Genomic DNA, 57,105 nt, shown 5'->3' on the forward strand with positions numbered 1-57,105 from the left:
TGATTCGTAGTCAGGTACTCTATCCAGCTGAGCTACGGGCGCATACCTAATGTGCGATTGGCGGAGAGAGAGGGATTCGAACCCTCGATAGGGCTATAAACCCTATACTCCCTTAGCAGGGGAGCGCCTTCAGCCACTCGGCCACCTCTCCTTAACGGCACGGCGCGAATATTACCGATTTAGCTTTCTTGTGTCTAGTCCTCTGCGGATTTTTTTCGCACCGGCCATATCTTACAACTAAGCTTACGTCTAAAGCACCGAGTCATCATGCAAGCCCGCAAGTTTCATTCCACTTCGTTTTCACTGTTTCTTTCACGCTGAATACGCTGATAAATCTCTTCACGGTGAACTGCCACATCTTTAGGCGCATTAACGCCAATACGAACTTGATTGCCTTTCACACCTAGCACGGTGACGGTGATTTCATCACCGATCATCAGGGTTTCGCCAACACGGCGAGTTAGGATGAGCATGGCTGATCTCCTTTTCAGACGTTTTATGCAACGGGATATGTCAGCCGGAGGCAACACCACGCCATTATGCGGCATAGTGCTGCCTGCCACCAATAACTCCGGCTCCATGACACCTTATACCCCCCGTTGAAAGAAAGCTCACCACCACACGGCAGCAAGTACCTCTTCAGCGTAGAAGGTTTAAGGCATTAATGTTATTCAGATTCGATATCTGCCTTATCTAAACCAAAAGCTTTGTGTAATGCGTTAACGGCAAGCTCCATATGTTTCTCATCAATAACGACCGAGATTTTAATCTCAGAGGTAGAGACCATACGGATATTGACGTTTTCGTCGGCTAGAACACGGAACATTTTTGACGCCACACCTGCGTGAGAACGCATGCCCACACCCACTAAAGAGACCTTAGCAATATTGTCATCGCCGCGCAGCTCACCGCCGCCTAAATCAGGAATCACTGTCTCTTCAAGCAGCTTCTTAGTGGCCTTGTAATCACCCTTAGCGACTGTAAAGGTAAAGTCGGTATAGTCACCGGCCGGCGCCACGTTTTGCACGATCATATCAACTTCGATATTGGCATCGGCAATAGGGCCTAGGATGCGCGATGCGACACCCGGTACATCTGGCGTATTGAGCAGGGTTAATTTTGCTTCATTCTTGGTAAAGGCGATACCGGAGATCAGTGGTTCTTCCATAGCGTCCTCGTCTTGGTTTGCTTCTGCAACAATTAAGGTACCGGGGCCGTCTTGAAAGCTCGACAGCACCCGCAGGGGTACGTTGTACTTACCGGCAAACTCTACCGCGCGGATCTGCAGCACTTTAGAGCCGAGACTAGCCAACTCCAGCATCTCTTCGACGGTAATGCTCGTTAAGCGCTGAGCTTTTGAGCATACGCGGGGGTCGGTGGTATATACCCCGTCAACATCGGTGTATATCTGGCACTCATCGGCACCCAGCGCGGCGGCTAGCGCCACCCCAGTAGTGTCGGAACCACCGCGGCCCAGGGTAGTAATGTTGCCGTCTTCATCAACCCCTTGGAACCCGGCCACGACCACTACCTGCCCAGCATCCAGGTCGGCCTTCAAGTCTTCGGTTTCGATACGCTGGATACGCGCCTTGGTATAGGCACTATCGGTATGAATGCCTACCTGGGCGCCAGTGTGCGAAGTGGCTGGCACGCCGATTTGCTGAAGCGCCATGGCAAGCAGTGAAATAGTCACCTGCTCACCGGTCGATAGCAGCATATCCATCTCGCGCGGCGCGGGGTCTTCGTTAAGTGCCTGTGCCATATCGGTAAGGCGGTTAGTTTCGCCGCTCATAGCGGAGACCACGACCACTACCTGATGGCCTTGATCGCGGAAACCCTTAACCTTTTCCGCTACGGCCTTGATACGCTCGACAGAGCCCACCGAAGTGCCGCCGAACTTCTGTACGTATAGTGCCATATGCCATTTTCCTATGCGTTCGGGAATGGAGGGTGAAAGTGTCGTAAGTTTTAGATAAATAATAAGGCCGGTAGCAATAATGCCACCGGCCCAGGGGTTTAGCTAAGAACGTTTTCCAACCATGCCGGTACGCTCTTCAACGCATCCGGCAAGGCGTCGGGTTGACTACCTCCGGCTTGGGCCATGTCGGGGCGACCTCCGCCCTTTCCGCCTACTTGAGAGGCGACATGGTTAACCAGCTCACCGGCTCTCACTCGACCAGTCAGATCCTGAGTTACCCCAGCGATCAAGCTCACCTTGCCCGCCGCCTGGTCGGCAACGCCAAGGATAATCACCCCAGAGCTTAACTTGTTCTTAAGCTGATCAAGGACGCCGCGGAGGTCTTTGCCAGACACGCCATCCAGTTGCGTCGCCAACAGCTTAACGCCGTTGATCTCCTGCACCTGGCTGAGCATATCGCTACCCGCAGCACTGGCTAGCTTGGCTTTGAGCTGTTCAAGCTCTTTTTCCAGGCTACGGTTGCGCTCAACCAGTGACTCTACCCGCGCTTCGACCTGCTCTGGCTTAGTCTTCAAACGTTCGCCAAGTCGTTCAAGGCGGGCTTCCTGCTCGCGGAAGTAGGTCAGCGCATTTTCGCCGGTGATTGCTTCGATACGGCGCACGCCGGAAGCAATGCCTACTTCGCTCATTACATGGCAGCAGCCAATATCGCCGCTACGGGCCACGTGGGTACCGCCACATAACTCGATAGAGAAGTCGTCGGCACCAATGGTCAGAACGCGCACGTTGTCGGCGTATTTGGCCTCAAACAGTGCTGCCGCGCCCTTGGCCTTGGCTTGATCCAGGCTCATCTGCTCGACCTTGGTCGGCGCGTTAGCCAAAATCTGCTCATTGACCAGCCGCTCGACTTCCGCCAGCTGCTCGGCGGTCATCGGCTCGAAGTGGCTAAAGTCGAAGCGCAGGCGCCCGGCGTTAACCAGCGAGCCTTTCTGCTGCACGTGATCACCCAGTACCATACGCAGCGCTTTGTGCAGCAGGTGGGTGGCCGAGTGGTTACGAATGGTAGCGGTGCGCAGGCTGGCGTCCACTTCGCCGCGCACGCTGGCACCGACACTTAACGAGCCTTCAACCATTATGCCCTGGTGAAGATGATGCCCACTCTGCTTCTGGGTATCGGTGACCTGGAAACAGCCGCCGTCGACATACAGGTAGCCAGTATCGCCCACTTGGCCGCCCGACTCGCCGTAAAACGGCGTGCGGTCGAGTACCACGACGCCCTTCTGCCCCGCTTCCAAAGCGGCCAATTCGTTGCCTTCGCTGTCGACCAGCGCCGTTACCTTGGCCTGATCTTCCAAGCGGTCATAGCCGGTAAAGGCCGTCTCACCCTCTAACTCGATGGAGGCGCTGTAGTCGGCGCCGAACTGGCTGGCTGCCCGGGCGCGTTCACGCTGGGCCTCTAACGCCTGCTTAAAGCCCTCTTCGTCCAGGGTAACGCCACGCTCACGGCACACATCGGCGGTAAGGTCGAAGGGAAAGCCGTAGGTGTCGTAAAGTTTGAACACGGTTTCACCCGGCAATACTTTTCCGTCCAACTCAGCCAGGGCCGCATTCAAGAGCCCCATACCGTGGTCCAGGGTGCGTGCGAACTGCTCTTCTTCTTTTAGCAGCACACGGGCGATTTGATCGCTCGCTTCACGCAGTTCCGGATAGGCATCGCCCATCTCGGCGTCCAGCGCCTCGACTAGCTTGTGGAAGAACGGCTCCACCGCGCCCAGCTTGTGGCCATGGCGAATCGCACGGCGAATGATCCGGCGTAGCACATAGCCACGCCCTTCGTTGGAAGGCAGCACGCCATCGGCAATCAGGAAGGCGCAGGAGCGGATATGGTCGGCAATCACGCGCAGCGATGGCGTGGCGGTATCCGGGTGGCCAGTGGCTTTGGCCGCGGCTTGCAGCAGGTTCTGGAACAGGTCGATTTCGTAGTTGGAGTGCACGCCCTGCATGACAGCGGCAACCCGCTCCAGCCCCATACCAGTATCGATGGAGGGCTTGGGCAGCGGGTTGAGCGTGCCTGCAGCATCGCGATCAAACTGCATGAACACCAGGTTCCAGATTTCGATATAGCGATCGCCATCTTCTTCCGGGCTGCCTGGAGGGCCACCCCATACCTCTGGGCCATGGTCGAAGAAGATTTCCGAGCTGGGGCCACAGGGTCCTGTGTCGCCCATCTGCCAAAAGTTGTCTTCATCCAGCTTAGAGAAGCGCTCAGGATCAATGCCGATCTCATCTTTCCAAATGCGTTCGGCTTCGTCATCGCTGATATGCACCGTTACCCACAGTTTATCCTTAGGTAGACCCAGCGTTTCGGTCAGAAATACCCAGGCAAAGCGAATAGCATCGCGCTTGAAGTAGTCACCAAAGCTGAAGTTACCCAGCATTTCAAAGAAGGTGTGGTGACGCGCAGTATAGCCGACGTTGTCCAAATCGTTATGCTTTCCGCCCGCACGAACGCAGCGTTGCGCAGAAGTGGCGCGCACGTAAGGGCGCGGGTCGCGGCCCAGAAACACATCTTTAAACGGCACCATGCCGGCATTGGTAAACAGCAGCGTCGGGTCGTTGCCCGGCACTAAGGAGCTAGTGGGTACAATGGTATGCCCCTGCTCTTCGAAGAAAGTGAGAAAGGCCTGTCTAATCTCTGCGCTTTTCATAGGGTATCCGTAACAAGAAAGCGTGATGTCCCAGGGCGCTGTCACCGCTACCCTCAGGGGTCGCAAAGCAGCCATTATAGCGCAGTTGTCAAACGACTAAAGCCGCACTTAGTGGCAGAGAGGCAAACCGCTATGTGAACAATCAGATAAACAAGCGTATTAGAGCTCAATTAGAAATGTAAGAGGGGACGTTTTACAGGCTGGAGAAAAAGTATCAAAGACAAGAGAGCGCGTAGCGAATTTGTTCAAAATCGAAACCGCGACTAGCGAGAAAACGTTCGCGCCTAGCGCGCTCTTTGGGTGTTTCACCGGGGCTATCAAAACGCCGCGCCAGGGTTTCCCGGGCCAGTTCAAACCAATCGACCTGCTCGCCCTCCTCTACCTCTTCAAATGCACTATTTAGGGTTTCCTGGTCAACGCCGCGCTGGCGCAGCTCGCCTTTAATGCGGATAACGCCCTGCCCGCGCAGTATGCGCGAGCGCACGAAACTGGCCGCAAAGCGAGCATCAGACTGCAGCCCTTGTTCGATCAGAGCGTCTAGACACTCATCAATAGCGTCGTCGTCGAAGGCTTTTTTGTTTAGCCGCTGGGCAAGCTCGGCGCGGGAGTATTCACGCCGAGCCAGTAAGCCAATGGCGATGTCACGGGGGGTGGCATCGCGCTGGGAGCTGAATGCCATCAGCTTGCTTTAGACAAAATCAGCTTAGACAGAATCGGCTTAGCTAAAATCGTCTTAAAGCAGATCATCATCGCCTGCTTCTGCTTCAGCGGGTGCCTCGGCAGTGGCTTCATCCTTTTCCTTTTTGGGATCAGGCTTGGCCAGCAGCTGCTCACGAATCTGCGTTTCGATTTCGAGCATAATGTCCGGGTGCTCTTCCAGATACAGCGCTGAATTGGCTTTACCTTGACCGATTTTCTTACCTTTATAGCTGTACCAAGCACCGGCTTTGTCGACCAGGTTGCACTGCACGCCCAGGTCGATAACCTCACCAGCGTGGTAGATACCTTTGCCGTAAAGAATCTGGAATTCAGCCTGACGGAATGGCGGTGCCACCTTATTTTTGACCACTTTTACGCGGGTTTCGTTACCAGTGACTTCATCACCCACTTTCACCGAGCCGGTACGACGAATATCCAAGCGCACGCTGGCGTAGAACTTAAGCGCGTTACCGCCGGTGGTGGTTTCAGGGCTACCAAACATGACACCGATCTTCATGCGGATCTGGTTAATAAAGATCACCAGGCAGTTGGCGTTTTTGATATTACCGGTGATTTTGCGCAGCGCCTGAGACATCAAACGCGCTTGAAGGCCGACGTGGGAGTCGCCCATTTCGCCTTCGATTTCAGCGCGCGGGGTCAACGCAGCGACCGAATCGATAACAATCACGTCAACACCGCCGGAGCGAACCAGCATATCGGTAATTTCCAGGGCCTGCTCGCCGGTATCAGGTTGGGAAACCAGTAGATCATCCAGGTTAACGCCCAGCTTTTCGGCGTAGCTGGGGTCAAGGGCGTGCTCGGCATCCACGAAGGCACACACTTTGCCCTGCTTTTGCGCCTGAGCAATCACCGAAAGGGTCAGGGTCGTTTTACCCGACGATTCTGGGCCAAAGATTTCGCACACTCGACCAAACGGCAGGCCGCCGATGCCAAGAGCGATATCCAGACCCAATGAACCGGTGGAAACCGACGGCATGACGACACGCGGCGCGTCGCCAAGACGCATAACGGTGCCCTTGCCGAACTGACGATCGATTTGGGTGAGTGCAGCGTTTAGCGCTTTAGTGCGGTTGTCATCCTGAGCCATTCAGAGATTCCTCATAACAAGCTGTATAATTAGCCAGTAGTATGCCAAAGATTGCGCCGTAAACAAATCCTTGATCGCGCTTTCTCTCATCTATTTTATCAAGAGCCTTTTTGCATGAGCGCCTTTTTCTTACGGCTGGTTCGTCTTGCTCGCCTTCTCGCGCTCATTCAAGCGTGCAACCAGCCCTACCAAGGCCTGACGAACGGCCTGCTCTCGCACTGCTTGGCGGTCACCAGGAAAGTGGAAGCATTCGGCCTCCTGGACAGCGGTGTCGCCCCAGGCCAACCAAACGGTACCCACCGGTTTCGTATCACTACCGCCATCCGGCCCGGCCACACCGCTAACCGCAACGGCTAATCCTGCACCACTTTCACGACAGGCGCCTACCACCATGGCATTAACCACGGCTTCGCTTACTGCACCGTGTTCGGCCAGTGTAGCTTCAGGCACCCCCAATAAGCGGGTTTTAGCGGCATTCGCATAGGTCACATAGCCAGTCGTAAAATAATCAGAGCTACCTGCTACCCCGGTAATTGCGCTGGCAATGCCGCCCCCCGTGCATGATTCAGCGGCGGTCACTTCCAGTTCCAACTGTTTACACAGCCGCCCCAGCCGCTGAGCCAACAGGGTTAAATCAAGATTTTTCAGGCTAGTTTCGCTGGGCACTATCGTCGCTCCTTCAAGTGAGTCGTCTGTTCAGCGTAGAATACTGCGTTTAGCTTTCTCAAAGAAATTGCTCAATCAGGACGCCCATGTCACAGGCCATTCCCCCTAACACGCCAATGATCACGCAATATTTAAAGATCAAGCGCGAGCACCCCGAGGTACTGCTGTTCTACCGCATGGGGGATTTTTACGAACTGTTTTTCGACGACGCCAAGCGCGCCGCCGCGCTACTGGATATTACCCTCACCCAGCGCGGACAGTCAGGCGGCAAACCGATCCCGATGGCGGGTGTACCTTATCATAGCGCTGAAGGCTATCTGGCCCGCCTCGTCGCTGGTGGCGAGTCGGTGGCTATCTGTGAGCAAATTGGCGACCCCGCGACCAGCAAAGGGCCTGTTGATCGACAGGTGGTGCGTATCGTCACCCCCGGCACGCTCCACGATGAAGCACTGCTTGATGCGCGCCGCGACAACGTGCTGGTATCCGTTTCGCCCGGAAAAGAGAGCTGGGGCCTTGCCTGGCTGGAACTCTCCAGCGGCCGCTTCAACGTACTGGAAGTAGACAGCGAAGCCGAAATGCTCGCCGAGCTGACGCGTCTCTCCCCGGCCGAGCTGCTGGTACCCGAAAGCCTAACGCTACCCGAGGCCTGGTCGCAGAAACGCAGCCTGCGCCGCCAGGGCGAGTGGTTGTTCGACTTGGAAAGCGCTACCCGCAGCCTCTGCGACCAGTTTGAAGTGCAGGATTTACGCGGCTTTGGCTGCGCGCACTTAACCACCGCACTGATTGCCGCGGGGGTATTGATTGATTACGCCCGTGACACCCAGCGCTCGCGACTGCCCCACGTTACCGCGATCAGCGTTGAGAACCGCGACGACGCGGTGGTGATTGATGCTGCCAGCCGACGCAACCTGGAAATTGATCTCAACCTTGGCGGCAGTAGCGACAACACTCTGGCCAGCGTGCTGGATACCTGCACCACCGCCATGGGTTCGCGGCTGCTCAAGCGCTGGCTCAATCGCCCGCTGCGTCAACGCGAGATAGTCCAGGCCCGCCATGCGGGGGTGGCGCTATTGAGTCTGGATGCAGCGTATATGCCACTGCGCGAAACGTTGAGCGCGGTGGGCGACGTGGAGCGCATTCTGGCCCGTGTGGCGCTGTATAGCGCCCGCCCGCGCGACCTGGCACGGCTGCGGGATGCACTGATAACGCTCCCGGAACTGGAACAGCAGCTTAGCGAAGTAGAAAGCGGTAGCGCCTTGGATAACCTACGCCCGCATATTCGCCCCTACCCAGAAATGGCCGACACACTAAGACGCGCGCTGGTCGAGAACCCTCCGGTGGTGATCCGCGATGGCGGGGTAATTGCCGATGGATTTGACGCTGAGCTCGATGAGCACCGCGGCATGGCCGAAAATGCCGGGGACTATCTTATTCAGCTAGAGCTTCGCGAGCGCGAGCGTACAGGCCTTGCCAATCTCAAAGTGGGCTACAACCGGGTACACGGCTACTTTATCGAACTGCCCCGTTCACAAGCCCAGCAGGCGCCCGCCGACTATATTCGCCGCCAGACGCTTAAAAATGCCGAGCGGTTTATTATTCCCGAGCTCAAAGAGTTTGAAGACAAGGCGCTCTCCGCTAAATCTCGCGCCCTCACTCGGGAAAAATGGCTCTACGACCGCCTGCTTGGCGATCTCAATGAAAGCCTTCACGCGCTGCAGAGCACCTCGCAAGCGCTGGCGGAACTGGACGTACTGTGCGCCTTTGCTGAGCGCGCCGAGGCGCTGAACTGGGTACGTCCAATGCTTAGCGAAACCACCGGCATTCAAATTGAGGCTGGACGGCATCCCGTGGTTGAGCAGGTAAGCGAGACGCCCTTTGTACCCAACGACGTGATGCTCAATCCTGACCAGCATATGTTGATTATCACCGGCCCCAATATGGGCGGCAAATCGACCTATATGCGCCAGACGGCTCTCATCGCCCTTCTCACCCACTGCGGCAGCTTTGTGCCCGCCGATGCCGCTGTGATCGGCCCATTGGATCGGATATTTACCCGCATTGGCTCATCGGACGATTTGGCTGGTGGCCGCTCTACCTTTATGGTCGAGATGACCGAAACCGCGAACATCCTCCACAATGCTACTCAGCAAAGCTTGATTTTGATGGATGAAATTGGCCGCGGCACCAGCACCTTTGACGGCTTGTCGCTGGCCTGGGCAAGTGCAGAGTATTTGGCGAAAGGGCGCGCACTAACGCTGTTTGCGACCCACTACTTTGAAATGACGGCGCTGCCGGAACATATGGAAGGGGTGGCCAATATCCACCTAACGGCGACTGAACATGGCGATAGCATTGTATTTATGCACCGCATTGAGGCGGGCCCCGCCAGCCAAAGCTACGGCTTACAGGTGGCCCAGTTGGCGGGTGTCCCAAGCCATGTGATTAAGCGGGCTCGTGAGAAGCTGATGAGCCTGGAACAGCGCGATGTGGATAACACAGCACAGGCGCCGCGGACCACGCCCCAGCAAAACGACCTGTTCGCCGCTGCGCCGCATCCGGTGGCTGAGGCATTGGAAAATGTCGATATGGATGACTTAACGCCGCGGGAAGCTTTAGAGCTGTTGTATCAGTGGCGAGACCTGCTCTAATGGTGCTTACAGCAAGGAAAGCCACATGGCGCTTGCCGCCAGGTAGGCGCACCTCTAGAATGTCGCTCAAACTTTTAGCTTATAAAAAACGGCTGATTTATAACCATTCACGATTGACCATGGCTGGAAGTTACCCAGCCCTGCAAGAGGGATAGCAAGATGACGTTTGTCGTTACCGAGAACTGCATCCAGTGCAAATACACCGACTGTGTGGAAGTCTGCCCGGTCGACTGTTTTTACGAGGGCCCAAACTTCCTGGTCATTCATCCTGACGAGTGTATCGACTGCGCGCTGTGCGAGCCTGAGTGCCCCGCCGAGGCGATATTCTCAGAGGATGAGTTGCCGGATGGGCAGGAGGCCTTTATCGAGATTAATGCTGAAATGGCAGAAGTATGGCCGAACATTGCCGAACGAAAGGATCCGCTGCCGGATGCCGAAGAGTGGGATGGCAAGCCTGGAAAGCTGGAGAAACTAGAGCGCTAAGCATCGCGCTAATCAATGCTTCTCTTTAAAACCAGCGCTTATTTTAAATTAGCGCTGGTTTTTTTATTGTGTCGCCGAAAGTGTGTCGTCAAAAATGTGTTCCCAAATCGCGGGCAAAAAAAAGCGGCCCGTAGGCCGCCCGCTCCAAGCACTTCCTCTGACCACTCCCTGGATCAGCCTCCTCAGATGACTTCCTTGCCGGGGCTCACCTCACTGTATCACCCGACGCATCTGACCTTACATCCCGCTGCATCCTGACTAAAGCGTCCTTGCCTCCCCTTGTCCTGAGCGCATTGTGGCAGATCACAGCGGCTTCTCAACAAGGCCAAAATGCAAAAAGGCGAGTCTTAGGGACTCGCCTTTTTTTAAAAAACATTTTATAAACAAATACTTAAATTTAAATTAGCGGTGGATTAGGTTATTTCTTACCCTAAACCAAGCGATTCTCGTCGGTATTTGTAAGATATCTCTTACAAAATCTTGAGACATCTCTTACAAACAGCTCTCAAAATTCGCTCGATATCGGCGTTTTACTGCCCTTTAATGGCTTTCAAGCCTGGGTAGGTCACATCACCCAGTTCCGCTTCAATCACCAGCAAACGGTTGTACTTGGCAACCCGATCAGAGCGGCACAGTGAGCCCGTTTTAATCTGACCTGCGCAGGTGCCCACCGCCAAATCAGCAATGGTGGTATCTTCGGTTTCACCGGAGCGGTGTGAAATAACGGCGGTAAAGCCCGCATCCTGGGCCATCTTGATGGCATCCAGCGTCTCGGAAAGCGAGCCGATCTGGTTGAACTTGATCAGGATAGAGTTACCGATCTGCTCATCGATACCGCGCTTGAGAATCTTGGTATTAGTGACAAACAGGTCATCGCCCACCAGCTGTACTTTATCACCCAGCTTATCCGTCAGCGCTTTCCAACCCGCCCAATCCGATTCATCCATACCATCTTCGATGGACACGATCGGATAATCGGCGCACAGGCCTGCCAGGTAATCAGTAAAGCCCTGAGCATCGTAGCTTTTGCCCTCACCGGAAAGGTTGTACTGGCCGTCTTTATAGAACTCAGACGAAGCACAATCTAGCGCCAGGGTAACGTCTTTACCCAAGGCGTAACCTGCATCAGCAACGGCCTGCTTAATCACCGCTAGCGCATCGGCGTTCGATGCCAGGTTAGGTGCAAAGCCGCCCTCGTCGCCAACGGAGGTGGAGAGGCCTTTCGCTGAGAGCACTTTCTTCAGCGAGTGGAAAATTTCCGCGCCCATACGCAGCCCTTCGCGGAAGTTAGGCGCGCCCACTGGCTGCACCATAAACTCTTGGATATCGACGTTATTATCCGCGTGCTCACCGCCGTTAATGATGTTCATCATCGGTACCGGCATGCTGTACTGGCCAGGTTGACCGTAGAGTTCGGCAATATGGGCGTAGAGGGGTACGCCTTTGGCGTTAGCGGCTGCTTTAGCCGCTGCCAGAGAAACGGCTAAAATGGCATTAGCGCCCAGGTTCGCTTTGTTCTCAGTGCCGTCCAGCGCCAGCATCGCATCGTCCAGGCCACGCTGGTCACGTGCATCCATACCCAGCAGCGCATCACGAATTTTGCCATTGACCGCATCGACTGCTTTCAGCACGCCTTTGCCAAGGTAACGCGACTTATCGCCGTCACGCAGCTCTAACGCTTCCCGGGAACCGGTTGAGGCACCGCTGGGGGCACAGGCTTCGCCGACAGCACCACTGGCAAGGCGTACGTGCGCCTGCACGGTCGGGTTTCCACGCGAATCCAGCACTTCCAACGCACTGATAGCAACAATTTTGGTCATGGCAGTTTCCTTTACGGTAGGTCGGATAAAATTATTAATATAACGTCCTGCTTAGCGAATCGTTAGCGGCTCAAACCCTTTAACCAGCGCATCCAACTGGGCTAGCTGGGTCAAAAACGGCTCTAGCTGATCCAGTGGCAGTGCACAGGGGCCATCGCACTTGGCGTTATCAGGATCAGGATGAGCCTCTAAAAATAGCCCTGCAAGGCCGACAGCCACACCCGCGCGAGCCAATTCGGCCACCTGGGCTCTGCGGCCGTCAGCGCTGTCGGCGCGCCCACCGGGGCGCTGCAGTGCATGGGTGACATCAAAAACTACCGGGTAGCCGGTTTGCTTCATATCACCAAAACCGAGCATATCAACAATCAGGTTGTTGTAACCAAAGCTTGAGCCACGCTCACAAAGCATTAGCTGGTCGTTACCCGCCTCCTGAAACTTGCTGAGGATATGGCGCATTTCATGGGGCGCCAAAAACTGCGGCTTTTTGATATTGATGACCGCACCGGTTTTGGCCATGGCAACCACCAAATCGGTTTGGCGGGCCAAAAAAGCGGGTAGCTGGATAATATCGGCGACTTCAGCCGCCGCTTCCGCCTGCCAGGGCTCGTGTACATCGGTGATGATGGGCACGTTGTGGCGGGCTTTTATATCGGCCAGGATCTGCAGGCCTTTCTCAAGTCCCGGGCCCCGGTAGGAGTTGATTGAGCTGCGGTTGGCTTTATCAAAGCTAGCCTTGAAAACGTAGGGCATGCCCAACTTCTGAGTCACCGTAACGTAGGCTTGGGCGACTTCGTCGGCAAGCTCCGCAGACTCCAGCACGTTCATGCCGCCCAGCAGCATTAGCGGCAAGGAATTGCCGGCGGTTAAGCCGGCAACGTTAATATGACGCTCTTGTGATCTATCTTGAGATCGTTCTTGAGAAGCCATGCTTTTGCCCTCTTATTCCTGCGCATTCGCCTGGGCGCGACTGCGCGCTGTCTTGTGCTCCAACGCCGCATTCACAAAGCCCGAGAAAAGCGGATGACCGTCACGCGGAGTAGACGTGAACTCTGGGTGGAACTGGCAGGCTACATACCAAGGGTGGTCAGCAAGCTCGATGACTTCAACCAGCGACTGGTCGACACTCTTGCCAGAGATAACCAAACCCGCCTTTTCAAGCTCATCGATAAACTGATTATTAACCTCAAAGCGGTGACGATGGCGCTCAACAATTTCATCCGAGCCGTAGGCTTCGCGCGCTTTGGTGCCCGATGCCAAATGGCACACCTGACCACCTAAACGCATGGTACCGCCTAAATCAGACGCCGCATCGCGCAGCTCGACTTTGCCTTCTGGGCTTAGCCACTCGGTGATCAAACCTACTACCGGGTGCTGGGTATTGTGGGTGAACTCGGTAGAGTTGGCGTCGTTCCAGCCTGCCACGTTACGGGCAAATTCAATCACCGCCACCTGCATACCCAAGCAAATACCCAGATACGGCACACTGTTTTCCCGAGCGAATTGAGCGGCCATAATCTTGCCCTCTACGCCGCGTTCGCCAAAGCCGCCGGGCACCAGAATGGCGTCTTTACCCGCCAAGCGCTCAGTGCCGTGGTGCTCAATGTCTTCAGAATCAATATAGTCGACGTTGACCTTGATGCGGCCTTGGATGCCGGCGTGAATCAGCGCTTCGTTGAGCGACTTATAGGCATCCAGCAGCTCCATGTATTTACCTACCATGGCGATGCTGACCGACTTGAGGGGGTTGAGCTTAGCGTCTAGCACCTTCACCCACTCGGAGAGATCGGCTTCAGGCGCTTCAAGGCGCAGCTTATCGCAAACGATCTCGTCTAAGCCGTGCTCGTGGAGCATCAGCGGGATGCGATAAATCGTATCGGCATCCTGAAGCGGTACCACTGCACGCTCTTCGACGTTGGTGAACAGGGCGATTTTGCGGCGCTCGCTCTCTTCCAGTTCAACTTCGCTGCGGCAAATCAAAATATCCGGCTGGATACCAATCGAACGCAGCTCTTTAACACTGTGCTGGGTCGGTTTGGTTTTGGTCTCACCCGCCGTCTTGATGTAGGGCACAAGAGTCAGGTGCATAAACAGTGCGCGGTTAGCACCCTGCTCACTTCGAATTTGGCGAATCGACTCAAGGAATGGCAGCGATTCGATATCACCGACCGTACCGCCGATCTCCACAAGCGCCACATCAAAGCCTTCACCACCAGCGTAAACGCGTTCTTTAATCTCGTCGGTGATATGCGGAATGACCTGAACGGTGCCGCCTAGATAGTCGCCACGGCGCTCTTTACGCAGTACGTTCTCGTAGACACGACCGGTCGTAAAGTTGTTGCGCTGGGTCATTTTGGTGCGAATAAAGCGCTCGTAATGACCGAGATCAAGGTCGGTTTCGGCGCCATCTTCTGTGACGAACACCTCACCGTGCTGGAAGGGACTCATGGTGCCCGGATCCACGTTGATATACGGGTCGAGCTTGAGCATGGTGACCTTAAGGCCGCGGGCCTCTAAAATCGCCGCAAGCGAGGCGGAGGCGATGCCCTTGCCAAGAGAGGACACAACGCCGCCGGTCACGAAGATATATCGTGTCATGGATAACCTGTCGAATCATGATCAGAAGGCACGGCAGAAAGCCACGCCAGGATGGGTCGACAGACTAGCAGATTACGACCTAAGGCTCAATTTGAACTGAACTGCATAAAGTACGCACTGTCATTTTGAAGTATCGTGCTCTGTCATTGCGAGGAGCGCAGCGACGCGGCAATCTAACCCCAGATCGCCACGCTTCGCTCGCGATGACATTTAGCTGAAGCATCGCGTCCTGTCATTGCGAGGAGTGCAGCGACGCGGCAATCTAACCCAGATCACCACGCTTCGCTCGCGATGATATTTAGCTATAGCATCGCGCCTTGTCATTGCGAGGAGTGCAGCGACGCGGCAATCTAACCCAGATCACCACGCTTCGCTCGCGATGATATTTAGCTATAGCATCGCGCCTTGTCATTGCGAGGAGTGCAGCGACGCGGCAATCTAACCCAGATCACCACGCTTCGCTCGCGATGATATTTAGCTATAGCATCGCGCCTTGTCATTGCGAGGAGTGCAGCGACGCGGCAATCTAACCCAGATCACCACGCTTCGCTCGCGATGATATTTAGCTATAGCATCGCGCCTTGTCATTGCGAGGAGTGCAGCGACGCGGCAATCTAACCCAGATCGCCACGCTTCGCTCGCGATGACATTTAGCTATAGCATCGCGCCTTGTCATTGCGAGGAGTGCAGCGACGCGGCAATCTAACCCAGATCGCCACGCTTCGCTCGCGATGACATGAAGCCTATAAAGGCAGCGTTTTTACACACCCAGGTAATCCAAAATACCTTCCGCTGCCTGACGACCTTCGTAAATCGCCGTGACCACTAAGTCAGAGCCGCGCACCATATCGCCACCGGCAAAGATTTTTTCATTGCTGGTTTGGAAAGCGTACTGACCGTGCTCCGGCGCAGTGACGCGGTCACGCTCGTCAACTTGGATATTAGAGCTATCGAACCAGGGCGCGGGGCTGGCCTGGAAACCGAAGGCGATCACCACGGCGTCCGCCGCAATGATCTCTTCAGAGCCCGGCACCACTTCAGGGCGCTGACGACCATTTTCGTCCGGCTCACCCAAGCGAGTGCGTACTACCTTCACGCCTTCGACCTTTTCTTCACCGACGACTGCGACTGGCTGACGGTTGAACAAAAACTCCACGCCCTCTTCACGGGCATTGGCGACTTCACGGCGCGAGCCCGGCATGTTGCCTTCATCACGACGGTACGCACAGGAGACGCTGGCGGCGTTTTGGCGAATGGAAGTACGGTTACAGTCCATCGCTGTATCACCGCCGCCCAGCACCACCACGCGCTTGCCTTCCATGGAGATATAGTCGTTAGGGTCTTTTTCGAACCCCAGGCAGCGATTAACGTTGGCAATCAGGAAGTCGAGCGCCTTGTAAACGCCCGGCAGATCTTCGCCGGGGAAGCCGCCTTCCATATATTTATACGTGCCCATACCCAGGAACACCGCGTCGTACTCCTGCATCAAGGTCTCAAACTCGATGTCGGTGCCGATTTCAGTATTCAGGCGGAATTCGACACCCATCTCTTCAAAGACCGCCCGACGGCGCTCCATCACGCTTTTTTCCAGCTTGAACTCGGGAATACCAAAGGTCAGCAGACCACCGATTTCCGGGTACTTATCAAATACTACCGGCTTAACGCCGTTGCGGGCCAGAATATCGGCACAACCCAAGCCTGCCGGGCCTGCGCCGATAATGGCGACTTTTTTGTCGGTCCAGGTGACGTGGGACATATCCGGACGCCAGCCCATGGCAAACGCCGTGTCGGTGATGTACTTCTCCACCGAGCCAATGGTTACCGCACCAAAACCGTCATTGAGCGTACAGTCGCCTTCGCACAGGCGATCCTGGGGGCACACGCGGCCACACACTTCGGGCAGCGAGTTGGTTTTGTGGGAAAGCTCGGCGGCTTCAATAATGTTGCCTTCCACCACCAGCTGCAGCCAGTTGGGAATGTAGTTGTGTACCGGGCACTTCCACTCGCAGTACGGGTTACCGCAATGCAGGCAGCGGTGCGCCTGACTGGCCGCGTCAGATGGTTTGAACGGTTCGTAAATTTCCGCGAACTCTTTGGCACGGGCGCGGGCATCTTTTTTCTGAGGGTCTTTACGACCCACATCGACAAACTGAAAATCGTTATTTAAACGGTTAGCCATGATCTCTCTCCTGTCAGCGTGAGGGGCATAAGCGGGTTATTGCGGCTGACGCCGAGACTGATCCAGCAAACTTCCTAAGCTGGCCGCTTTTGGCTTAACCAGCCAGAAGTGGCGCGCATAGTCGCTGAAGTCTTCTAAAATCGCCGCCCCACGTGCGGAACCCGTCGCGGTCACATAGGCTTCGATCATTTCACGCAGGTGACGACGATACGCCTCCATCGCCTCTGTGTTAACGCGATGAATTTCGACCAGCTCGTGGTTGTACTTGTCCACAAAGGTGCGCTCTTCATCCAACACATAGGCAAACCCGCCGGTCATCCCTGCGCCGAAGTTCACCCCAGTTTCGCCGAGCACACAGACCAGGCCGCCGGTCATATACTCGCAGCAGTGGTCGCCCGCGCCTTCAATCACCGCGGAAGCGCCGGAGTTACGCACGGCAAAGCGTTCACCCGCGGTACCGGCCGCAAACAGCGTGCCGCCCGTTGCGCCGTACAAGCAGGTGTTGCCGATAATGGCGGTTTTATGACTTTCAAACTGGCTGACTTTGGGCGGCACGATCACGATACTGCCGCCGTTCATGCCTTTGCCGACATAATCGTTGGCATCGCCTTCCAGGTAGAGGTTCAGGCCACGGGCGTTCCACACCCCGAAGCTCTGCCCCGCCACCCCGGTAAAGCGGGCAGTGATCGGTGTCGCTTCCAAACCCTCTTCGCCATAGCGCTTGGCGATGGCGCCGGACGTTAACGCGGCCACGCTGCGGTCGCAGTTGGTGATGGTGAAATCAAACTCACCGCCTGACTGATTGTCGATAGCGTCCTTCAACGCTGCCAGCACTTCCTGGTTTTTGGCACCGGGATCGTGAGGCACGTTGCGGCTGACGTTACAGAACTGCGGTGCGTCTTTGGGCACAAAATCATTGGCCAGCAGCGGCGTTAAGTCGAGCTTACGCTGGGAAGCGGTATTGCCTTCCAGCACTTCCAGCAGGTCGGTACGCCCAATCAAGTCGGTGAGCTGGCGCACGCCCAGCGCCGCCATCAGCTCGCGCACTTCTTCGGCAATAAAGCGGAAGTAGTTTTTGACCATATCCACAGTGCCGCGGAAATGCTCGCCGCGCAGGAAATCATCCTGGGTGGCAACACCGGTGGCGCAGTTATTGAGGTGGCAAATGCGCAGGTACTTACAGCCCAACGCCACCATCGGCGCGGTACCAAAGCCAAAACTTTCAGCCCCCAGAATCGCGGCTTTAACAACGTCTAAGCCGGTTTTCAGGCCGCCGTCAGTCTGCAGGCGAATCTTGTCGCGCAGGCCGTTGATACGCAGCGCTTGGTGCACTTCCGGCAGCCCCAATTCCCAGGGCGAACCAGCGTGCTTGATCGAGGTCAGCGGACTCGCCGCTGTGCCACCATCGTAGCCGGAGACAGTAATCAGATCCGCATAGGCCTTGGCCACGCCAGTGGCGATCGTGCCGATACCCGGCTCGGAAACCAGCTTCACCGATACCTGGGCCTCTGGGTTGACCTGTTTTAGGTCAAAAATCAGCTGGGCCAAATCCTCGATAGAGTAAATATCGTGGTGCGGCGGTGGCGAAATCAGCGTCACGCCGGGCACCGCATAGCGCAACCGAGCAATCAGTTCGTTCACTTTACCGCCGGGCAGTTGACCGCCCTCACCGGGCTTGGCGCCCTGGGCGACTTTGATCTGCAGCACTTCCGCATTGACCAGATAATGAGGCGTTACGCCAAAACGACCGGAGGCGATTTGCTTGATCTTGGAGCTGCGAACCGTGCCGTAGCGCGACGGGTCTTCACCCCCTTCGCCGGAGTTGGAGCGACCGCCCGCCTCGTTCATGGCCTGGGCCAGTGCTTCGTGGGCTTCCGGCGACAGCGCGCCCAGCGACATGCCAGCGCTATCAAAGCGCGGCAGCAGTTCTTCTACCGGCTCTACTTCATCCAATGAAAGCGGCGTTTCTACAGGCTTGAGCTTGAGCAAATCGCGAATGGTGGCGACCGGCCGCTCATTCACCAACTGGGCGAATTTCTTCCACTTGGTGTAGCTGCCTTCCTGAACCGCCGCTTGCAGCGACATCACCACATCGGGGTTATAGGCGTGGTACTCGTGACCGTGCACGTACTTGAACATGCCGCCTTGAGAGATGCCTTTGCGGGGAATCCAGGCATCTTTGGCCAGCAGTGCCTGCTGCATCTGCAGCTCGGCGAAGCCAGTGCCCTGGATGCGCGACGCCATACCGACAAAGCACATATCCATTACTTCATCCGCCAGACCCACGGCTTCGAACAGCATTGAGCCACGGTAGGAAGCCAGCGTCGAGATGCCCATCTTGGACAGGATCTTGAACAGGCCTTTCTGCAGGCCTTTACGGTAGTTCTCGCGGCCATCCGCTGGGTTACCGGTCAGCTCGCCGGTGCGGTGCATATCCGCCATGACCTGATAGGCCAGCCACGGATACACCGCCGTGGCCCCCACGCCAAACAGCACCGCCATTTGGTGAGCATCCCGCGCGTAACCGGTTTCCACCACGATATTGGCATTGGGGCGTAGCGCCAAACGGCCTAAGTGAGAGTGTACGGCACCCACTGCCAGAGCGGCCTGAATAGGAATAAGCCCTTTCGCCAGCTCTGCATCGGTGAGCACCAGAATGACTTTACCGGCGCGCACTTGGGCTTCGGCTTCGTCACACAGCGCTTTGAGCGCCTGGTGCAGGCTCTGCTGCTCAGGGTCGTAGCCCAGCGACAGCGTATAGCTGGCAAATGCCGGATCGTCCTGACTCACCAGCGCGGTAAATTTGCGCGGCGACAATACCGGCGTGGTCAAAATCAAACGGTGAGCATGCTCAGGCGTGGCTTTAAAAACATTCAGCTCCGCGCCGCAGCAGGTTTCCAGCGACATCACGATCGCTTCACGCAGCGGATCAATCGCCGGGTTGGTGACCTGGGCGAATTTCTGGCGGAAGTAGTCGGTCAACAGGCGCGGACGGCTCGACAGCACCGCCATGGGCGTATCGTCGCCCATTGAGCCAACGGCCTCCTGACCGCTTTCTGCCAGTGGGCGCAGCACCTGGTCGCGCTCTTCAAAGCTAATCTGGAACATCTTCTGCTGCACGTTCAGCGCATTGCTGTCCATGTTTTGGAAACGCGCCAGCTCGGTGAGCGCCGACTCCAAATAGTTGGCTTCCTGCTTTAACCAACGCTTATAGGGGTAGGCAGATTTCAGCCGCTCATCGATATCGCTAGTGTGCAACACCTCGCCGGTCTGAGTATCCACGGCGAGCATTTGCCCAGGGCCAACGCGGCCTTTTGCGACCACGTCTTCAGGCTTATAGCCGTAGGTGCCGATTTCCGACGCCAGGGTGATATAGCCATTCTTGGTAATTACCCAGCGCGCCGGGCGCAAGCCGTTACGGTCAAGCATGCATACCGCCTGGCGGCCGTCGGTCATGACCACGCCCGCGGGGCCGTCCCATGGCTCCATATGCATGGAGTTGTATTCGTAGAAGGCGCGCAGCTCGGCGTCCATGGTTTCGACGTTCTGCCAGGCGGGCGGCACCATCATGCGGACCGCACGGTGCAGCTCCATGCCGCCGGTGAGCAGCACTTCCAGCATGTTATCCATACTGGAGGAGTCGGAGCCGGTGGTATTGACGATCTCGTCCAGCTCGGCGATATCCGGCAGTCGCTCGTTAACAAAGTTGGCTTTACGTGAGTTCGCCCAACCACGGTTGGCTTCGATGGTGTTGATCTCGCCGTTGTGCGCCAACAGGCGGAACGGCTGCGCCAGCGGCCAGCGGGGGGCGGTATTGGTGGAGAAACGCTGGTGGAAAACGCAGATAGCGGTTTCCAGGCGCGGGTCGTTCAAGTCCTGGTAGAACGCCGGTAGGTCTTCTGGCATCACCAAGCCTTTATAGGAGACCACTTCTGACGACAGCGAGGCGACGTAGAAGTCCTCTTCATCGCGCAGCGCTTGTTCAGCGCGGCGGCGAGCCATGAAGAGGTCAACGTCGAAGTGTTCGCCGTTGCCCGGCTGCACAAATAGCTGACGAATACGTGGCAGACAGTCCAACGCCATAGGGCCACACACACTGGAATCGGTTGGCACATCGCGCCAACCCAGCACGTTAAGGCCACGCGCTTCAAGCTCGCGGGTTAGGGTGTCGCGGGCACGTGCTTCACGGGCATCGTCGTTGGGTAGAAATACCACGCCCACGGCAAAGCGATCGCCCAGCTCGGTATCAAACGCCTCTTTGGCTAGTTCCTGCATAAAAGGCGTGGGCATTTTAAGTAGCAAACCACAGCCGTCGCCGGTCTTTCCGTCGGCAGCGATACCGCCCCGGTGGGTCATGCAGGTCAAAGATTCAATGGCAGTTTTCAGCAAGTCGTGGCTAGCCTGGCCTTCCATATGGGCAATCAGGCCAAAACCACAGTTATCGCGAAACTCGCCAGGCTGGTGAAGACCTCTATTCATGGGCGTGCCTCTACTAGTCAGCGTATTTTTTTAGCAGCGTTCTTATGGTATAAAGGACGGTTTTTCTTTTTTTATAGTGCTAATAACCTGCCCAGAATGGTGTGCTTCCCACGTTCGCTGCCGCAACAAAATGGCCGGTCAGCATAGCGATTGGTAGCCACTTTGCGCAATCTCTTGGCACCTGTAACGTTAGAGAAACTCTTTTCAAATCCTGTATTTGCATTCTCATTCAAGAAAAAAACACATATACTTCAAACACTTGTGATTATATAAAACGCTATTTTAACGCTTTTTATTTTCCATTAAACTTTAGTCTAAATAGCGCTCACACACCCATGCCGATAGCGCATAAGGCATACGGATTATATAGAAACACTGTTCTACTACTTGGCTGAAAATAACGCTGTGCGCACGCAAAACGGCCCTCATTAGCACGCCTGGTTTTACTAGGCGTCTAATGAGGGCCGGGCTCTTTTAACTAGATCACGCTTAACTAAGTCACGCTTAACTAAGTAACGCCGCTAGATCGCAGATATCGTTATTTAGCGGCGCGGGTAATCGTCCAGCAGCGTGCGGAGAACATCAACGGGTGTTGCATCGCTGACGCAGGCATCGCCCAGGGCGTTAAGCAGCACCAGGCGCAGTCGGGTATCGATATTCTTCTTATCCAGCCGCATACGGGTTAAAAAGTCATCGCTGGACATATTCGCCGGCGCCGCTAACGGTAGCTCTGCGCTCTCAATCACCGCCAAACTACGTGCTAGCGCTGCATCGGTGATCCAGCCTAAGCGTCGGGAAAGCGTCGCTGCCATGGCCATACCCGCGCCTACGGCTTCGCCGTGTAGCCAGTTGCCGTAGCCCTGGTGCGCCTCAATGGCGTGACCAAAGGTGTGCCCCAGGTTAAGCAGCGCACGTACGCCCTGCTCGGTTTCATCTTCGGCAACGATATCCGCTTTGATTTGGCAACTGCGCGCAATGGCTTCTGCGACTACCTCAGGTTCCACGCTGAGCAGCTCGGCCATATTGGCTTCCAGCCAGCTTAAAAACACTTCGTCACGAATCAAGCCGTACTTGATGATCTCGGCAAGCCCGGCGGAGAGCTCGCGACGGGGCAGGCTCTTAAGCGTATCAATATCCACCAGTACAGCTTTGGGCTGCCAGAAAGCGCCAATCATGTTTTTACCCAGTGGATGGTTAACGCCGGTTTTCCCCCCTACCGACGAATCCACCTGGGAAAGCAGCGTGGTGGGCACCTGGATAAACGCCACACCGCGCTGGTAGGAAGCGGCGGCATAGCCGACCATATCGCCAATCACCCCGCCGCCTAAGGCGATCAGCGTGCAGCGGCGGTTAAACCCGGCCTCTAGCAGCGCGTCCCAAATACGGCTGACCAGCTCGATGGTTTTATACTGCTCGCCATCGGGGAGCACCACCGTGCGCACCTCGAGATGATCCGGCAAGCTAGCGCATAGCTTTTCCAGGTAGAGCGGCGCGATGGTCTCGTTGGTCACCACCATCACTTGTTGTCCGGCCAAGTACGGGGTCAGTACATCGGCCTGGCCAATCAGTCCGGTGCCAATACGAATCGGGTAGCTGCGCTCGTCTAAAGCAACATGAAGGGTGTGTTGCGCGCTGGCTGTCGAGATCATTGCGATACCTTATGGTTAAGCGTTCCAGCCGACGGTGATGAGGGCTCGAGTGGGTCCACCAGCCGATGCACCCGGCGTAGGATCTCATTGACCACCGCTCGCGGACTGCGCCGGTCGGTGCGCACGGCAATATCCGAGGTGGCGCGATAGAGCGGATCGCGCTGGGCAAACATATCGTTAAGCACCTGTTCGCGGTTGGCGCACTGCAATAGTGGCCGGTTACGATCTTTCGCTGTCCGCTTAAGCTGCTGGTCAACGGTGGTCAACAGGTACACCACCGTGCCGCGCTCGCGCAGGGCGCGGCGATTCTCTTCGCGCAGCACCGCGCCGCCGCCAGTGGCAACCACCACCGGAGAGAGCTGGGTTAACTCATCTATCATATGAATTTCCCGCAGCCGAAAGCCCTGTTCGCCCTCGACATCAAAAATCCACGGGATATCTGCCCCGCAGCGGTCTTGGATGGCGTGGTCACTGTCGTAAAACGGACGCGCAAGCTCAGCCGCCAACAGGCGGCCAATGGTGCTTTTGCCAGCCCCCATGGGGCCTATGAGAAATAAATTGGGTAAATCCTGCATCAGCGAACCGTTAAGCCATCGTCTAGGAGTCGTGGAGTAATAAAGACTAACAACTCTACCTTTTCATTGCTCTCTTCGGTATAGCGAAACAGCCTACCAAGCAAAGGAATATCCCCCAAAAGCGGTGTTTTGGCGATTTGGCGCAGCTCTTCGGTGGTCAAAATTCCGCCTAACACCACCGTTTGGCCGTTATCTACCAGCACTTGGGTCTCAATTGTATTGGTATCAATCGGCGGTTCACCGCCAAACTCCGATTCCCGGAAACTGTCATTTTTAATCACCAGATCCATAATAATACGGTTATCCGGGGTAATCTGCGGGGTCACTTCCAACGAAAGTACGGCCTCTTTGAACTCGGTATCCGGATTATCGTTGCCATCGACACTCTGGAAGGCGCGTTCTTCACCCTGGCTAATTTTGGCGGTACGCTGGTTGGCGGTAATAATGCGTGGCTGTGAAATGGTCTGGCTTTTGCCTTCGCTTTCCAGCGCGCGCAGCTCTAAATCCAACAGGATATCGCCGGATAAATAGCCGAAACTAAAGCCAGTGCCTGGCCCTGTGGCAGCGCCTAGATCCACAGCCAAGCCCCCCCGGGCACGGTTAATGCCATCCGGGTTGATATCGCGTCGACCGAAGGCGCCGTTATCCTCCTCTTGAAAGCCTCGGGTGCTCGACATACCCCAGTTAATCCCCAGTTCACGGGAAGCGGTGTCTCGGGCGATAACAATACGCGCCTCTATTTGCACTTGGCGGACGGCGACGTCCAAGCGGTCGATGGTGCGCACAATATCGCGCACTTGGTCGGCGGTATCCTGCACCAGCAGCGTATTGGTGCGGTTATCAGTGCTGACGCGCCCCCGCTCGGTGAGCAGCCCAAAACCGTCACTGTCGCCTCCGCGCAGTAGCAGAGCTAAATCCTCGGCACGGGCATACTTAATCTCGATAAACTCGGTGACTAGCGGTGAGAGCGTTTCACGCTGGTTGCGCGCCTCTAGCTCCTGGCGTTCAAAATCAGCTAGCTCGCTGGCAGGCGCCACGACAATCACATTGCCCTGCTCGCGACTCGATAACTGCTGGCTTTGCAGAATCAGTGCCAGCGCCTGATCCCAGGGCACATCGTTTAAGTTGAGCGTCACACGCCCAGTTACGCTATCGCTGGCGACTAAGTTTAGCCCAGTGAATTCGGCCAGCGTGGCCAGTACAGAGCGCACTTCGATATCCTGAAAGTTAAGGCTCAAGCGCTCGCCGTTGAAGCGTTCACCTGTCGCCTGGGAGGGTTGTGACTCCTGGCTGGCAGGCTGGACTTCAACTGTCAGCGTGCGGCCACTTTGCGAGGAGATCATCGCATAAGCGCCCTGCGTGGCGATCGCTAACTGGGTGGCGCCCTGGCTGGCGCGGGGCGTAATCCGGGTGATTGGAGTCGCAAAGTCGGTGACATCGTAGACCTGGTTAAGCGAGTCAGGAATCGCCACATCGCGCAGATCTACCATCACTTGATCGGGGCCGCCTTCTCGTACGTTTGCCTCAACGCCATCGCGATCAAAGGTGACCATCAGCCGTCCGGCACCGTCTGCGCCGCGTCGGAAGTCAATATTTTCAATTTGCGGCCCTTCGTCGGTTTCAAGCCCCGCTGAAGCGATACCGGGCGATGGCGTAGAAGAGCGGCTAGCGGCGGCATCAAAGCTAATACGCAGACGATCATCCAGCACGCTAGACGTAAACGCTTGCGACTCGCTGAGATTGACCACCAAGCGCGTGCGCCCATTGCCCTCCAGAGCGGTAATCTGCTCGATACCATGACGATTAACGTTGATGCGCCGACCAGCGAGACCACTCTGGGTTGCTGCCAAATCCAGCGTCACTCGGGGCGGGGAGTCCAGGCGGTAGCTGCGTAGCTCCGGCACGCCGCCGGTGAAACGCAGATTCAGATGGGCGCCACCGTTTTCGGTGGGCTGGACTTCAATATCGGTCAACACCGAAGCGGCGGCCAATGAGGGCAATAGTGAAAAAAGTGCGGCCATGGCCATGTAGAGAGTGATTCGCCAAGCTGTAACTGCCATGAGCTATTATCCGCTTACTCGTTGTTTTCGTTGATGACTAGCGACACATGCCGCTCTTGCCACCCTTCACGCTGGGTGAACACCCGCTCGGTAACGCGTATTTCTTGCGCATTGATCTGGGCGATACGTCCATAGTCAGTGCCCATATAGTTGCCCTCTTTCACGCTTGTCACGTTGCCATCCGGTGATGCAATCAATGCCACTTGTCGCCCTCCCATACGCATCGTACCGACCAATCGCAGTTCTTGCAGTGAGAAGCGCTCCAGCGGCTCTTGTGTGCGCTGCTGGTCAGGTGCAAGAGCACCCTCATTACGATCGGCTCCGCCCGGGGCAATCGCGTCGGGGGGCAAGAAGGGGCTACGCCCATCGCTATACAAGTAGGATAAATCTTGGCTTTCGGGCAGCGCGACAGCCATAACCGGCGGCTGCCCGCCTGGGGACCGACGAATATCAGCCAGCGTGCCTTCAAGCTGCGCTAAATCAGCGTCCGCGCAGCCCACAAGCATCGCCATTGAAGCCGCCAGAGTGACAGCTGAGATTGCCCTTACCGCAAGCGGCATTGTTTGTTTAGCGCTCATCGCGAATCTGCCCCCTCGGAGGAGGGTTGGTCGCTCGCCTCCACATAACGGTAGGTGCGGGCTAACAGCGAAAGACGCAGCGTGTCGCCGCGACTGTCCACGGGCTCCAGGCTAAAGTCGTGCTGGGTCACCATGCGGGGCAGAGACGCAATGTCGGCACTAAAACGCGCCAATTGGTGATAGCCGCCCCGCACCTGGATATCCAGCGGTTGCTCGACATAGTGGGTCTGGGTTTGCGTTGGACGCAGCCGAATCGTTTCAATGGTCAGGCGGTTATCGACGGCGGCATCGCTAATGCTATCCAGCAGCGAGGGAATTTCCGCATCGGTAGGGAGCATGGTACGCAAGCGCCCCATCTGCCCTTCCAGAGTCGCCAACTGCTCACGCATTTCCGGCAAGAATGCCGCTTGCGAGGCTTTACTGCGGTATTCGCTCAATAGCCTGACTTCTTGGCGCTGGGCGGCCATAAAGGCCTCGCGCTGTTCACTCACCACGAACCACATCATCACACACAATGCCGCCAGCATTGCCAAGCAGCAGCTCAACACTTTTAACAGCCAAGGCCAGCCGCCCGCCTCTTTAACGTCTAGTTCCCGCCAGTCGACATCCCGCAGGCGCTGCCACTCGATAGCCCACTGTTCGCGGTTAAGCGTCATGGAAGCGCCTCCTCGACGCCTTGCGGTAGCGCCGCGGCGGTTTGCTCCACATCAAAACGAAATACGCGGCCTGAGCCGTTTTGCTCACTCTCTACCGCCGAGAGCGAAGGCACAGCTAACCCCGGCAGAGCGGCAATACGGCGCAGTTGCTCGGAAACCTGGCGCTCACTGCCTGCCACCGCAGTTACGCTGACGTTATTAGCGTTTTTCGCTAAGCGTTGATAAATGACGCCATTGGCCACGCTCTCCGCCACGTCATTAAAGAGCTGCACGGCATCCGTTCGTTCGGACTGCAGCGCCTGAAAAACCGCGAGCTGTTCACCTAAACGTTCGGCATCGCTTGCATAGCGTGATACGCCGTCGATATCGGCATTAAGACGCTCAATGTGGTCACTAATGTAGGTATTACGCTGCTGCTGGGCCGCCAGCTTGAGCTGGTAAAAATGCGAGATCAGCAGGCCAAGGACAACGCCCAGCACCAGCATGCCCGCCACCACGGCGTAGAATTTGCGAGTTCGACGTTCACGTTGCGCTTCCCGCCAGGGCAGTAGGTTAATCGTCATACTCATCGGCTAACCCTCATTGACTCACCCTCATGGCCAAGCCACCCGCGGTTAGCATCGCCGGAGCATCGTTGGTTAACGCCTGAAGATTTAAGCGTTTATTCACCCGCATACGCTGGAAGGGGTTGGCAATGGTCACCGACATACCGCTATCTTCAGCAATACGCTCGGCAAGCCCTGGAATCACACTCGAACCGCCCGCTAATACGATATGTTTCACCTCTTGCTGACGCCCGGCGGTGTAGTAGAGCTGCAGGGAGCGCCCCACCTGCTGCACCACGGTTTCCAGAAAAGGGTTGAGTACACGCTCATGGTAATCATCGGGTAGCCCGCCGCGCTTTTTAGCGAAACCCGCTTCCTCCATACTCAAGTCGTAGCGGTCGCGAATCGCATCGGTGAGCTGGCGGCCGCCAAACACCGTGTCGCGGGTATAGACGATATGCCCTCCACGGACGACGTGGAAGGCATTCATATTGGCACCAATATCCACCAGCCCAACGCAGGCGGTGGGATCATTCTCCACCTTTAGCTGGCGGCGCAATTCGGCAAGCGAACGCTCCATGGCAAAGGTTTCCACGTCCACTGCCGCAGGTTCTAAGCCAGCCCGCTCTAGCGTGTCGGTGAGCTGCGTCACATCCTGCTGCCGGCAGGCAACCAGCACCACCTGCTGCTGCTCATCGTCAAAGGGCGCGGGGCCAAGGCACTCAAAGTCAAACGCCACTTCATTGAACGGAAACGGAATATGGCGGTCGGATTCTGCCACGATGCGCTCTTCGATCTCCTCTTCACTTAACCCGATAGGGAAGCTCAGCGTTTTGGTGATCGCGGCGCTGGCGGGAACAGCCACCGCCGCTTTGCGGGTAGAGGGTTTGGCATGTTCCACGGCACGGCTAAGTACACTGGCGACGTCATCAATATCGCGGATACGCCGTTCGACGACCGCCCCTTCTCGCAGAGGCCGCACGGCATAGCTTTCTACTTGGTAATTATCGTGGCACTGTTTAAGCTCAAGCAGCTTGACGGTCGCCGAGGTAATATCGACGCCGATCAACCCTTTACCAGATTTTAGAAAGCGCATATTGGGGTTCGGCTCCGCCTGCTTGTCGCCCGTTTGTCACATGTCGTTTGAGGTTACATGATTTTTAGTTGTGTCACACGCGAACCCTCTTACAGCATATCAACACTGGTGGCCGCCGCCTCAGGTTCCTATAATGGCTGCCAATTGCATGATACGGCCATATAGATGCCGATCTTTTCATTCTTCCCAGGGTGCTCTTCGTACATGACGTTTCTTCGAACCCTTATTGTGTCGCTGTTTTTCCTCATTGTGTCGTTGGTTGGTGCCACCGGCCTAGCCGTGGTGGGGGCCGCCATTTACTTTGCGCCGGGGCTGCCCGACGTTCGTCAACTACAGGACTTTGAGCTACACACTCCGCTGCGGATTTTTACCCAAGACGGTAAATTGATTGGTGAGTTCGGCGAAGAGCGCCGTATGGCGATCAATTATGATGAAATACCGCAGGATATGATCAATGCCTTGATCGCTGCCGAAGATGCCAGCTATTTCGACCACGCTGGTGTTGACCCGCGCGGCTTAGCCCGGGCCGCGGTGGAGCTTGTGCAGAGTGGCGGCACCATCCAGTCCGGTGGTTCGACCATCACCATGCAGGTTGCGCGTAATTATATGTTGACGCTCGACCAGACCTTTACGCGTAAAATTCGCGAGATCCTGCTGGCGCTGCAAATGGAGAAGGTGCTCAATAAAGAGGAGATCTTTGAGCTTTACGTGAATAAGATCTTCCTGGGCAATCGCGCCTACGGCATCGCTGCTGCTGCAGAAACCTATTACGACAAGCCGCTCGCTGAGCTTAGCCTGGCGCAAACGGCCATGATAGCTGGTCTGCCCAAGGCACCTTCCGCCTTTAATCCGCTAGCTAACTCTGAGCGTTCGCTGATTCGACGCAACTGGATTCTTTTCCGCATGCGCGAACTGGGCTATATCGACGATGAGACCTACCAAGTAGCGGTTCAGGATCCTGTCACGGCCCGTCGTCACTATACCCAAGCTGAAGTTGAGGCCGCCTATGTCTCTGAGATGGCGCGTCAGTATGCGATAGAGCGCTTTGGCGATGAGGCGTACACCGGCGGCTATCGGATTTACACCACTATTAATAGCGAGCTGCAGCCCTTTGCTCGCCAAGCACTGGCCAATGGACTGACTGCTTACGACCTTCGCCATGGTTGGCGCGGTCCAGAGCAGCGTGAGATTGCCGCAAGCCTTGTCGAAGCACAGGAGCAAACGGCAACCCAAGGCCTCGAAGAGGAACTTGCCGAATCTCCCGAGATTCGTGAGACTGCACGCCAAGCCGCCCAGCGTAGCCAAACGGAAGTTGAAGGGATCGATGGCGACGTCAGCAACTGGGTTCAGGTGCTTGAGCGCACGCCCAACTATGGTCTGCTCCAGCCCGCCATTGTGGTAGAGAGCAGCGGCCGCGAAATGCAGGTGCTAACCCGCAGCAGTGGGCTAAAAACCATCGCCTGGGAAGGCTTGAGCTGGGCACGCCCTTACCTGAGCCCGCGTAGCCGCGGTGCCGAGCCCAGTTCGGCGGAGGAAATTGCAGTACGCGGCGATATGGTTCGCGTGATTGAGAGTGAAGACGGCTCACTACGCCTCTCTCAACGGCCAGATGCTGAAGGCTCGCTGGTCGCTCAAGACCCGCAGACCGGCGCTATTCTGGCACTCCAGGGCGGTTTCGACTTTAACGCCAGCAAGTTCAACCGCGCGGTTCAGGCACAGCGCCAGTCAGGCTCTATCTTCAAGCCGTTTATTTATTTAGCGGCCCTTGAAGATGGGGAGATGAACGCCGCCAGCGTCGTTAACGATTCGCCCGTGGTGCTCGACGATGGCAGCAACGCCTTGTGGCGGCCGGTCAACTCTAGCCGCGATTTCCAAGGCCCAATGCGCTTACGCCCAGCCCTCGCCCGTTCGCGCAACCTGGTTACTATCCGTGTACTGCAGACCATGGGGCTGGATCACACCATAAATTACCTGGAAGGCTTCGGCTTCTCTTCAGAGCGGCTGCCCCATGGGTTGTCGCTGGCGCTCGGCAGCGCCAGCTTAACGCCTATGGAGATGACCAACGCCTACGCGGTACTCGCCAATGGCGGCTTTCAGGTATCACCTTGGTTTATTGAGCGGGTAACCCGTAACGATGATAATGAAGTGATCGATGAAGCCACGCCACAGGTTGCCTGCCCTAGCTGTGCCGAAGGTCAGGAAACGGTGGAAATCGATGGCCGCGAATACCCAATCGCCCAACGAGTGGCCGACCCAGCGGCTGTTTATATCCTGCGCGATATGCTGCGTGACGTTGTCACCTCGGGCACTGGCCGAGGTGCGCTAAGCCTTAACCGTGAAGATATCGTCGGCAAGACCGGTACCACGAATAGCCAGCGGGACGCTTGGTTTGCGGGCTTTAACAGCAATCTAGTCACTACGGTATGGGTCGGTAAGGACAGCAACGAAACCATTTCTGAATATGGGGCTCAGGCCGCGCTTCCTATTTGGGTAGAGTTCATGGGTGATGCCTTGGAAGGTACGCCGAATGCGGTACCAGATCGCCCCGCGACGATTGTCACCGCACGTGTGGACCCGGACTCAGGCCAACGCTTAGCGGACGGCCAGTCCGGCGGTATTAGCGAGCTGTTCCATCAAGATCACTTACCGGATTACCAGCAGCGCCGCATCAGCCGCGAACTGGAAGAAGCCAGTGGCTCTCAGGGTTCTGGCACGGCTGAGTCGATCTTCTAACCCAGCCAATCCCGTAGCCCACCAAGAAAAAGGTCCACCTAGCAAAAGGTCCACCAAGCAAAAGGCCCGGAGATTATCTCTCCGGGCCTTTTCTGTTAGTGCAGGTTCGCCTAACGATTAACCACTAACGGGTGTCGCAGGCGCTTCGCGCTTGCTGGCCAGCCAGTTAGCGCCAATGGCGACGATCATGACCACCACACCGGCGATCTCGGTCATCAGATTGGGATAGAACACCCCAAAAATCGCGGCGGTAATCGCGATGCGAGGTAGCCACGACATTTTGGTAAACAGATAGCCCTCTAACGCCGCTGCAAAGGCACCTAACGCCAGAATGGCAATCACCCCGTTCCAGATAACCACCGGCACTGGGCCGCCAATGATGATCTCGGGATTGAAGACCATAAACAGCGGTATCAGGTAGAGGCCTTTAGCAAATTTCCACGCCTGGAAACTGGTTTCCATCGGTTTACTGCCGGCAATCGCCGCCCCGGCAAAGCCTGCCAGGGCGATGGGCGGCGTCACGTTGGAGTCTTGGGAGTACCAGAAAACCACCAAGTGGGCGACCAACAGCGGCACACCAAACTCGGCTGTCAATGCAGGTCCGACGAGTACAATGAGTACGATATAGCTGGCGGTGACGGGAAGCCCCATGCCCAGCACCAGGCTTGCCAACAGCACCATCACCAGCGCCAACACCAGGTTGCCACCAGAGAAAGCCAGCATCATGGAAGAGAACTTAAGCCCTAAACCGGTCAACCCGACCACACCAACAATAATCCCGGCCACCGCACAGGCCATGGAAACGGCTACCGCATTGCGAGCGCCTAACTCCAACCCCTCGATTAGCTTGGCAAAGCCTGCGCACACCACGTCTTTAACGGCCGTTGCGGTCACTGGCTGTCCCTGCCTGGGCGCCACAAAGAAGAACCACAGCACGTAACGCAATACAGCCACTGCCAGAATAGTGACTACTGCGTAGTAGCCAACCCGCATCGGCGACATACTCATCGCCAACAGCCACACCAGTACGGCCAGCGGCAGCAGGAAGTGCCAACCATCCTTCATGACCTGGCGCATCTGCGGCAACTCGTCTTTGGGCAGCCCCTGCATGCCTTGCTTAAGGGCAATGATATGGACGAACAGATAGACCGTGGCGAAATACATAATCGCCGGCAGGATGCTGACTTTGACGATATCCAGGTACGGCGTATTGGTATACTCAGCGATCAAGAACGCCCCGGCGCCCATCAGTGGCGGCATAATTTGCCCCCCGGTCGAGGCCGCCGCTTCGATTCCCCCCGCCTGCTTAGGCTTATAGCCCAGCTTTTTCATCAGCGGGATGGTAAACGCACCGGTGGTGACCACATTGGCAATCGCGCTGCCAGAAATCGAGCCCATGCCCGCTGACGCTAATACCGCCGCCTTGGCTGGCCCGCCGCGCTGGCGGCCAGTCGCCGCATAAGCCATATCAATAAAGAATTTGCCCGCCCCGGTACATTCCAAAAAGGCGCCGAACAGAACAAAAATAAAGATATAGGTCGCTGCGACACCCAGCGGCAAACCAAAGATGCCCTCTTGACCCAGGTAAAGCTGACCAGCAACCCGGTCAATGGAGTAGCCGCGGTGCTCCAAAATGCCCGGCATCCACTCCCCCAGCCACGGCAGCTCGCCCCGCGGCCCGGCAAAGGCGTAGACAATCGCCAGCAGGCCAATCAAGGTCATACCAAAACCTACCGCACGCCGGCTGGCTTCCAGTACCGTCACGGTGGCAATGCAGGCAACCAGAATATCGGTGTCACTCCAGAACCCCGCACGGCTGAAAATCTCATCCAAGTTGAGCACTAAGTAGCCACCGGTCAGCACCGCACCGGCAAAAAACACCAGATCAAGCCCCCAGCCCAATACACCACGTTTGCGGGTGGGGCCGAAGGCTGGGAACATTAAAAACGCCAGCACCATGATCAGTGCCAGGTGAATACTACGCTGATAAAAAAGCCCTAAGGGCTGAATACCGGCAGAATAAAGCTGAAATAGGGAAAGACCCACCGCCACAATGGTGATCGACAACAGCACCATTCGGGGTTGAATCGCATTACCGCCCGGCACCACACTCGACGGTTGCTTGGATTCGCTCATGAAGTCCTCGGAAGCGTTAGCTAATGTCGTTTTTATTCACGCGGGGATGCGTGAGGGGCTATCAGTTGAATGGTCACGCGTTGCCCAGCGGCGTGCTCACTTAGGCTCACCGAAGCATGCTCACCGTCTGGCCAAACCACGCGATGATTGACAGCAGGTGAACCGACCCTCAACACATAACGGTTATTTGCTACAGGCTCGTTAATCGCATTAATCCAGTAGCCGCCCTCACCATCAGAGACCTGCTTGCCGCGGCCAAAGATATGCCCAAGCCCTGCGGCGAAGTCGGGTTGGTGGCTACGCTCCAATTGCATCACGCCAGCTACGTTACGATAGCAGTCCAACACCGTGAAGTGCTCAACGGAGTGCTGCCACCGAATACACCAACGACCGTCGGCAGGGACTGCCTCATCCACCAGCGTATCGCCTTGTTCGGTCACCACGACTAAGCGCATAAACGCCGACGCCGAAGCGGGGGAAGCCCCCACTTCGGCGAACGGACAACATGCAATCAGTAGCGCCACCAGTCGTTGCTGCCACTGCATGGCGATGTCCTTATGGCAATGTTCTTATGGCAACGTTCTTATGGCAACGTTCTTATGACAACGCTCTTATAACAGTGTCACTGAACGGTTAAGGACGCAGACGATCCGGAATTTCAGCACCGACTTCTTCGAAGTAGCGCAACGCGCCAGGGTGTAGCGGCACCGGAGTAGAGTCCATGGTGAACTTCACGGTGGTGTCGTTAGCCGCTGGGTGAACGGCAATCAGCTCGTCGGTGTTTTCGAACAGCAACTGGGTCAACTGGTAAGCAAGCTCTTCGTCCATATCAGAGTTAACGACGAGAACATTGGGAATACCGAGGGTCTGTACGGCTTCGTCCATACCTTCATACATACCGGCGGCAAGCTCGTAGGGTGCGAAAACTTCTTCTTCTGCCCGAGCATTGGCCACTTCTTCATCGGACAGGCCAATCAGGCGAATATCCCGTGTAGCGGCCAGGTTGAGAATCGAGCTGGTCGGCGGCCCCACGCTCCAGAAACCGGCGTCGATATCGCCGTCGCGAATCGCATCGGCGGTTTCGTTGAAGTTAAGGCGCTGGGGAGTGAAGTCGTCATAGCTAACCCCATTGGCTTCAAGCAGAGCACGGGCATTCAGCTCAGTGCCGCTACCCGGTGCACCGACGGAAACGCGCTTGCCCGCTAGATCAGCAATCGACTCAATATCCGACTCGGCCAGCGTTACCAGCTGTACCGCGTTGGGATAAACCGAGGCTAGCGCGCGGATGTTTTCAACCTGACGGCCTTCAAAATCATCTGTGCCGGTATAGGCTTGATAGACCGTATCGGCCAGTGCCAGAGCAAGATCCGCGTCGCCGCGCATGATCAGCCCCATGTTTTCAACCGAAGCACCGGTGACTTCAGCAGTCGCCTGGGCGCCTTCAATATGGTTGTTGATCATTTCGGCAAAACCACCACCGATTGGATAGTAAACACCGCCCGTACCACCGGTGGCGATAGAGAGTTGCTGGGCGCTTGCTGGGAGCGCGACCGCGAGCATAGATGCGGCAGCTGCTGCGTATTGTAGAGAGCGTAGAGTTCGCATGAGCGTTTCCTCCGTCCTGCTTGGACTTATAGGTATGGTTGACGATAAAGGAAGTGTTGTACCCCCAGCTTCTGCTCGCCATCAACAGGCAACCAGAAGCGGTGCAAGAGAAGTTAGCACGGCTAATGCGTTAGATGCTAATAGGGCGTTATCAGCGCAGCGGCCCCTCCGCGTGTTCAACAATGTCGGCATAACAGGTAAGGCCGAGTTAGCTTCCTAGGCGGTTTAAAATAACGAAATACTGCATAAATGTCTTACTCTATGACTAATTGTTAATATTTATTGATAATGGCCGTTAATTCCCCACCTCACCTTTGTTATTGATTCAGGATAGGAGCCACTCTGCTATGGAGCCCGGTTTTAAGCAGGAAAATAGTAGCGAGAAAGACGCACCGCGCCAGAACCTGGCCATCAGCGCTTATCGCCAACTCAAGCACGACATTATTCGTGGCCTCTATGCGCCTGAACAGAAGCTGCTGATGGGTCGCCTGAAAGAACACTACGGCGCCAGCACCGGGCCGCTGCGGGAAGCGCTCTCACAGTTGGTCGCTGACCGTTTAGTGGTGGCCATTAGCCAGCGCGGCTACCGGGTGGCGCCAATGTCGCTGGCCGAACTCAATGATATTTACGACGCTCGCGCCCAGCTGGAAGGGCTGATCCTGCGTTTGGCTATTGAGCGCGGCGGCGACGACTGGGAAGCCACGGTACTGGCCACCGCGCATCGGTTAGCCAAAGTAACCGACATCAACACCCCCGACGATCTGCTGGATATCTGGGACCAGCGCCACAAAGCCTTCCATACCGCCATTGCCAGTGGCTGTAACTCCCCCCACCTGCTGCAGATGCGCAACACCTTGTTTGACCAAGTAGAGCGCTACCGCCACCTGTGGCTCCAGGAAACCGTGATGTCGCCCCAGGCGTTGGAGCTCAAGCGCCAGGAGCACGCTGCGTTAGTCGATGTCATTCTGGCTCGCGACACCGCCGAAGCCGACAGCTTAATGCGCGACCATCTGATGACCCCGGTGCCGATTATTACCCGCGTGCTGAAAGAGCGCGGTATCAATTAAGCGCTGCGGCGGGCAGATTAAATTCTGCGTTTTAAAAAAATGTAGATATTTTTAAAAAACGGCGATACATTGGCTGCAAGCTACTTTACATCTATTCCTGCCCACGAACCTAGGAAACCACGCCATGACGCATTTCAACTGGGATGACCCGCTACTTCTGGAACAACAGCTCACCGATGAAGAGCGCCAGATTCGCGATGCGGCCTACGACTACTGCCAGGAAAACCTTCAGCCCCGCGTACTGTCCGCCTTCCGTGAAGAGCGTTTCGACCGCGAAATCATGACCGAAATGGGTGAGCTTGGTCTGCTGGGTGCCACCGTTTCCCCCGAGTACGGCGGCGCTGGCGTTAACCACGTGGCCTACGGTTTGATTGCCCGTGAAGTCGAGCGCGTAGACTCCGGCTACCGTTCGGCCATGAGCGTGCAGTCCTCGCTGGTGATGTACCCCATCGAGACCTACGGTTCTGAAGAGCAAAAGCAAAAATTCCTGCCCAAGCTTGCTAGCGGCGAAATGGTCGGCTGCTTTGGCTTGACCGAGCCTGACCACGGCTCTGACCCCGGCAACATGATTACCCGTGCGGAAAAAGTCGACGGCGGCTACCGCCTGACCGGCGCAAAAATGTGGATTACCAACAGCCCTATCGCCGATATCGCGGTGGTGTGGGCAAAGTCAGCGGCTCACGACAACCAGATTAAAGGCTTTATTGTCGAGCGCGGCGTGGACGGCTTCACCACCCCCAAAATCGAAGGCAAGGTCTCGCTACGCGCATCGATTACCGGAGAGATCGTGCTCGACAACGCTTTCGTCCCCGAAGAGAACCTGCTGCCCAACATCAGCGGTCTGAAAGGCCCGTTCGGCTGCTTGAACAAAGCGCGCTACGGCATCGCCTGGGGCGTGATGGGCACTGCAGAGTTTTGCTGGCACGCAGCGCGTCAATACACCTTAGACCGCAAGCAATTTGGCCGTCCGCTGGCGGCTAACCAGTTGATCCAGAAAAAACTTGCCGATATGCAGACCGAGATCACCCTGGGCTTACAGGCCGCCCTACAGGTGGGCCGCTTGATGGATAGCGGCAACTGGGCGCCGGAAATGGTCTCGCTGATCAAGCGCAACAACTGCGGCAAAGCGCTGGATATCGCTCGTCAGTCCCGCGACATGCACGGCGGTAACGGCGTTTCCGACGAGTACGGCGTAATTCGCCATATGGTCAACCTGGAGTCGGTGAATACCTACGAAGGCACCCACGATGTGCATGCGTTGATTCTGGGTCGCGCGCAGACGGGCATTCAGGCGTTCTTTTAATCACCGCATCTTGACCACTTGTCACTTATTAACGGAGCCTCTATGAGCGAGCTAACCAAACCACTGGCCGGGATTAAAGTACTCGATATCTCCCGGGTGCTGGCTGGGCCATGGTGTGGTCAGATGCTCGCGGATATGGGTGCGGATGTGATTAAGGTCGAGCGCCCCGGTAGCGGCGATGACACTCGCCACTGGGGCCCTCCTTGGCTGACGGGCTCTGATGAGTCGGCCTATTACCTATGCGCTAATCGGGGCAAACGCTCGGTGACCGTCGATATGGCCAAGCCTGAAGGCCAGGCGGTGATTAAACAGCTAGTCGCTCAATCCGACGTTCTGATCGAAAACTTTAAAGTCGGCGGCTTAAAACGCTACGGCCTGGATTACGCCAGCTTAAAGGCGTTAAACCCCAGGCTGATTTACTGCTCAATCACCGGCTTTGGCCAGGAGAGCCCTTACGCTCACCGCGCCGGTTACGACTTTATGATCCAAGCCATGGGCGGGATCATGAGCCTAACCGGCAAGCCAGATGGCGAACCCGGCGGCGGGCCAGTGAAAAGCGGCGTGGCGTTCACCGATATTTTCACCGGCTTGTATGCGGCCAATGCGGTACTGGCGGCACTTTACCAACGCCGCGATAGCGGCGAGGGTTGCCATATTGATATGGCGTTAATGGATGTACAGGTGGGCGTGCTCGCCAATCAGGCACTGAATTACCTCACCTCGGGCAATGTGCCCCAGCGGCTGGGTAACGCCCACCCTAACATCGTGCCTTACCAAGCGTTTTCCACCCAGGATGGCCATATGATTGTGGCTGTCGGCAACGACGAGCAGTTCAAACGCTTTTGCGCGGTGCTTTCGTTACCCGCGCTAGCAGAAGATCCCCGCTTTGCTACCAACGGTGCCCGGGTAAATAACCGCGCGGTGCTCGTGCCGCAGCTGGAAGCGGCATTGGCGCAGTGCAGTACTGATCATTGGCTAGCCGCCTTTGAAGCCGTCGGCGTCCCCTGTGGGCCGATTAATACCCTAGACCGGGTATTTGATGACCCCCATGTTAAAGCCCGCGGGCTTAAGCAGACCTTACCCCATGACCAAGCGGGCCAGGTGGATCTAGTTGCCAACCCTATCCGTTTCAACGGCGCCCAAATGAGTGCTACTACGGCGCCGCCCCACTTGGGGCAGCATACTGAAAGCGTGTTGGATGAACTCGGCATTAGCTTGGAGCAGCGCACTGCGCTCCGCGAAGCGGGGATTATCTAGTCGTGTTGTTTTCTTATTTCCCTTCTTGAGCGCCTTACCCGGCGCTTTTTTTGGGCCATCAGAACTGACAGCAACCGCGAGCCAGCAGGTGGAGAGCAACCAGCCAGTGCTTCACAACACATAGCTATACAATATCTATACAAAAAAAATATTAAGATCTAAACTAAGTACCTTTGAATGCTTCGGTGTAGGCTGTAAGTATTAGCAGAGACATCCGATACTCATCCCCTAGGAGCCGCTATGAGCCAGTGCGCACGCGTTAACGGCAGTTGCAAACGCTGTGAAGGCGACTTGCCTTTTGAGTTCACCATGGCCTTTCAGCCCATCGTGGATCTATCACTGGCCCAAATCGTCACCTATGAAGCACTGGTTCGTGGCTCGCACGGCGAATCAGCAGGAAGTGTGATTGCCCAAGTCACCGACGACCTGCTCTACCGGTTTGATCAGGCCTGCCGGGTAAAAGCAATCGAGATGGCCAGCGCATTGAATATGCAAACCGACCTTTCGATCAACTTCTTGCCCAACGCCGTTTATGAGCCGGAAGCGTGTATTCAGGCAACGTTAGAGGTTTCTAAGCGTGTGGGCTGGCCCACCAACCGGCTTATTTTTGAAATCACCGAAACCGAGCGAGTCCGCGACCGGCAGCATCTATGCAATATTATCGATGCGTACCGCTCCATGGGTTTCAAAACAGCGCTTGACGACTTTGGTAATGGCTACGCCAACCTGGACTTACTCACCGAATTGACCCCTGATAAGCTTAAAATCGACCGTGAACTGGTGATGCATTGCGACAGCGATTTTCGCCGCCAAGCGCTGTTAAATGCGATCATCTTGCTCGCCCAAGAGCTTGATATGACGCTCATTGCCGAAGGTGTAGAGACCCGCGCAGAAGCTCTTTGGCTGGCCCGCGCCGGCATTGTTTGTCAGCAGGGGTTCTATTTCGCCAAACCCGCCATTAACTCCTTGGGCGCCGACATTAGCCCCTTGTTAACGGAGTTAAAAAGTGAACTAGCGGGGTTAAAAAGTGAAGTAGAGAGCGGTTCAGGAGCGGTGCATGAAAGAAATTAGCCCTGATCAGCTCTACCAGCTTTTTAACCGCTCAAAGCGCAATACTGAAAACGTGATCAAAGCGTCCCCCATTGGGATCTGTATCACGACGCCTTCTGGCCACTTTGAAATGGTCAACCCCGCCTACTGTGAGTTTTATGGCTATCGACCCGATGAGCTTTTGGGGCAACACTTCACCATGATGGTGCCAGAAGCGAACCGGGCTATTTTGTCGGCGTTACACGATGAGTTTATTCAAGGCAACGAAAACCACGAGCTGCGCCAAGAGTGGGATGTCATCAACAGAAACGGCGAATTGCGTACCATTATTGCCGAAGCTGCGCGCATTGAAGCTGACGATGGCGAGCTGCGCAAAGTCACTTTTATTATCGATATTACCCAGCGCAAACAGTTAGAAGAGCGGCTAAAGCAAGCCAACGAACGTCTGGATCATCTTGCCCACCACGATGAGCTAACCGAGCTGCTCAATCGCCGTGCTGGTTTGCAGCGGCTGGATGAGGAGATCAAGCGCTGTAAGCGGTATGACACTCCCTTCAGTATCGCCATGTATGACCTGGACAACTTCAAAGCGATTAATGATACCTATGGGCACAGCGTTGGCGATAGCGTTCTTCAGCAAATCACCACATTAGTGAGCGATGTACTGCGCGACACTGATTTGCATATCCGCCTGGGTGGGGAAGAATTTCTGATCATTATGCCGGGTGTAAACGCCAAAGAGGCTTCTCTGGGCATGCAGCGTGTTCGCGAAAACGTGGCACAACAAACCTTTACCGAGCATCAATTAACGGTGACACTCTCGTCGGGGATTGCCAGCTACGCTGAAGCCTCTGGCACACGACTACTTGATCGTGCTGATAAAGCTATGTATCAAGCTAAACAGACGGGGCGTAATCGTGTTGTCATTGCCTCGTCACCCATGTAATCAAAGCTATTTAGCACTATGCTGGTCAGTACCGTGCTGTTAAGTACCGTGCTGATAAGTACTATGCTAAAAGATCAATCCTCACCAATTAGGAAGTAAGCCATGAGCAGCAATGCCGAACTGAACGAGCTCAAACATAAATACGTCGCTGCTGGCGCCGCTAGCCCCGCAACGGCCTTCGCCGATCACGCTGAAAACGCTGAAATCTGGGATGCGGACGGCAACCGCTTTATCGACTTCGCAGGCGGCATTGGCGTACTCAACGTAGGTCACCGCCACCCGAAAGTAGTCGCCGCGGTCAAAGCCCAGCTTGATAAGCTGATGCACACCTGCCAAACGGTCATGCCTTATGAAGGCTACGTGAAGGTCGCGGAAAAACTCAGCCACATCGTTCCGGTTCGTGGCCATGCCAAAGTCATGCTGGCCAACTCCGGTGCGGAAGCGCTGGAAAACGCGGTCAAGATCGCCCGCGCCGCCACTGGCCGTTCCAACGTTATCTGCTTTGATGGCGGCTACCACGGCCGTACCTTCTACACTATGGCGATGAATGGCAAGGTCGCGCCCTACCAGAGCGACTTCGGCCCGATGCCAGGCACCGTATTCCGTGCCCCCTACCCAGTGCCTTACCACGGCGTTAGCGAAGATGAAGCCATTCGCGGCCTGAAAATGACGCTGAAAACCGATGCCAACCCCAAAGATACCGCGGCCATCGTGCTCGAACCGGTGCTTGGCGAAGGCGGTTTCTACCCAGCCTCTACCAGCTTCCTGACCAAGATCCGCGAGATCTGCGATGAGCACGGCATGCTGATGATCATCGACGAAGTGCAGTCGGGCTTTGGCCGTACCGGTAAAATGTTTGCCATCGAGCATAGCGGCGTAGAGCCGGACATTATGACCATGGCGAAGAGCATGGCCGACGGTATGCCGATCTCCGCTATCGTAGGCACCGACAAGGTAATGGACGCTTCAGGCCCTAACTCCCTGGGCGGCACCTATACCGGCAGCCCCACCGCCTGTGCAGCGGCGCTGGCGGTCATGGAAGTGTTTGAAGAAGAGAACATTCTGGAGAAGAGCCAGGCCCTGGGCGACAAGCTGGCCAAGCGCTTCAATGTGTGGGCAGACAAGTTTGATTGCATCGACCACGTGCGCAACATGGGCGCCATGGCGGCGTTTGAAATGGTATCGAGCAAAGCCGACCATACGCCTAACCCTGAACTGGCCGCTGCGCTATGCAAGAAAGCCCGCGAAGAGGGCTTGATCCTGCTTTCTTGCGGCATGTACGGCAACACCATCCGCTTCTTGATGCCTGTCACCATTCAAGATGACGTGCTCAATGAAGGCCTGGATATTATTGAGTCCTGCCTGGATTCACTGGTGTAACGCCAACCTAACTGACGTTAGTGCAGACGTGAATACAATGCCGCCCAAATCGGGCGGCGTTTTGGTTTAACGAGGCCTGCGGTCGCCTTCCAGAAAGTTGGCCGTAAATACTGCTTTGCCATGGCTCTCAAACGACCACTTCATCACTTCGCTTAACGCCGCCATTACCTCGTCAAACTCGCCAAATACCTGGGTGCTCATACGGTTGGGGTGTACTTCCAATCCTGTCGCCTCAAGGCGTTTCACCACCTCTTTGACCACCGGCTTAAAGTCATCGGCTAGCGGGTAGTAGCTAAGCTGTACGGAAAGATACATAACGCCTCCTTACGCTGTGTTTGAGGGTCTGTTGACTGCGGATAGTCGCTGCCAGGCAGCCACAATAGCGGCACGGGTCTCATCCGGATGCTCCATCGGAAACATATGCGTACCGGGGACTTCGCTTACCGTTAACCCTTTACGCTTCAAGCGTTTTATACGAGAAGCGGTCAATAGGTGGGACTCTTTGCCCGCCACCAGCTCGATGGGTACGCCCAGCCGCTGCGGCAGACGCGAGAGGTGATCGGGCAGATGGCGGAAAATTTCCACCTCAATCCGCGGATCAAAGGTCAGTTCAGCACTGCCGTCGTCTAACAAGCGCGTCCCTGCTTCAATGTAGTCGTTGAGCGCCTCCGGGGTAAAGCGGCGAAACAGGCCCCGGCGACCCAGTGAGTTAGCCATCGCCTCGCGGCTAGGCCACACAGTGCGCCGCCCCAAGGTTTTACCGGCGGGTGTGATGCGATCAATAAAGCCAAACCGCTTGGCGGCTTTCATTGCCCAGGCATCCGACCCCAGCATCAGCGGTGGGTCGAGCATAATCACCCCACAGAAGCGCTCCGGCTGTTTATCGGCGGCCATGGCCATCAAGGTGCCACCCAGCGAATGCCCCACGCCCAGCAGCGGCGTATCGCTCTCTGGCAGGTAGCCCAGCAGCTCATCCACCAAGTTGCCCCAGTTGTGGTTTACGGGATAGTCAGGGTGGTGACCCAGTCGATCCAGAGGATGCAAATCAAAGGTCTCTGCCAGCGGATTGAGCAGGCTGCGATAGCTTAACCCTGGAAAACCATTGGCGTGGGCAAACACTAAACGGGGGCGTTGGGCAGCATTAGCAGGCATGGCGGGGCTCGTTGGAGAAGTAGCGTAGTTGGGATCGATCAGTGGCAACGGTCAGATGGGTATTGATCTAACCATCTATCATACGTCTGTTTTAACGCGCTACTGAATGAGCGTCAATCCTCATAAGGGTTAACAGGCTAATTAAAACAGCGACAGCTGATGCTCCTGGCTGTTGTCCGCCAGCCGATATCCCACGCCCAGCAGGCGCACGGGACGCTCGCCCCTGGCCCAGCCAACATTCAGCAGGGTCTCAAACTGTTCGAGGTTGGGGGCGGGGTCGGCGTGCTCCACGGTCGTTTGTGTGAAGTCGCTAAACTTCACTTTGACTATCAGTCCTCGCACCGCCAGTGGCGGATCAAGCCGGGCGTAGCGGCGCTCTAAATCTTCGATTAGCGCGGGTAACTCTTGGCGGCAGGCGTCAAGGTTGGGTAAATCTTGGGCGTAGGTCTGCTCGGTGCTAATCGATTTGCGCTCGCGGTGGGTTTTTACCGGGCGCTCGTCCCGCCCCCAGCTCAGTTCATGCAGCCGTCGCCCAAAACGGCCAAAGTGCTCGACCAGTTCTGTGAGCGTGCGGGTACGCAGATCGGCGCAAGTATGAATATCCAGCCCCGCTAACTTCTCTGCGGTGCGGGGGCCAACGCCGTGAATTTTCTTCACCGAAAGCTGCTGGACGAAGCTATCGACCTTATCCGGCGTAATCACGCACAGGCCGTCGGGCTTATTCCAATCGCTGGCGATTTTGGCCAAAAACTTATTGGGTGCCACACCCGCCGAAACGGTAATCCCCACTTCACGACTCACCCGTTCGCGGACCGCTTCCGCCATTAGCGTGGCGCTACCGTGGTGCAGCGTGACCTCAGAGACATCCAAAAACGCCTCATCCAGCGACAGCGGCTCGATCAGCTCGGTGACCTCGCGATAAATCACAAACACCTGGCGGGCAACTACTTTGTATTTGGCCATATCGCCGCGAATCACGGTCAGATGCGGGCAGCGCTTGAGCGCCTGGCCCATGGGCATCGCCGAGTGAATGCCAAACTCGCGGGCGGGATAGTTACAGGTGGCAACCACACCGCGCTGCTCGACGCTGCCGCCAATGGCAATCGGGATATCCCGCAGCGCGGGGTTATCGCGCATCTCCACCGCCGCGAAGAAACAGTCACAGTCGCAGTGAATAATCTTGCGCACCGGCTACCCTTCTAGCTGTAAAAAAACACAGTCTAGCATAGACGTTATGTGCCGCAGAAAGTTCTTAATACCTGTTCGCTATCTGTGGCGGGTGCCGCTAAACGGCGCGCTTCTACGGAGTCATCGAATGGCTGGGTGACGACCTCCAGTAGAGTATGAAAAGGCGCAAAATCGCCGTCGTAAGCGGCATCGATGGCCTCTTGAACCCGGTGGTTGCGGGGAATAATTACCGGGTTGGCGCTTCGCATAGCGGCAAAGCGCTGGCTGTCTTGACTCGCCATCTGCGCGGCCCGCCAGGTATCCAGCCACGCCGTTAGCTCATTGGGTTGGGTCGTTAGCGACAGCAGCCCCTCGCGGTGCTCATCACTCGTCGAGGCCGCGTATTGGGTGAGTGCATCAAAGGTAGCGGTCATATCCATCCGCCCCTGGTGCATTTGGCTTTCCAGCGCATCCATCAGCGGCACTGCCTGGTCGCTATCTGCTGCTAGGCCTAGTTTATCGGCATGCAGGCGCCGCTGTTCGGCATCAAACAGTGGCTCAAAATGGCGGATGGCATCGGTTGCTTGAGCGACCAGCGCCTCGCCCTCTTCATTCATCAGCGGCAGCAGCGTTTCGGCAAAGCGGGCCAGGTTCCACTGGGCAATGGCGGGCTGATTGGCAAACGCATAGCGGCGGCCTTCATCGATGGAGCTAAACACCTTCTGCGGATCAAACTGCTCCATAAACGCACAGGGGCCGTAATCGATAGTTTCCCCGGCGATGCTGCAGTTATCGGTATTCATCACGCCGTGGATAAAGCCAACGCTCATCCAGCGAGCAATTAGCACGGCTTGGCGGGCCACCACCGCCTCCAGCAGTGCCAAATACGGATCTTCTGCGTTGGCTGCCTCTGGGTAGTGGCGCTCAATAACATGATCGGCAAGTGCTTTGAGCAGTGCCTCATCGCGGCGCGTGGCGGCGAATTGGAAGGTGCCAACGCGGATATGGCTGCTGGCCACGCGGGTAAACACCGCGCCGGGTTCGGCCATCTGCCGCACCACCCGTTCGCCGCTAGTCACCGCTACCAACGCGCGGGTGGTGGGAATGCCCATCGCCGCCATAAACTCACTGACCAAGTATTCACGTAATACCGGGCCTAACGGCGAGCGGCCATCACCACCGCGGGAAAACGGTGTACGGCCGCTGCCTTTCAATTGAACATCGCGGCGTATGCCCTGCTGATCGATCACTTCACCCAGCAGCAACGCCCGACCATCACCCAACTGGGGCACAAAATTGCCGAACTGGTGGCCTGCGTAACCCAATGCGCCCGATTTGGCACCCGACATGGGTTGATTGCCGCTAAACCACTCGGCAAGCGTTGTTGCGTCAGGTATCTCTTTGGCGCCTAGCTCATGGGCAAGCGGCGCATTAAACTCAATCAGCTCTGGGTGGGCCACGGGCGTTGCTTGGGTGGCGACCCAAAGGGGTTCAGGTAAGGTGGCGTAGAGATGTTCAAATGACAGCACGATGGGCTCCGCTATTGATGGCAATGACGATCTAGTGGCAATGGCTGGCTAATACCCTAGCATTTTAGTCAAGTAAACGCCGCTGCAAACAGCGCATAGCCTCTTCAAGCACCGGCGTTAGCGGTGCGCGCCATTGGTGGGTGAGCAGAGCATCCGCCCGAGTAACACCGAGTGACAGCGACGCCAACGGGATTCCCCGCTCATGGGCGGTACGGCAGAAACGGTAGCCGGAAAACACCATTAGTGAGGTACCTACAGCAAGTACCGCATCCGCCTCGGCTAGCGCTACCTGTGCAGCTAACCTTCGCTCTGCGGGCACCACATCGCCGTAGAAGACCACATCAGGCTTCAGGATGCCGCTACAGCGCGGGCAGTCGAAAATACGAAAGGAGCTGAAGTCGGTTTCCAGGTCGGCGTCGCCATCCGGGGCGTGACCGGCCTGCAAACCAGTAAAGGTGGGGTTCATTTGGGCCATCTCTTTATGCATAGCGTGGCGCATCATTTGATAGTCGCACACCATGCACTTGACCATATCCGCACGACCATGCAGGTCGATCACCCGGCGTGAACCAGCGCGTTGATGTAAACGGTCAACGTTTTGGGTCACCAACTGTTGGATATAGCCCAGGGACTCAAGTGTGGCTATCGCCCGGTGTGCGCCGCTGGCTTGGGCTTCGCGCATGGCGCTAAAACCAATCAGCGCCCGCGCCCAGTAGCGCTGGCGAACGTGATGAGAGCTCATAAAATCGCCATGCTGCACCGGGGGTGGCCGCTTCCACTGGCCATCCGCATCACGATAGTCGGGAATACCGCTATCGGTACTAACGCCCGCACCGGTAATCACCCACAGTTTGGGGTGCTGCTGAATAAAGGCTGCCAGCTCCTTGCCCGCCTGGGTAACGCTTTTTGCAATTTCCACGGCCTGCGTCAATAGTTCACCTCTAGGCAATGTGGCTTAAACTCAATGATACTGTATAGCGATAGCGGGCCATGCAACGCGCCCTTTAACGGTTATTGTGCACCCAGGAGGTACTCTTATGCAGCACGATCATGACATTATTATTGTCGGTGGCGGCATGGTGGGCGCCGCGCTGGCGGCTCGCGTGGGTCATGCGGGGTTCTCCGTCGGGCTGGTGGAACACGGCGACGCTCCTGCCGAACCTAGCGGTGACTATGACCTGCGTATTTCATCGCTGAATGCGCGCTCGTTAGCTTTTGTTAAAGCCAGCGGTACGGCACTGCCTGAAGAACGCAGCTGCCCGTTTCGGCATATTGATGTCTCCAACCAGGACGGCACCGGCCACTCGCTGTTTTCCGCAGCAGAGAGCGGCATGGAAGACTTCGGTATCTTTATCGAAAACCGCACGCTGCAGTACGCGCTATGGCAGCGCCTGGAGCAACTACCCAGCGTTACCTGCTACACCCAGTGCGCGCCGATAAGCACCCTCACCTCTAGCACCGGGCGCCTGCTGGAGCTGGATAACGGCAAAACCCTAAGCGCTCGTTTAGTTGTTGGCGCCGACGGCGCGCAATCGACCCTGCGCGAGCTAGCGGGAATCAGCGTTAGCAGCTACGACTACCACCAGCGGGCGATGATCATTAACGTAGAAACCGAACTTCCCCAGCAGGATGTCAGTTGGCAGGTCTTCACCCCCACGGGCCCCATTGCCATGCTGCCGCTCCCCGGCCATCGCGCTTCCCTGGTGTGGTACGACACCGATAAAACCACCCAAGCCCGGGAGCAGCTTGACGATGACGCGCTAAAAACAGCCATCGAAATGGCCTTCCCTAAACGTCTGGGCAACCTCATCCGCATCGTCGCCCGGGCCAGCTTTCCCATCAAACGCCAACATGCCCACCGCTATATCGGCAAGCGCTTAGCACTGATTGGCGATGCCGCCCATGTGGTGCACCCGCTGGCGGGCCAGGGGTTGAATATCGGCCTTCACGACGCCGATACCCTTGCAGAGATCATTATCCAAGGCCGCGACCCAGGTGATTATGTCAACCTACTCCGCTTTGAGTGCCAGCGCCGCGCGGCTAACCAGGCGATGATCGCCGCCACCGACACTTTTCATCACCTGTTTACCGGTGCCAAGCCGCTGCGCCAACTAGGCGATTTAAGCCTGCAGCTCGCTGAGCGCTTTCCGTTCGCCAAGCGCATGATGATGCAGCAAGCCAATGGGTTGAATCCGTTTAAAATGCGCTAGAAACGACTACGCTGATGCTGTATGGCGAAAACGATCTTGTGAAGGCGTGCGCCATACTGCCGAGTTGATTGAAGCAGAGGGCACCGACGTGACGCTTGAAACCCTGGAAGGCAACCGAGGCCACTTGGACGGCGTTGTTTCCATCGACCAGGCGAGTGATACGTTGCGGGCGTTTTTGCAGTAAAGGGGGAAAGCGCTGGCTTTGAGACTAAAGCCAGCGTTTATCACACCAGCGCCGCTTTTTTTGCCAACATTTTGATGCATTCATTGCAGAGCCGCTCAAGTGCGGCCGATACGACGCAATCGGTGAAATTTCTGCAAGCTCAACCTTAAAATCCCAAAAACAGCATATCCAACGCCGCAGAAATTTCGTCTTGCTGCTCAGCAAGGCTACCCGCAATAAAACGCAATTCGCCTTCGGGCACTGCAGCCATATATTGAGTCGCCATGACGACCTCTTGGCCCTCAATGTTGAACACAGGGTTCAGCCTCTGAGCAGGAGACGGTGCCGAGGATTTGGGCAGCAGTGGCACAACCACTCGAGTGTTCAAGCCACTGAGAAGATCTGTCTGAACATCCAGCAGATAGCCAGTACCCCCCTTATTTTCAAAGATATCGAAACGGGCCATTAGAACTGACGGTGCCGTGCAAGAGGCAATCCATTAGCTTCAACGTATGCATTCGAGCTTGCAAGGGCCGTGGCATTATCTTCCAACCACTGCTTCTGCTTATGCCGCTTCACCGCCTCCGCAATCCCTGCCTCTGCTGATCGTGAAACGTTAATTCCCAGCGCTTTTGCCTCTTTGAGAAGGGCACTATTTAGCGATAGGTTCGTTGGCTTGCGTATGGATTTGGTCACTTCGGCGGCTTGCATAATTCACTCCTCGCACATAACAATGCACATACTATATGCGCATACTTATAGCACATCAATTGGCTATTCTAGTGGCTAATGGAAAAGCAAGACTGTCTGGTAGTCGCAACAAGTAAAGGCTATTGCCGCACTGACCTGCTCGGTGATCACTAAAAAGTGGCGGGACGTTATTGGTTGGCGTTTTCCTCAGCCACCTGACGAAGCGCATCGACAAGCACTTCAGCTGGCTGGGCGCCGGAGATCAGGTAGCGGCCGTCGAGGATGAATGCTGGCACCGCGCTCACCCCTGCCTCCATAAATCGCTGCTGTGCCGCTCGCACTTCGTCCGCGTACTGATCGGAGCGGGCGATGGCCTCGGCGGCGTCACCGTCTAGCCCAACCTCAATGGCCTTCTCGCGCAGCACCGCTGGGTCGGCGGGGTTTTTCGCTTCACCGAAGTAGGCCTCGAAGAGTGCCAACTGCAGCTCCGTCTCTCGGTTTTGCGTTCCAGCCCACGCCAGCACGCGGTGGGCGGCAAAGGTATTGTTCGCCCGGCGTTCCAAAGCACCGCGGAAATTCAACCCAAGCTCTTCGGCGGCGGCCATAATCTCGCGCTGGGACTGCTCCATGCTGGCAGCATCTTTGCCGTACTTACGGCACAAGTGCTCAAGGATCGGCTCGCCCTCGGGCAGCATATCCGGGTTCAGCTCGAAGGGCTGCCAGAAGAGCTCGACGTCGATCTCGCCATCAAGGGTTTCTAGTGCCTGTTCTAAGCGCCGATAGCCGATCGCACACCATGGGCATGCGACATCGGACACTAGGTCGATTCTCAACTTCTGCATTTTGTATATCCCTTCGACATATCTCAAAATTCGATCAAACTAAAGAAAGCATGTTACGTGCATATAGTGAGTAACGGCAGCACTGATAAGGAGACAGCCATGGAAAAAGCAACGGTGTTTAAAAGTAACCGAAGTGAAGCGTGGGACAGCTGGTTTGATGGTCAAAGTGCCACCGCAGACTTTATGAGCGAACGCGAGCAGCCAAACGAACAGGAACGCGAGGCGTTTTGATGCTTTAGTACATGCTTGACACTAATATCTGCATTTTCACCATCTAACATAAACCTCTCTATGTTCGTGAGATATTTAATCAGCACAGCGACCAGCAATCGAGGCCGCTTGCGCAATGACAGCTGACAATACTTAACGTTTTAGTCGCTTGAATGCGCACTACCATGCGCATATGCTGTTTATACGCTTATGACAGTCACAGGGGGCTGCAATGGCCGCGCTATATAACACCGTCGCACCGAAAAAAGCCGCTAATTTGTCAGTGAACAGCGACTTGCTGCAAAAATCTCGCGCTTTGAACATTAATCTCTCGGCCACACTAGAACGAGCATTGCGAGAAGAGTTGGCAAAATGCGAAGCTTCACAGTGGGTTGAAGAAAATCGAGCGGCGATCAAAAGCTACAACGATTTTGTCGAGCAGCATGGCTGCTTCGGTGACGAATTTCGGGCGTTTTGATGGCTCAGTTCGATGTTTACCCTAACCCCAGCAAGACCAGCAGAGCGCACTATCCGTACTTGGTGGATATCCAAAGTAGCCTACTAACGGATCTGGCAACCCGCATTGTGATCCCATTGGGTAATCGAACGGCTTTAGGTGGCAACGCCATGCAAGGCCTCACCCCGGAAATAACCTTCAATGATCAGGCGCTATTGTTACTGACACCACAAATCTCATCAGTGCCAGAAAAACATCTCAGAAACGCCGTCGGCACCCTTGCGCATTTTAAGAGCCAAATTGTTGATGCGCTCGATCTCGCCGTTACTGGAATTTAATGTTCAGAACAGTAGTGCATACATGTCGCATAGGCTGAAACACAAAAAAACTACTCGCCCGCCAGTTCAGAAAAGCGGCCCGTTTTATCCAAGGTGTATTCGCTAAAATCCCTCGCCAGATAAAGCGACCCCGAATAGGCTTCCTTGCGGATATCTTCGATGGAGGGTGTCGCATGGGGGTTGATCTGGTAACGGGGGCTGAAGTGCGTCAGCACCAGATTGGGCAACTGCACCGATTCGGCAAAATCAGCGACAAGCTTGGCGTAGCTATGCCCAACGTCACCGGCCTTCTCGGCCATCTCTTCGGTGTAGGTGGCTTCATGCACCAGCGCCTGTGCATCCTCGCAGGCAGCAAACAACAAGTCCGGCTGGTCATTGTCCCCGGCGATCACCACTTTCCTCGGCTTGTGTTTGAAGATCAGGTAGTCATGGCTTTTTAACTGCTCACCCGCAAACTCAACATCAAACCCTTGCTTCAACTGCCCCCACAACGGCCCTCTCGGAATGCCCTGTTGAGTCAGCTTTTCAATGTTTAAATCAGCGTCGACCTTTCGCTCCGTAAACCCATAGACATAGGACGCCACCCGGTGTAAAAGCCTGAACGTGGTAACTGTTATGTTCTCAAACTCAACGCTGGGCAGCTCGTCCGAGTCGATAAAATCTAACACCAAATGCAACTATACATCATAACATCTATATGATTTTAAAAAATCAACCTCTATCGATGTAATGAAGTGATTTCTTTTTGAACCAGCTACTAATTTAAAAGTGCTAAACCTAACATCAAAAAAGATATGATAAGCACTAGGACACTGATCGAAAAACATAACTTTGCAGCAGCTTTACGCCATTCATGCTTACGTGAATCTTCAAAATTTTTAAACTCCACTACACCTCCCGACGTTCTGTTTTCAAATTCATACTTTTCTGCTTTTCTATATATCTTACCCCCTAAAACAATAAGAAATACTCCAAAGGTTATGAACAAAAATAAAATGAAAAAAACATAACAAACTCCTTTGGTTAATATAATACAAACTGAAGCTTACCCCTTGAGAAAATAGCATAAAATTTACAAGGATATTTCTTAAAATTAATCATTAAAACATCAGCAGTCAATATGTTTTTTGTGATACTCACTGATTAAATTTTAAGTGTAAAACAACTTAAAATACACTAGCTATTTAGTCTTTCTTGATCAACATGGTAGTTACACTGGATAGCAACTCACCATTTTTACTTAGCAAAAATGGACTATAGCTGTATTAATTTGTAAAACGAAATATCCCATAACAGCCTTTACCATCTAGACTTGATTCCACTGCGTAGCGCCCATGACCCATTTGGAAGCATAATGATTTCTTGTAGTAATGCGACTCTTCTCGCCTGGTTGAGTAGGATTACACTTTAGCGTTCGGACAAAAGAAGCAGGGTCGTTAATTAACATTTCAGCCCCACAGTAAATTATAGCGTGCACCACACGGAAGTGGCACGCTAGCAACAGAGACCTTTAACCAACTTAGCGACCAGCTTTGCATCAGCACCGTGACACTAATTGAGTTGGTGTATGGTGCTGAGAAGTCCGCTTCTCCCGAGCAAAATTTAAGTGTGATAGAAGGATTTGCAGCCCGGTTGGAAGTTCTCGACTAAGCCCCCAGCGCCGCCTACCACAGTGGCCAGCTACGTAGTGAGTTGGACAAGCGGGCACACCTATCAGCCCATACGATCAGATGATTGCCGGACATGCTCGTTCAAGAGGCCTGATTTTGGTAACCAATAATCTAGACGAGTTTAGTCGCATCCCAGGGCTTCGAGTAGAGGATTGGTTTTAAGACGTCTTTTCACCCCCAACTGGTATCACTACCCATGCTCAGAACAGCCTCAAGGAGAGGGGGGTATGAAAGCAGTTATTCGCCCGACAGTTCAGCAAAACGGCCCGCTTTATCCAGGGTGTATTCGCTAAAATCCCGCGCCAAATAAAGCGAACCTGAATAAACGCTCTGGGCCTCTTTGCGGATGTCTTCGATGGAGGGCGTCGCATTGGAGTTGAGCTGGTAACGGGGGCTAAAGTGCGTCAGCACCAGATTGGGTAGCTGTACCGATTCAGCAAACGCGGCGACAAGCTTGCCGTAGCTATGCCCTACATCACCGGCCTTCTCGGCCATCTCTTCGGTGTAGGTGGCTTCATGCACCAGCACTTGAGCTCCTGTGCAGGCATCCATTAACAAATCAGGCTGGTCATTGTCCCCGGCGATCATTATTTTCCTGGGCTTGTTTTTAAAGATTAAGAAGTCCTGGCTTTTTAACTGCTCGCCCGCAAACTCAATATCAAACCCTTGCTTTAACTGCCCCCACAACGGCCCTCTCGGAATACCCTTTTGGGTCAGCTTTTCAATGTTTAAATCAGCGTCGACCTTTCGCTCCGTAAACCCATAGGCATAGGAAGGCGCCCTGTGTGAAAGCCGGAAAGTGGTCACCGCGATGCTCTCAAACTCAACGCTGGGCAGCTCGTCCGAATCGATAAACTCCAAAGTGAAGGGCAAACATAGCTGCGTGGCCTCGCAGGTAGCCTCCAACCATGCCTTGATACCTGCGGGCGCCACAATGGTCAGCGGCGCCTTCCGGCCACCCATTCCCGCACTCGCCAATATGCCCGGCAGCCCGTAGCAGTGGTCGCCGTGCACGTGGGTAATCAAGATGGCTTTCAGTGAATGGAACGACAGCTTCGTGTGCAAGACCTGATGCTGGGTGCCCTCACCGCAATCGATCAGATACCAGCCCTTCCCCTTGCTCTCTCGCAAGGCGACGCCGGAGACGTTTCTTGTTTTAGTGGGTACTCCGGCGGAGGTGCCTAAGAAGAGTAAGTTCATAGCTTGTTTGTGATCTCGCTTTAAGACCAAGTTGGTGTGATGTCAGTCATCTAAATTTCAGCAATAGTGCTTTTACAGTCTCATTGGGCGTAAATTCATGCAATTGGGATTTACTTAGGTTCACTACGCTTGACTAATACCACTTGCAGTTTAAAAATTAACAAACGGTTCCGGGAACAAACCTCCAGCCCTCAATTTTTTTGATGTTTTAATTAAGTATTTTCATCGGCACCAACACGTAGCAACTCTATGAATTCCTGCCATTTTTTCTTGCGCTCCTCACCCTTGTATTGCTGCAACTCTTTAAGTGCACGTTCATACTTAAACAAATCATCAATTTTTTCTTTAGGGATACCTAACTTTAAGCAAAGCTTTTTTATCTTATTCTTTACTAACGCCTTGCTATATTTCGAAGAATTTTCATCACCCCACATACCTGTAAGTGTAGAATTAGCAGCAATTAGCTCTGACAAAATATATGATATTTCTTTCAAAGACTCTTCTTTTGCATAAATCTCTCCCTTCGCTTGTTCAATCTTTTCTAGAGTTAGCTTTAAGTTTTTAACATCAAATTCTTTAAGACGACCTAGAACTGGAACAACCACACAAACAAGAGAAAGCAGAGATAATAAAAAAAGATACCCTGGCGTTCCAATTTTTTCAGCCAACAAAAGTAGAGTAAAAGTTAAAAATCCAATTAACGCGACAATTATTGCGATAATACCTTGACTCTTCATCTCACACCTTATGCACAAAGGGGTTGTTGAAAAACCTATTTTTATCATCTGACCGCCTATTTTCTTAAAATTAACTAGTCGCAACTCCTTATTTTTTATCCAAAAATAGACTTTCACATTGAGCCTAACTGAGGGTTAAAAGATCTCTATTAGTGGATGGAAAAAGCTTATACTTCTCTGAAAAAAACAACATAAACAACTCATTTATCTTCTTTACCAATCTAACAAAACTTGACTTCCACTTTCCAAAGTCAGCCAAATCAAAACCGTTATTAGAAACAGAAACTTTTTGGGTTTGAAAATAAACTAAAGACTCTGCATGAATGTGTTTTGAAAAGTCTTTCCATAGCTTTGATATTTGCTCTACAAGAGTATTGATTTTACCTTTTAATGCGTTATCTGAGAAAGCAGGATATTCCTTTAAATAATCTTTGAGCTTTTCATGCTTGATTACAAACTCACCAACCTTCCATTTTTCAAATTCTATCGGATGATCAAAAAAGTACAATAACTGAAAAGACAATTCAATCAGGCTTCTTAAATGCATATTTGAAGTTCTATAAAGTCCCATAGAAGCTAAATAATACGACGAACTAACGTCCTGATGAAGCTCATTGAAAATACTATCCAAATTATCACAGCCAGTATGATTAACTCCTTCTTTCCAGTTCTTAAAAACCAACGTACACCAATAAACCTCAAAAACACCAGTTATTTTTAAATGACTTTTCGTTGCCTCTGAAAACAGCTTAAAATCATTATGGTAGAGCTCATAATCATTTAAAGCGTTAAATTCAACTCTCTCTTTTAGCATAATTACAAATCCTTAAGCATTTTTGCCCATTTATCTAAATCGTTTAGCATTGATTTTTTAGAGCTAACCGTTTTCTTTTGCTCTTTATAATACCCATCATTAATTAAATAAGTTAATTTGCTTTTAAGATTTTCTTTGAACTCCACATCCTTTTCAGCCCGCTTTATTATTCTACTTATTGTTGTATCTCTAGATGCTTTCTGAGATCTAAACTCGATATCTAGATTTTTATTAGAAAACTCTACTATATCAATTATTCTAGGAAATAATTTTTTGTCACTTAATATACTCTCCAATATTTTCATTCTATCAGAATAACTATTGTTCTCTAAATCAGATTCTATATTATGCAACTCTAAAAACAACTTATAGTTCTTTATGAACGCTTTTAAATATGAAGTATCAAGGCCGATCCTTTCATATTCAGATACGTTTTTTAATACTCTCTCAAGACTTTCAACATTTCTATCCATTATAACTCTCCAAGCTTACGAAGCATTTCGTTAACTATAGTTTTATAGGCACTAACTCCTGTAGAATCAGGAAACGCAACTCTAGCTGGAGAATTTGAACTACTAGCTTCGCTAAGCTTAATGTTTTTTGGAACAATGGTTTTAAAGTCATAAATTCCATATTCCTCGCATATATTCCTAATTTTAGGCATAAATTCAGAATGCAAATTCACGGTGCGTTCAACCCTTGTAAACAAACAACCTAAAAATTCAACATCTATATTTAAATCTCTGTTCAAACGATCAACTCTATTTTTTAGCAAAGGCAAACCGAGAAAAGAATAAAAATCAGGAATGATCGGAGTAATTATATAATCCGAAGCAACCAGTGCATTCTGAGGTGCCAATGTCAAATTCGGCGGACAATCAATAAGTATATAGTCATATTCTTCTTCTAATTTTTTAATTTGTCGAGAAAGTATCATTTCTCGACCTGCTTGGGCGCTCAAATCTAAATCCAAAAAAGTTAAACTCAAATGAGACGAGATCAAGTCCAACCCTACTATATCAGAAACATTCTTAATAACTGCCTTATTTATATCATACTCATCACGCCTACTGCTAAGATGCTTATTCATTCCAAGAACGTCTGCAATTGTATTTTGTTCTACATTTTTCTGCCAATCATCATATTCAATAAATGAAAATGTAGCATTAGTTTGTGGATCTATATCTATAATCAAAACTCTTTTATCATGATCTTTAACTAACACTGTAGCTACTTCAACAACTGAAGTTGTTTTACCAACTCCACCTTTCATATTAATAAACGATATTGTTTTCATCTTATTCCATATATAAAGTTGAAGATATTTCCAAGACAACAACAATGGACTTAGCCCAAGGCATCATCTCACTAAACGTTCAAGTACATTTTGATGTACTTTAATAAAGCCTGATATCACTTTACCTTATTAATTCTTCTCAAGGCAAAGCAAATATTGGCAATAGATCTAAAAACTGCCTACCTCCGCGATCTGCTCAGGCTAATCACACGGCCTATAAATGCACTACTCAGCTTTGGAAACCAGGCTTTAACAGCTGACGAGTACCTTAAGCGGAAAATCAGACAAGTAGTGAAGTACTGCGTATGAATGGCAGTTCCAACAAGTTGGCTTTTAGCTTAGCGCGATACACCCCATCTCCCCACCAAACCACTGCTGCCTGAGCCCCCGCTGCTTTTCCAACAGCAGCGTTAGATACTCACGCAATGGATGAGCGGATGGCAGCGCCGCAAGATGTTTACGCAGCCTGCGCTGGTAAGGAAACTGCTCCGCAGGCACATGCAACGACGTGGCATGTTGAGTAAGCCATTCGATATCGGGCAGCAACAAGTGAGTAGCGCCGCTATCAAGCGCAAGCGTAACGCCTTTTACATCAAAATCACCGGCGTAAATATGCGGCCGATGGGTTTTGCGCCAGGCCTCTGCCAGTAAGGCAAAGCCGCCGCCGTAGTGGCTGGGGCCGCGGGAAAC

49 protein-coding genes, 1 tRNA gene and 1 pseudogene are annotated in these 57,105 nt (G+C 54.5%); 14 read left to right on the plus strand and 37 right to left on the minus strand.

What is annotated here, in order from left to right; all coding sequences use genetic code 11:
• Positions 1–58: 58 nt before the first annotated feature.
• The 7 genes from KUC_RS02450 to KUC_RS02480 form a co-directional block, all read right to left on the minus strand.
• Positions 59–151 (minus strand) — tRNA-Ser (locus KUC_RS02450).
• A 133-nt stretch (positions 152–284) separates the two neighbouring features.
• Entirely contained in the window at positions 285–473 is a 189-nt protein-coding gene (csrA, locus tag KUC_RS02455) for a carbon storage regulator CsrA (protein ID WP_007111501.1), read from the minus strand.
• Positions 474–667: 194 nt separating this feature from the next.
• Positions 668–1,918, minus strand: coding sequence for an aspartate kinase (locus KUC_RS02460; protein WP_007111502.1), 1,251 nt, complete (start codon positions 1,916–1,918; stop codon positions 668–670).
• Positions 1,919–2,016: 98 nt separating this feature from the next.
• Positions 2,017–4,626, minus strand: a complete 2,610-nt coding sequence (gene alaS, locus KUC_RS02465; protein ID WP_007111503.1) for an alanine--tRNA ligase — start codon at positions 4,624–4,626, stop codon at positions 2,017–2,019.
• Positions 4,627–4,840: 214 nt separating this feature from the next.
• On the minus strand, positions 4,841–5,305 hold the full coding sequence (locus tag KUC_RS02470) for a regulatory protein RecX (protein ID WP_007111504.1): 465 nt from the start codon (positions 5,303–5,305) through the stop codon (positions 4,841–4,843).
• A 54-nt stretch (positions 5,306–5,359) separates the two neighbouring features.
• Positions 5,360–6,433 (minus strand): recombinase RecA, encoded by a 1,074-nt coding sequence (gene recA, locus KUC_RS02475; RefSeq protein WP_007111505.1) that lies wholly within the window; start codon positions 6,431–6,433, stop codon positions 5,360–5,362.
• Positions 6,434–6,562: 129 nt separating this feature from the next.
• Positions 6,563–7,102 (minus strand): CinA family protein, encoded by a 540-nt coding sequence (locus KUC_RS02480; RefSeq protein ID WP_040479302.1) that lies wholly within the window; start codon positions 7,100–7,102, stop codon positions 6,563–6,565.
• An 83-nt stretch (positions 7,103–7,185) separates the two neighbouring features.
• Here KUC_RS02480 and mutS point away from each other — a divergent pair, with 83 nt between their 5' ends.
• On the plus strand, positions 7,186–9,747 hold the full coding sequence (gene mutS / locus KUC_RS02485) for a DNA mismatch repair protein MutS (protein WP_040479305.1): 2,562 nt from the start codon (positions 7,186–7,188) through the stop codon (positions 9,745–9,747).
• 159 nt (positions 9,748–9,906) lie between these two features.
• Positions 9,907–10,230 carry a ferredoxin FdxA gene (gene fdxA / locus KUC_RS02490; RefSeq protein ID WP_007111508.1) on the plus strand — a complete coding sequence of 108 codons (324 nt, stop codon included), beginning with the start codon at positions 9,907–9,909 and terminating at the stop codon, positions 10,228–10,230.
• A gap of 530 nt (positions 10,231–10,760) precedes the next feature.
• Here the strand turns inward: fdxA and eno are convergent.
• The 12 genes from eno to pilM all read right to left on the minus strand — a co-directional run bounded on the left by eno (position 10,761) and on the right by pilM (position 28,462).
• A complete protein-coding gene (gene eno, locus KUC_RS02495) occupies positions 10,761–12,050 on the minus strand; it encodes a phosphopyruvate hydratase (RefSeq protein ID WP_007111509.1) in 1,290 nt (429 codons plus the stop codon).
• 51 nt (positions 12,051–12,101) lie between these two features.
• Positions 12,102–12,977 carry a 3-deoxy-8-phosphooctulonate synthase gene (gene kdsA / locus KUC_RS02500; RefSeq protein WP_007111510.1) on the minus strand — a complete coding sequence of 292 codons (876 nt, stop codon included), beginning with the start codon at positions 12,975–12,977 and terminating at the stop codon, positions 12,102–12,104.
• A gap of 12 nt (positions 12,978–12,989) precedes the next feature.
• Entirely contained in the window at positions 12,990–14,645 is a 1,656-nt protein-coding gene (pyrG, locus tag KUC_RS02505; protein WP_040479310.1) for a CTP synthase, read from the minus strand.
• Positions 14,646–15,405: 760 nt separating this feature from the next.
• Positions 15,406–16,824, minus strand: a complete 1,419-nt coding sequence (locus tag KUC_RS02510; RefSeq protein WP_007111512.1) for a glutamate synthase small subunit GltD family protein — start codon at positions 16,822–16,824, stop codon at positions 15,406–15,408.
• A gap of 36 nt (positions 16,825–16,860) precedes the next feature.
• Positions 16,861–21,303, minus strand: a complete 4,443-nt coding sequence (gene gltB / locus KUC_RS02515) for a glutamate synthase large subunit (protein ID WP_007111513.1) — start codon at positions 21,301–21,303, stop codon at positions 16,861–16,863.
• A 542-nt stretch (positions 21,304–21,845) separates the two neighbouring features.
• Positions 21,846–22,952: a 3-dehydroquinate synthase gene (gene aroB, locus KUC_RS02520; protein WP_007111515.1), complete on the minus strand. Its 1,107-nt coding sequence runs from the start codon at positions 22,950–22,952 to the stop codon at positions 21,846–21,848.
• Positions 22,949–23,527 carry a shikimate kinase AroK gene (gene aroK / locus KUC_RS02525; protein ID WP_007111516.1) on the minus strand — a complete coding sequence of 193 codons (579 nt, stop codon included), beginning with the start codon at positions 23,525–23,527 and terminating at the stop codon, positions 22,949–22,951. The genes aroB and aroK overlap by 4 nt, the downstream gene beginning before the upstream one ends.
• Positions 23,527–25,587: a type IV pilus secretin PilQ gene (locus tag KUC_RS02530; protein WP_040479312.1), complete on the minus strand. Its 2,061-nt coding sequence runs from the start codon at positions 25,585–25,587 to the stop codon at positions 23,527–23,529. The genes aroK and KUC_RS02530 overlap by 1 nt, the downstream gene beginning before the upstream one ends.
• A gap of 14 nt (positions 25,588–25,601) precedes the next feature.
• Positions 25,602–26,165 (minus strand): pilus assembly protein PilP, encoded by a 564-nt coding sequence (locus tag KUC_RS02535; RefSeq protein WP_007111518.1) that lies wholly within the window; start codon positions 26,163–26,165, stop codon positions 25,602–25,604.
• Positions 26,162–26,821, minus strand: a complete 660-nt coding sequence (locus KUC_RS02540) for a type IV pilus inner membrane component PilO (protein ID WP_007111519.1) — start codon at positions 26,819–26,821, stop codon at positions 26,162–26,164. The genes KUC_RS02535 and KUC_RS02540 overlap by 4 nt, the downstream gene beginning before the upstream one ends.
• The gene (locus KUC_RS02545; protein ID WP_007111520.1) at positions 26,818–27,390 is read right to left on the minus strand and encodes a PilN domain-containing protein; all 573 of its coding nucleotides are present in this window, start codon (positions 27,388–27,390) and stop codon (positions 26,818–26,820) included. Before KUC_RS02545 ends, KUC_RS02540 begins: the two co-directional genes overlap by 4 nt.
• 10 nt (positions 27,391–27,400) lie before the next feature.
• A complete protein-coding gene (gene pilM, locus KUC_RS02550) occupies positions 27,401–28,462 on the minus strand; it encodes a type IV pilus assembly protein PilM (RefSeq protein ID WP_007111521.1) in 1,062 nt (353 codons plus the stop codon).
• A 204-nt stretch (positions 28,463–28,666) separates the two neighbouring features.
• Here pilM and KUC_RS02555 point away from each other — a divergent pair, with 204 nt between their 5' ends.
• Positions 28,667–31,195, plus strand: coding sequence for a penicillin-binding protein 1A (locus KUC_RS02555; RefSeq protein ID WP_040479315.1), 2,529 nt, complete (start codon positions 28,667–28,669; stop codon positions 31,193–31,195).
• Positions 31,196–31,312: 117 nt separating this feature from the next.
• Here the strand turns inward: KUC_RS02555 and KUC_RS02560 are convergent, their stop codons facing one another.
• The 3 genes from KUC_RS02560 to KUC_RS02570 form a co-directional block, all read right to left on the minus strand.
• Positions 31,313–33,331, minus strand: coding sequence for a TRAP transporter permease (locus tag KUC_RS02560; RefSeq protein ID WP_007111523.1), 2,019 nt, complete (start codon positions 33,329–33,331; stop codon positions 31,313–31,315).
• A gap of 32 nt (positions 33,332–33,363) precedes the next feature.
• Positions 33,364–33,876, minus strand: coding sequence for a DUF1850 domain-containing protein (locus KUC_RS02565; protein WP_007111524.1), 513 nt, complete (start codon positions 33,874–33,876; stop codon positions 33,364–33,366).
• A gap of 88 nt (positions 33,877–33,964) precedes the next feature.
• The gene (locus tag KUC_RS02570) at positions 33,965–34,936 is read right to left on the minus strand and encodes a TAXI family TRAP transporter solute-binding subunit (RefSeq protein ID WP_040479318.1); all 972 of its coding nucleotides are present in this window, start codon (positions 34,934–34,936) and stop codon (positions 33,965–33,967) included.
• Positions 34,937–35,283: 347 nt separating this feature from the next.
• Here KUC_RS02570 and csiR point away from each other — a divergent pair, with 347 nt between their 5' ends.
• The 6 genes from csiR (at position 35,284) to gabT (ending at position 41,939) form a co-directional block, all read left to right on the plus strand.
• Positions 35,284–36,003 carry a DNA-binding transcriptional regulator CsiR gene (gene csiR, locus KUC_RS02575; RefSeq protein ID WP_007111526.1) on the plus strand — a complete coding sequence of 240 codons (720 nt, stop codon included), beginning with the start codon at positions 35,284–35,286 and terminating at the stop codon, positions 36,001–36,003.
• A gap of 124 nt (positions 36,004–36,127) precedes the next feature.
• A complete protein-coding gene (locus KUC_RS02580) occupies positions 36,128–37,306 on the plus strand; it encodes an acyl-CoA dehydrogenase (RefSeq protein ID WP_007111527.1) in 1,179 nt (392 codons plus the stop codon).
• A gap of 42 nt (positions 37,307–37,348) precedes the next feature.
• Positions 37,349–38,563 (plus strand): CaiB/BaiF CoA transferase family protein, encoded by a 1,215-nt coding sequence (locus tag KUC_RS02585; protein ID WP_007111528.1) that lies wholly within the window; start codon positions 37,349–37,351, stop codon positions 38,561–38,563.
• 240 nt (positions 38,564–38,803) lie between these two features.
• Positions 38,804–39,634: an EAL domain-containing protein gene (locus KUC_RS02590; protein WP_007111529.1), complete on the plus strand. Its 831-nt coding sequence runs from the start codon at positions 38,804–38,806 to the stop codon at positions 39,632–39,634.
• On the plus strand, positions 39,621–40,559 hold the full coding sequence (locus tag KUC_RS02595) for a sensor domain-containing diguanylate cyclase (RefSeq protein ID WP_007111530.1): 939 nt from the start codon (positions 39,621–39,623) through the stop codon (positions 40,557–40,559). Before KUC_RS02590 ends, KUC_RS02595 begins: the two co-directional genes overlap by 14 nt.
• Positions 40,560–40,661: 102 nt before the next feature.
• A complete protein-coding gene (gene gabT, locus KUC_RS02600; RefSeq protein ID WP_007111531.1) occupies positions 40,662–41,939 on the plus strand; it encodes a 4-aminobutyrate--2-oxoglutarate transaminase in 1,278 nt (425 codons plus the stop codon).
• A gap of 66 nt (positions 41,940–42,005) precedes the next feature.
• Here gabT and KUC_RS02605 read toward each other — a convergent pair whose 3' ends face one another.
• The 5 genes from KUC_RS02605 to KUC_RS02625 form a co-directional block, all read right to left on the minus strand.
• Positions 42,006–42,254 carry a YkoF family thiamine/hydroxymethylpyrimidine-binding protein gene (locus tag KUC_RS02605; RefSeq protein WP_007111532.1) on the minus strand — a complete coding sequence of 83 codons (249 nt, stop codon included), beginning with the start codon at positions 42,252–42,254 and terminating at the stop codon, positions 42,006–42,008.
• A 9-nt stretch (positions 42,255–42,263) separates the two neighbouring features.
• Positions 42,264–43,091: an alpha/beta fold hydrolase gene (locus KUC_RS02610; RefSeq protein WP_007111533.1), complete on the minus strand. Its 828-nt coding sequence runs from the start codon at positions 43,089–43,091 to the stop codon at positions 42,264–42,266.
• Positions 43,092–43,232: 141 nt separating this feature from the next.
• Positions 43,233–44,279 (minus strand): DNA polymerase IV, encoded by a 1,047-nt coding sequence (gene dinB, locus KUC_RS02615; protein ID WP_007111534.1) that lies wholly within the window; start codon positions 44,277–44,279, stop codon positions 43,233–43,235.
• A 44-nt stretch (positions 44,280–44,323) separates the two neighbouring features.
• Positions 44,324–45,787, minus strand: coding sequence for a protein adenylyltransferase SelO (locus KUC_RS02620; RefSeq protein ID WP_007111535.1), 1,464 nt, complete (start codon positions 45,785–45,787; stop codon positions 44,324–44,326).
• 64 nt (positions 45,788–45,851) lie between these two features.
• Positions 45,852–46,718 carry an NAD-dependent protein deacetylase gene (locus KUC_RS02625; RefSeq protein ID WP_040479324.1) on the minus strand — a complete coding sequence of 289 codons (867 nt, stop codon included), beginning with the start codon at positions 46,716–46,718 and terminating at the stop codon, positions 45,852–45,854.
• 106 nt (positions 46,719–46,824) lie between these two features.
• On the opposite strand from KUC_RS02625, the gene KUC_RS02630 reads away from it, so the two are divergent.
• Both KUC_RS02630 and KUC_RS19220 read left to right on the plus strand, forming a co-directional pair.
• A complete protein-coding gene (locus tag KUC_RS02630; RefSeq protein ID WP_007111537.1) occupies positions 46,825–47,997 on the plus strand; it encodes a UbiH/UbiF/VisC/COQ6 family ubiquinone biosynthesis hydroxylase in 1,173 nt (390 codons plus the stop codon).
• A gap of 46 nt (positions 47,998–48,043) precedes the next feature.
• Positions 48,044–48,181: a hypothetical protein gene (locus KUC_RS19220; protein WP_007111538.1), complete on the plus strand. Its 138-nt coding sequence runs from the start codon at positions 48,044–48,046 to the stop codon at positions 48,179–48,181.
• A gap of 145 nt (positions 48,182–48,326) precedes the next feature.
• Here the strand turns inward: KUC_RS19220 and KUC_RS02635 are convergent, their stop codons facing one another.
• The 3 genes from KUC_RS02635 to KUC_RS02645 all read right to left on the minus strand — a co-directional run bounded on the left by KUC_RS02635 (position 48,327) and on the right by KUC_RS02645 (position 49,692).
• Complete coding sequence (locus KUC_RS02635) at positions 48,327–48,626, minus strand: CcdB family protein (protein WP_040479328.1); 300 nt, start codon at positions 48,624–48,626, stop codon at positions 48,327–48,329.
• On the minus strand, positions 48,626–48,871 hold the full coding sequence (locus tag KUC_RS02640) for a type II toxin-antitoxin system CcdA family antitoxin (RefSeq protein WP_007111540.1): 246 nt from the start codon (positions 48,869–48,871) through the stop codon (positions 48,626–48,628). Before KUC_RS02640 ends, KUC_RS02635 begins: the two co-directional genes overlap by 1 nt.
• Positions 48,872–49,038: 167 nt before the next feature.
• The gene (locus KUC_RS02645; protein ID WP_040479331.1) at positions 49,039–49,692 is read right to left on the minus strand and encodes a DsbA family oxidoreductase; all 654 of its coding nucleotides are present in this window, start codon (positions 49,690–49,692) and stop codon (positions 49,039–49,041) included.
• A gap of 99 nt (positions 49,693–49,791) precedes the next feature.
• On the opposite strand from KUC_RS02645, the gene KUC_RS19865 reads away from it, so the two are divergent.
• The 3 genes from KUC_RS19865 (at position 49,792) to KUC_RS02660 (ending at position 50,697) form a co-directional block, all read left to right on the plus strand.
• On the plus strand, positions 49,792–49,923 hold the full coding sequence (locus KUC_RS19865; RefSeq protein ID WP_083825737.1) for an AbrB/MazE/SpoVT family DNA-binding domain-containing protein: 132 nt from the start codon (positions 49,792–49,794) through the stop codon (positions 49,921–49,923).
• A 211-nt stretch (positions 49,924–50,134) separates the two neighbouring features.
• A complete protein-coding gene (locus KUC_RS02655) occupies positions 50,135–50,380 on the plus strand; it encodes a type II toxin-antitoxin system CcdA family antitoxin (protein WP_007111543.1) in 246 nt (81 codons plus the stop codon).
• Entirely contained in the window at positions 50,380–50,697 is a 318-nt protein-coding gene (locus KUC_RS02660; protein ID WP_040479334.1) for a CcdB family protein, read from the plus strand. The genes KUC_RS02655 and KUC_RS02660 overlap by 1 nt, the downstream gene beginning before the upstream one ends.
• 50 nt (positions 50,698–50,747) lie before the next feature.
• On the opposite strand, the gene KUC_RS02665 is transcribed toward KUC_RS02660, so the two are convergent.
• The 7 genes and pseudogenes from KUC_RS02665 to KUC_RS19875 form a co-directional block, all read right to left on the minus strand.
• Positions 50,748–51,374: an MBL fold metallo-hydrolase gene (locus KUC_RS02665; RefSeq protein ID WP_244264724.1), complete on the minus strand. Its 627-nt coding sequence runs from the start codon at positions 51,372–51,374 to the stop codon at positions 50,748–50,750.
• A 1,230-nt stretch (positions 51,375–52,604) separates the two neighbouring features.
• Positions 52,605–53,567: a ribonuclease Z gene (locus tag KUC_RS02670; RefSeq protein ID WP_007111547.1), complete on the minus strand. Its 963-nt coding sequence runs from the start codon at positions 53,565–53,567 to the stop codon at positions 52,605–52,607.
• 212 nt (positions 53,568–53,779) lie between these two features.
• Positions 53,780–54,304: a hypothetical protein gene (locus KUC_RS02675; RefSeq protein ID WP_040479337.1), complete on the minus strand. Its 525-nt coding sequence runs from the start codon at positions 54,302–54,304 to the stop codon at positions 53,780–53,782.
• A 124-nt stretch (positions 54,305–54,428) separates the two neighbouring features.
• Positions 54,429–55,118, minus strand: coding sequence for a DUF5677 domain-containing protein (locus KUC_RS02680; RefSeq protein ID WP_007111549.1), 690 nt, complete (start codon positions 55,116–55,118; stop codon positions 54,429–54,431).
• Positions 55,119–55,120: 2 nt separating this feature from the next.
• Positions 55,121–55,591 (minus strand): hypothetical protein, encoded by a 471-nt coding sequence (locus KUC_RS02685; RefSeq protein WP_007111550.1) that lies wholly within the window; start codon positions 55,589–55,591, stop codon positions 55,121–55,123.
• The gene (locus tag KUC_RS02690; RefSeq protein WP_007111551.1) at positions 55,591–56,415 is read right to left on the minus strand and encodes a ParA family protein; all 825 of its coding nucleotides are present in this window, start codon (positions 56,413–56,415) and stop codon (positions 55,591–55,593) included. Before KUC_RS02690 ends, KUC_RS02685 begins: the two co-directional genes overlap by 1 nt.
• Before the next feature lie 333 nt (positions 56,416–56,748).
• Positions 56,749–57,105: pseudogene (locus tag KUC_RS19875) on the minus strand (DUF7281 domain-containing protein); the annotation flags it as partial.

It is taken from the genome of Vreelandella boliviensis LC1 (assembly GCF_000236035.1).
Classification (GTDB): Bacteria; Pseudomonadota; Gammaproteobacteria; order Pseudomonadales; family Halomonadaceae; genus Vreelandella; species Vreelandella boliviensis.

Excerpts from the sequence above, each read along its gene's own strand:
- KUC_RS02470 (WP_007111504.1), bottom strand. The coding sequence starts at position 5,305 with ATGGCATTCAGCTCCCAGCGCGATGCCACCCCCCGTGACATCGCCATT.
- KUC_RS02660 (WP_040479334.1), top strand. The coding sequence starts at position 50,380 with ATGGCTCAGTTCGATGTTTACCCTAACCCCAGCAAGACCAGCAGAGCG.
- pilM (WP_007111521.1), bottom strand. The coding sequence starts at position 28,462 with ATGCGCTTTCTAAAATCTGGTAAAGGGTTGATCGGCGTCGATATTACC.
- recA (WP_007111505.1), bottom strand. The coding sequence starts at position 6,433 with ATGGCTCAGGATGACAACCGCACTAAAGCGCTAAACGCTGCACTCACC.
- KUC_RS02670 (WP_007111547.1), bottom strand. The coding sequence starts at position 53,567 with ATGAACTTACTCTTCTTAGGCACCTCCGCCGGAGTACCCACTAAAACA.
- KUC_RS02645 (WP_040479331.1), bottom strand. The coding sequence starts at position 49,692 with ATGCAGAAGTTGAGAATCGACCTAGTGTCCGATGTCGCATGCCCATGG.
- KUC_RS02530 (WP_040479312.1), bottom strand. The coding sequence starts at position 25,587 with ATGGCAGTTACAGCTTGGCGAATCACTCTCTACATGGCCATGGCCGCA.
- KUC_RS02590 (WP_007111529.1), top strand. The coding sequence starts at position 38,804 with ATGAGCCAGTGCGCACGCGTTAACGGCAGTTGCAAACGCTGTGAAGGC.
- csrA (WP_007111501.1), bottom strand. The coding sequence starts at position 473 with ATGCTCATCCTAACTCGCCGTGTTGGCGAAACCCTGATGATCGGTGAT.
- KUC_RS02610 (WP_007111533.1), bottom strand. The coding sequence starts at position 43,091 with ATGCCTGCTAATGCTGCCCAACGCCCCCGTTTAGTGTTTGCCCACGCC.
- csiR (WP_007111526.1), top strand. The coding sequence starts at position 35,284 with ATGGAGCCCGGTTTTAAGCAGGAAAATAGTAGCGAGAAAGACGCACCG.
- aroK (WP_007111516.1), bottom strand. The coding sequence starts at position 23,527 with ATGCAGGATTTACCCAATTTATTTCTCATAGGCCCCATGGGGGCTGGC.
- KUC_RS02605 (WP_007111532.1), bottom strand. The coding sequence starts at position 42,254 with ATGTATCTTTCCGTACAGCTTAGCTACTACCCGCTAGCCGATGACTTT.
- KUC_RS02635 (WP_040479328.1), bottom strand. The coding sequence starts at position 48,626 with ATGGCCCGTTTCGATATCTTTGAAAATAAGGGGGGTACTGGCTATCTG.
- gabT (WP_007111531.1), top strand. The coding sequence starts at position 40,662 with ATGAGCAGCAATGCCGAACTGAACGAGCTCAAACATAAATACGTCGCT.
- fdxA (WP_007111508.1), top strand. The coding sequence starts at position 9,907 with ATGACGTTTGTCGTTACCGAGAACTGCATCCAGTGCAAATACACCGAC.
- alaS (WP_007111503.1), bottom strand. The coding sequence starts at position 4,626 with ATGAAAAGCGCAGAGATTAGACAGGCCTTTCTCACTTTCTTCGAAGAG.
- KUC_RS02460 (WP_007111502.1), bottom strand. The coding sequence starts at position 1,918 with ATGGCACTATACGTACAGAAGTTCGGCGGCACTTCGGTGGGCTCTGTC.
- KUC_RS19865 (WP_083825737.1), top strand. The coding sequence starts at position 49,792 with ATGGAAAAAGCAACGGTGTTTAAAAGTAACCGAAGTGAAGCGTGGGAC.
- gltB (WP_007111513.1), bottom strand. The coding sequence starts at position 21,303 with ATGAATAGAGGTCTTCACCAGCCTGGCGAGTTTCGCGATAACTGTGGT.
- KUC_RS02630 (WP_007111537.1), top strand. The coding sequence starts at position 46,825 with ATGCAGCACGATCATGACATTATTATTGTCGGTGGCGGCATGGTGGGC.
- KUC_RS02655 (WP_007111543.1), top strand. The coding sequence starts at position 50,135 with ATGGCCGCGCTATATAACACCGTCGCACCGAAAAAAGCCGCTAATTTG.
- KUC_RS02535 (WP_007111518.1), bottom strand. The coding sequence starts at position 26,165 with ATGAGCGCTAAACAAACAATGCCGCTTGCGGTAAGGGCAATCTCAGCT.
- KUC_RS02640 (WP_007111540.1), bottom strand. The coding sequence starts at position 48,871 with ATGCAAGCCGCCGAAGTGACCAAATCCATACGCAAGCCAACGAACCTA.
- KUC_RS02580 (WP_007111527.1), top strand. The coding sequence starts at position 36,128 with ATGACGCATTTCAACTGGGATGACCCGCTACTTCTGGAACAACAGCTC.
- KUC_RS02690 (WP_007111551.1), bottom strand. The coding sequence starts at position 56,415 with ATGAAAACAATATCGTTTATTAATATGAAAGGTGGAGTTGGTAAAACA.
- KUC_RS02585 (WP_007111528.1), top strand. The coding sequence starts at position 37,349 with ATGAGCGAGCTAACCAAACCACTGGCCGGGATTAAAGTACTCGATATC.
- KUC_RS02680 (WP_007111549.1), bottom strand. The coding sequence starts at position 55,118 with ATGCTAAAAGAGAGAGTTGAATTTAACGCTTTAAATGATTATGAGCTC.
- KUC_RS02510 (WP_007111512.1), bottom strand. The coding sequence starts at position 16,824 with ATGGCTAACCGTTTAAATAACGATTTTCAGTTTGTCGATGTGGGTCGT.
- KUC_RS02565 (WP_007111524.1), bottom strand. The coding sequence starts at position 33,876 with ATGCAGTGGCAGCAACGACTGGTGGCGCTACTGATTGCATGTTGTCCG.
- eno (WP_007111509.1), bottom strand. The coding sequence starts at position 12,050 with ATGACCAAAATTGTTGCTATCAGTGCGTTGGAAGTGCTGGATTCGCGT.
- KUC_RS02685 (WP_007111550.1), bottom strand. The coding sequence starts at position 55,591 with ATGGATAGAAATGTTGAAAGTCTTGAGAGAGTATTAAAAAACGTATCT.
- aroB (WP_007111515.1), bottom strand. The coding sequence starts at position 22,952 with ATGATCTCGACAGCCAGCGCGCAACACACCCTTCATGTTGCTTTAGAC.
- KUC_RS02570 (WP_040479318.1), bottom strand. The coding sequence starts at position 34,936 with ATGCGAACTCTACGCTCTCTACAATACGCAGCAGCTGCCGCATCTATG.
- KUC_RS02595 (WP_007111530.1), top strand. The coding sequence starts at position 39,621 with ATGAAAGAAATTAGCCCTGATCAGCTCTACCAGCTTTTTAACCGCTCA.
- KUC_RS02540 (WP_007111519.1), bottom strand. The coding sequence starts at position 26,821 with ATGACGCTTAACCGCGAACAGTGGGCTATCGAGTGGCAGCGCCTGCGG.
- kdsA (WP_007111510.1), bottom strand. The coding sequence starts at position 12,977 with ATGGCTTCTCAAGAACGATCTCAAGATAGATCACAAGAGCGTCATATT.
- KUC_RS02560 (WP_007111523.1), bottom strand. The coding sequence starts at position 33,331 with ATGAGCGAATCCAAGCAACCGTCGAGTGTGGTGCCGGGCGGTAATGCG.
- mutS (WP_040479305.1), top strand. The coding sequence starts at position 7,186 with ATGTCACAGGCCATTCCCCCTAACACGCCAATGATCACGCAATATTTA.
- KUC_RS02675 (WP_040479337.1), bottom strand. The coding sequence starts at position 54,304 with ATGAAGAGTCAAGGTATTATCGCAATAATTGTCGCGTTAATTGGATTT.
- KUC_RS02555 (WP_040479315.1), top strand. The coding sequence starts at position 28,667 with ATGACGTTTCTTCGAACCCTTATTGTGTCGCTGTTTTTCCTCATTGTG.
- KUC_RS02545 (WP_007111520.1), bottom strand. The coding sequence starts at position 27,390 with ATGAGTATGACGATTAACCTACTGCCCTGGCGGGAAGCGCAACGTGAA.
- pyrG (WP_040479310.1), bottom strand. The coding sequence starts at position 14,645 with ATGACACGATATATCTTCGTGACCGGCGGCGTTGTGTCCTCTCTTGGC.